Below are 55,434 nucleotides of genomic sequence, written 5' to 3'. Positions count from 1 at the left end.
GGCATGCGCATGGGCCGTGCGGCCCTCTGGTTCGCCCTGGTGGCCGCCCTCACGGCCGCCGCCACCTTCTGGAGCACGGCCTCCCACGCCGTCGACCACGCCGACCCCGCGGCCCCGGCCCTCCACCCCTGAGTCAGAGGCCGGCGGCGATGGTGGCGATGGTGGTGAAGTGGCGGGGCCAGCCGCCGCCCATGATGCGGCGCGAGAGCTGCTGCACCTCATCGTCAGGGTCGAAGCCCTCGTGGTCGAGGAACAGCCGGGTGCCCCTGCCCTCGGGCTCCAGCCGCCACGTCACCGTCCAGTCGGCCTGTTTGCCGTCGCTCCAGCTGATCCGCAGCAGTTTCTCCGGCTCGATCCGCAACACCTCGCAGTGCACGATCCCGTCGAACCCGACCTGCTTCTTGGGTGTCGTGGTGAAGGTGAACCGATGCCCCACCTCCGGCTTGAAGGTGTTGGGCATGAGCCAGCGCTCCATCAGCTCGGGCTCGGTGAGCGCCCGCCACACCTTCGCCGGCGGGTGGGCGATGAACTGGTCGAGCCTGATGGCGCGCAGGTCTTCAGCCGTCTTGTCGTGGGACATCGGAGTCCTCCATCTCGTCGAGCAACGCGGTGAGGGCGGTGAGCCGCTCCCGCCAGAATCGTTCGTACGGGCTCAGCCAGTCGCGGATCTCCATGAGCGGCGCCGCCTCCAGCCGGTAGTGGCGTTCCCTGCCTCTGCGGGTCTCGGCCACCAGCCCCGCGTCCCTGAGCACCTTGAGATGCTCCGACACGCTGGGCCTGCTCATGTCGAACCGCTCCGCCAGCCGCCCGGCGGGCTGGGCGCCCTCGTCGAGCAGCAGGCGCAGCAGTTCGCGCCTGGCCGGGCTGGCCAGCGCGGTGAAGACGTGGTCGGTGGTCACGCCTGGCTGACCACGAAGCCGTTGCCGTACGGGTCGTGGAAGAGCAGCTGCCGGCCCCACGCCTGCTCGCTCGGCCCTTCGCAGGCGATCTCGTCCTCGCGCAGCCGGATCGCCAGCGCGTCGAGGTCTGGCGCGGCCACGACGAGGCCGCCGATCGGGGCCATGTCCGGGAACCAGGAGGCCAGCAGCAGCGTGGTCTCGGCGCCCTTGGGCGCGACGGTGAGCCAGCGGCCCATGGGGAACGGGTTGTCGGTGCGCACCTCGAAGCCGAGCACGCGGGTGTAGAAGTCGAGCGCCGCGGCCTGGTCGGCGACGGGCACGGTGATGGTGAGGATGGATGAGATCGGCATGTCAGCCACTATATGTAGGAAAAAACCTACACATCAACCCTTTCGTCAAAAATCAGGGGATTCCCGGATATGACCCCGAGATCACCGCCCGTAAACTGGGCGTCATGCTCATCGACGACTACGTGGCAGAGCTCAACGGCGCCCTGGCCGGCCCCCAGGGCCCCAAGCGCGACCTGGTCGTCGAGGCACGTGACAGCTTGGTCGACACCGCCGACGCGCTGGAGGCAGACGGGCTCGACCGGGTGGAGGCCGAGCGGGTGGCGGTGACGGAGTTCGGGGCGGTCTCCGAGATCGCGCCCGGCTACCAGGTCGAGCTGACCGCCGTCGCCGGGCGGCGGCTGGGAATGCTGATGTTCGTCAGCCTGCCGATCACCGTGGCCATGTGGTCGGTGTTGTGGCGGATATACCCGGCCGACGACGTCGTCTGGATGCACCAGCCGGCCTGGTTCGCGCCCGTCTCGCGGCTGCTGGACATCATCCAGCTCGGCTCGGGGCTGTACGGCGGGCTCGTGGTGCTCGCGCTGAGCCGGGGCTCCCGGTGGATCCGCCGGCCGCGGCTGGCGACCAGGTCGCTGGGGGTGCTGGTCTGGACCTCGCTGCCGGTCACGTGCGGGCTGGCACTGTTGTTGTCCTACGGCATGGACTCGCCCAACACCCTCACCCCGCTGCCCTCCATGCTGGCGAACCTGGTGACCTCGGCGATGTGGGGCATGCAGATCTACGGCGCCACCCGCTGCGTACGCATCACGAGAAGCTGACTCACCCCACGGCGGTGGACTCGGCGCGCAGGACGCCGCCGATCACGCTGGCGAACTCCCGCCAGGCCGACCGCTCCCCCTGGAGCTGCTTCCTGCCCGAGTCGGTGAGCCGGTAGGTGCGCCGCTTGCGCCCGCCCACCGTCGCCCACTCGCTGGACAGGTAGCCGATGCGCTCCAGCCTGCGCAGCGCCGGGTAGACGGTGCCCGTGGGCACGTTGAGCGCTCCCCCGCTGCGCTCCTGCAACGCCTCGATGATGGCGTAGCCGTGCAGCGGCTCCCGCTCCAGCACTGAGAGCAGCAGGGCGTCCATGTGCCCGCGCAGCGCATCCGGATTCATGACACCGATCCTAGACACCCGTCTCTCATGTAGCCAGTCTACATGTAGGCTCTCTACATATAGAGAGGGAAGGGAGGGGCGTCATGGACGTACTGGATCTGGCGCGTACGCAGTTCGCGGTGACGGGGAGCCTGCATTTCCTGTTCGTGGTGCTCACACTGGGGCTGGCGCCGCTGGTGGCGATCATGCACACCCGGTGGGCCAGGTCGGGCAAGCCGATACATGAGAGCATGACGCGGTTCTGGGGGCAGATCTACGTCATCAACTACGCGCTCGGCATCGTGACCGGGCTGGTGATGGAGTTCCAGTTCGGCCTGTCGTGGAGCGGGTTGTCGCACTACGCGGGCGACGTGTTCGGCGCGCCGCTGGCCATGGAGACGCTGGTGGCCTTCTTCCTGGAGTCCACGTTCCTCGGCCTGTGGATCTTCGGCTGGGGGCGGCTGCCCCGCTGGGCGCACCTGGCGTGCATCTGGCTCGTGACGCTGACCGCGTACGCGAGCGCCTTCTACGTCATGGTCGCCAACTCCTTCCTGCAGAACCCCGCGGGCGCCGTCCTCAGCGGCGGGCGCATGGCGCTGACCGACGTCGGCGCGCTGTTCTCGAACAAGGCCCTGGTCTTCGCCTTCCCGCACGTCATCGGCGCCGGGTTGTTCGCCGGGGGCATGGTGCTGGTGGGCGCCAGCGCGTGGCGGCTGTGGCGGCGCGCCCCCGAGACGGAGTTCTTCACCACGTCGTTGCGGATGGGCGTGGTCACGGCCGCGATCGGCATCTTCCTGGCCATGGGCTTCGGGTACGCGCAGTTCGGCGTCATCCAGGAGGACAAGTTCGACGGCGCCGGCGGCGCGGCGGCCGTCGGGCTCGGGTTCATGATCGAGCTTGGGCAGTTGCTGGGGCTGCTCGTGTTGTTCGTGATGCTGCCGATGATCGGCATCCTGCACAGGGCGCGGTGGACGCATCCGATCCTGATCGCGATGACGCCGCTGCCGTTCGTCCTGTCGATCCTGGGCTGGATGGCCAGGGAGGTCGGCCGGCAACCCTGGATGATCTGGGAGAGACTCACCGTGGCCGACGCCATGTCACCCGGGCTGACCTCGGGCATGGTCACGGCCTCGCTCATCGGCTTCGCCGCCGTGCTGGGGCTGCTGGCGATCGTCGACTACGTGCTCATCGCCCGCGTGATCAGGCGCGGGCCGGGCGCCCTCGACCTCGGGGCCACCGCCGACGAGCCGCGTACCCCCGCGCTGAGCTACTGAGGAGTGCTGAACATGGAAGTGGTCTGGTTCGTCTTCTTCGCGGTGCTGCTGGCCGGGTACTTCGCCCTGGAGGGCTTCGACCTGGGCGTGGGGCTGCTGCTGCCGGTGCTGGGCAGGACGGGCGGGAACCGGGACCGGATGGTGGCCGCGATGGCCCCGTACGTGCTGGCCAACGAGGTGTGGCTGGTGGCCGTCGCCGGGACGCTGTTCGGGGTCTACCCGCTGCTGGAGGGCGAGGTCCTGTTCGGGCTCTACCCGCTGGTCGTGGCGATGCTGCTGTGCTGGATCCTGCGGGACGCCGGGCTGTGGTTCCGTCGCAGGCTGGACGGCCCGGCGTGGCGCGGGTTCTGGGACGGGGCGATCGCGTTCGGCTCGCTGGGGCTCTCCGTGGGCTGGGGCATGGCCCTGTACGCGGCCGCCACCGGCTTCGAGTCCTCCCCCGTGCATCCCGTCGGGCTGATGCTGGGCATGGTGGTGACGCTGCTGTTCGCCTTTCACGGGTGGACGTTCCTGGGCTGGCGGACGCCGGGCGTGTTCGGGGTCACCAGGTCGGGGCGGGTGTTGCTGGTGTCGGCTCTGGTCGCGGCGCTGCCCGCGCTGGGGGTGCTGGCGGGCGCGATGCCGTACCTGCTGGAGCACAGCGCTCCCCCGGCTACGTTGAATGTGCTCAGTGTCATGGCGCTGCCCTTCGCACCGATCATGCTGGGCGCGCAAGTATGGGTATGGCGGACTTTCCGGCCAGGAAAGGACGCCTTCCGGCTCCCGTCGTTCTTCTGAGGACTCGTGCATAAGGATCTCCTCGCGCTCATGCGGGCCGAGCGTTCGGTTCGCCGCCACCTGAGTGTCACCATGGCCGCCGCCATACTGGCGGGGCTGCTCGTCCTGCTGCAGGCCGAGTTGCTGGCCGGGGTGCTGTCCGGCCGGTTCACCGCCGCCGCGCTGGCCGTGCTGGCGGCGGTGGTCGGCGTACGCGCGCTGCTGGCCTGGGCGCAGGGCGTCTTCGCCGGGCGCACCGCGACGGGCGTCAAGTCCGCCCTGCGGCGGCGCCTCCTGGAACGGCTGCGCGACCTGGGCCCGGCACGGCTCACCGCGCACCGCTCCGGCGAACTCCTCACCCTGGCGGGACGCGGCCTGGATGGGCTCGACGCCTACCTGACCGGCTACCTGCCCTCGATCGCGGTGGCCGCGGTGGTGCCCGTCGCCGTGCTGGTCCGGCTGTTCGCCGCCGACCTCGGGAGCGCGGTGATCGTCCTGGTCACGCTGCCGCTGATCCCCGTCTTCGGCGCGCTGGTCGGGATGACCACGAAGGCGGTCACGGAACGGCAGTTCCTGGCGCTGTCGCGGCTCGGCGGGCACTTCCTCGACGTCGTACGCGGCCTGCCCACGCTGCGCGCCTTCGGCCGGGCCCGCTACCAGGCCACGGTCATCCGGCAGGTCGCCGACGCGCACCGGGGCGCCACCATGCGGACGTTGCGGGTGGCGTTCCTGTCGTCGCTGGTGCTGGAGTTGTGCGCGTCGTTGTCGCTGGCGCTGGTGGCGGTGCCGATCGGGCTGCGGCTGCTCGGGGGGTCGCTGGACCTGACGACGGCGCTGCTGGTGTTGTTGCTGGCGCCGGAGGCGTACCTGCCGCTGCGGGCCATGGGGACACGTTTCCACGCCTCGATGGAGGGGGTGGCCGCCGCCGACGCGGCCTTCGCCGTGCTGGACCGTTCTTCCGACCCCGCCGTCGGTGAGGGGCGTCAGGCGCTCGCCGGGAGCGGGGCTCTGGAGATCCGCCTCGAGAACGTCACCGTGCGCTATCCCGGCCGCGATTCCGCCGCCCTGTCGGACGTCTCCCTCACCATCGGCCCCCGCGAGCGGGTCGCCCTGGTCGGGGAGAGCGGCGGGGGCAAGAGCACGCTGCTCCACCTCATCCTCGGCTTCGTCCAGCCCGATTCGGGCCGGGTCCTCATCGACGGGGTGGACCTGCGGGATCTGTCCCCGGCGGGGTGGCGGGCGCGGCTGGCGTTCGTGGCCCAGCGGCCGCACCTGTTCGCCACCTCCGTGGCCGACAACATCCGCCTCGGTACGCCCTCGGCCTCCCTGGACGACGTCCGGAGGGCGGCCTCCGCGGCCCACGCCGACTTCGTGGCCGCCCTGCCCGACGGCTTCGACACGGTGGTGGGCGAGCGCGGCGCCAACCTCTCGGCCGGCCAGCGCCAGCGGATCGCCCTGGCCCGCGCCTTCTGCCGTCCGGGGGCCTCGGTGCTGCTCCTGGACGAGCCCACGGCCCGCCTGGACGGGCGCAGCGAGGCGGCCGTGGTCTCGGGGACGTCGTCGCTGGCCCGGGACCGTACGGCGGTCATCGTCGCGCACCGGCCCGCAATGATCGACCTCGCCGACCGCGTCATCCGCGTCCACGAGGGCCGCGTCGTCTCCGACACCATCCACCACCCCGCCGGAGAGGGCGCGCCGGACGGCGCGCCGGACGACCCGCCACTGGGCGACGGACAGGTGGCGGTGGGGCGGCATGAAGGGAGTACGGGCGGTGAATAGGCGTATGGGCATACGGCTCGTCTGGGCCGTGCTGGCCGGGGCGGCGGCGGACCTGGCGGGGCTCGGGCTGATCGCCGCGGCGGCCTGGCTGATCACCCGGGCCGCGCAGCAGCCGCCGCTGGCCGCGCTGAGCGTGGCGATCGTGGCCACCCGGGCGTTCGCGACCAGCAAGGGCGTCTTCCGGTACGCGGAGCGTCTCACCGGACACGACGTCGCCCTGCGCGCCCAGGCCGGCACGCGGGAACGCCTCTACGGGGCCCTCATCCCGCCCCAGAAGCCCCGTCACGGCGGCGCCGACCTGTTGAGCCGGATGGTGGACGACACCGAGGCCGTGCAGGATCTGCTCGTCCGCTGCCTCCTGCCGGCCGCCGCGGCGGCGGTGGCGGGGCTGGCGGCGGTCGTCGTCGGGCTGACGATCCTGCCCGCGGCGGCGCTGGTGCTGGTGGCGGGCCTCGTGCTGGCCGGTGTGGCGCTGCCGGCGGGTACGGCCGCCGCGGCCCGCAGGTGGTCGGCCAGGATCGCCCCGGCCAGGGCGGCGCTGGCGGGCCGGGTGGCGGATCTGGTGCACGGCTCCGCCGACCTGGCCGCGTACGGCGCCGACGACGAGGCCCTGGCCAAGGCCCTGGAGGCGGACGAATCCCTGGCCGGCCTGGAACGCCGCCAGGCCCGCGTCCACGCCGCCGCCCTGGCCGGCGGCACGCTGGTGCAGGGGCTGACGGTGGCGGGCGTGGTGCTGCTCGCCCAGGGGGCGGGGGCGGGCTCCGTGGGCACCGCCGTGCTCGCGCTGACCTCGCTGGTCGCCTTCGAGCCTGTGCTGCCGCTGGCGGCGGCGGGCGAGCGGATGGCCGGCATCATGGCGGCCATCAGGCGGCTGCGCGAGGTACGCTCCTCCACCCCCGCCGTCGCCGAACCCGCCGTGCCTGCTCCCCGGCCCGAGGCCCCGCTGACCATCGAGATCGACGACCTCGTGGTACGCCACACCGCCTCGGGCAGCGGGCGGGCGGCCCTGGACGGGGTGTCGCTGCGGCTCACCCCCGGCAGGCGGGTCGCGATCGTGGGGCCCAGCGGGGCCGGGAAGAGCACGTTGCTGGCCGCCCTGATGCGCCTGGTCGAGCCGGAGTCCGGCGGCATCAGGGTCAACGGCGCCGACCTCGGGGAGCTCGACGGTGACGACGTGCGGGCGCTGATGACGGGGCTCACCCAGGACCCGTACATCTTCCGTGCGAGCCTGCGCGACAACCTGCGCCTGGCCGGGCCCGACGCCGACGAGGAGCGGCTGAAGCGGGCCGTTCGCGATGCCCGGCTGGAGGAGTGGGCCGAGCGGACCGGGTGGGACGCCGAGCTGGGCGAGGACGGGAAGACCGTGTCGGGCGGGCAGTTGCAGCGGCTGGCGCTGGCCAGGGCGCTCCTGTACGACCCGCCGGTGCTGCTGCTCGACGAGCCCGCGGAGGCGCTGGACGAGGAGACGGCCGACCGGCTGATGGGCGACCTGCTGGACGTGACGCGCGATCGCACGACGCTGCTCGTGACGCACCGCCTCAAGGGCCTGGAGCTGGTCGACGAGGTCGTGGTGCTGGATGAGGGCCGGGTCGTCCAGCGGGGCAGGCACGACGAGCTGGTCTCCGTGCCCGGCTACTACCGCGACCTGTGGGAGTCCGAGGTCCTGACCAGGCGGTAAGCCCTTCGCCCCGCCCAGGGGTTGAGTTGGCGTCGCCAAGCGGTTTAAGATGCAAACTAGTTTACAGTTTTGAGGAGTTTGCATGGTGGACGAAGAGCGTACGCCGAGTCCCGAGGAGATGCTCCGCGTCATCGAGGAGCAGAGCTTCGCCACGGTGAGATGGCTCCACGGAGATCCGCGGCTGCTCTACATCCCCTGGGGCATCGCCTGGCTGCTCGGCTTCTCCGCGCTGTTCCTGCACTACGGCCTCGGCGGCGAGCCCTACGCCCCGATCTCCCAGATGCAGGCCGTGGGCGTGCTGCTCTCGACCATGCTGGTGGCGGGGGCGATCTCCGCGTACGGGATCGTGCGGATGAACCAGCTGGTCCGCGGCGAGTCGTCGGCCAGAGGGGCGATGTTCGGCTACGCGTGGTTCGCTGGGATGTTGCTCATGACGATCATCGCGATCAGAGTGAGCCCGCTGCTGCCCGAGGAGGAGAGCGGCCTGCTCTGGGGGGGCAGTTCGCTCATGGTCGTCGCCGTCCTGTACATGGCGGGCGGCGCGATCTGGCTCAACTGGCCGATGTTCTTCGTCGGCGCCTGGGTGGCCGGCGTCGACGCGCTGGGCGTGCTGCTCGGCGCCGGCTGGCACGCGCTGCTGACCGCGGCGCTGCTGGGCGGCGGGTTCATCGTGATCGGGCTGTGGTTGTGGTGGAGGGACGCCCGGTGAGCGCGGACCAGGCGCCGCCGGACCTCGATCCGGTGATCCACGCGCAGGCCAGGCTGCGGGTGGTCGCCGCGCTCAACGTCCTCGGCGACGGCGACGAGATGGCCTTCAACTCGATGAAGGAGCTGCTCGGCATGACCGCCGGCAACCTGTCGGTGCATCTGACGAAGCTGGAGGAGGCCGGTTACGTGCGCATCAACAAGACGCACAAAGGCCGCACACCCGTCACGTACGTGGCGCTGACCAAACGGGGGCGTCTGGCCTTCGAGGACTACACCAAGGCGATTCGCGCCCTGCTGGACAACGCTGGAGGAGTTCGATGACGGTCCTCGCCAGAGCGAACGAGGTCACCCGCCGCTACGGCGACGTGCTCGCGCTCGACCGCGTCTCGCTGGACATCCGGCCGGGCGAGGTGGTCGGCCTGCTCGGCCCCAACGGGGCGGGCAAGTCCACCCTGATCAACCTGTTCGTGGGGCTGCGCCGGCCGACGTCCGGCACGGTCGAGCTGTTCGGCGGCTCGCCCCAGGACCCCGTCATGCGCCGCGGCATCGGCGTGACGCCGCAGGAGACGGGGCTGCCCGAGTCACTGCGCGTCGGGGAGATCGTGGACTTCGTGTCGGCGCACTTTCCCGACAGGGCGGACAAGGGCGAGTTGCTGGCCCGCTTCGGGCTGGACGACCTGATCAGGCGGCAGGTCGGCGGCCTGTCCGGCGGGCAGAAGCGGCGGCTGGCGGTGGCGCTGGCGTTCGCGGGCAATCCGCGGCTGGTCTTCCTCGACGAGCCGACGACCGGCCTCGACGTCGAGGCGCGCCGCTCGTTGTGGGAGGGCATCAGGTCCTTCCACGAGGAGGGCGGCACGGTGCTGCTGACCAGCCACTACCTGGAGGAGGTCGAGGCGCTGGCCGAGCGGGTCGTGGTGTTCGGCCACGGACGGGTGCTGGCCGACGACACCGTACGCGCCGTACGCGACATCGTGGGGGTGCGCCGTGTCTCCCTCGTCGCCGACGGCCTGCCGGAGCTGCCGGGGGTGCTCGCCACGGAACGCGCCGACGGCCGGGTGAGCCTGGTGACCACGGATCCCGACCGGCTGGTCGTCGAGCTCGTACGGAGCGGCACCCCGTTCTCGGGCCTGGAGATCAGGCCGGTCTCCCTGGAGGAGGCCTTCATCGCCCTCACCTCGAAGGAGTCCGCGCATGTCTAGCCTGGTCCTCGCGCACACCCGCTATCTCCTGCTCGAACAGATCAGGGTGCCCATCGGCCTGGTGGCGGGGGCGTTGTTCCCGGCCGTCACGATGGTGGCGTTCGTGATCCCGTTCGCGGGCCAGGATCCCAAGGCGGCCACCATGGCGACGGCCTCGCTGATGTTCTTCGGCGCGATGTCGGGGGCGCTCATCGGGCTCAGCATCAACGTGGCCCAGGATCGCGAGCAGCCGTGGAACCCGTACCTGCGCACGCTCCCCGCGGGCCCGTTCCCCCGCTTCACCGGCCGGATCCTGGTGCAGTGCGCGGTCATGCTGGTCTCGGTGGTGCCCGTGCTGGTGGTCGCGGCGGTGTTCACCGAGGCGACGATCACGCCGGCCCGGCTGCTGCTGGGGTTGGCGGCGTTGTTCCTGGGGCTGGTCCCGTTCATGTTGCTGGCGTTGTTCATCGGGTACGCGGTGACGGCCAAGGCCGCGATCGCGGTGTCGCAGGTGCTGTTCTTCCCGCTGGCGATCCTGGGCGGGCTGCTGCTGCCGCCGCAGATTCTGCCCGGCTTCATCGAGGCCGTCTCGCCGTACACGCCGGCCAGAGGGGTGGCCGAGCTGCTCTGGGCGATCACTGCGGGCACCACGCCGGACCCGGTGGCGCTGGTAGCGCTGGGCGTGTGGACCGTGATCGCGGCGGCGGGGGCCGCGTGGGCCTATCGCCGCGACGAGGGGCGGCGCTTTTCCTGAAAAGTGGGGGGGTGTGCCGCCGAGTCCGCAGCGATCTCGACGGCACACCCGTCCATGAGGGGGTCCAGTTATTGATTTTCGTCGAGGGTGACGGTGACCTCGGCGGTCTCGCCGTCCCTCATATATGTGATCTTGACCTCTTGGCCCGGTTTGAAACCTCTGACCTGCCCGACAACCGTATCGCCTCCGTCAACCGCCTTGTCGCCGATCTTCGTGATCAGGTCACCTTGTTTCAGTCCGGCCTTCTCCGCCGGGCTTTTGGCGGTGACCTGCCTGACGAGAGCGCCGGGCACGTCGCCTGTGGCGTCGGTGACGCTCACGCCGAGGAAGGCGTGGCTGACCTTGCCGCTGCTGATGAGCTGCTCGGAGACCTGCTTGGCGGTGTTGACCGGGATGGCGAAGCCGACGCCGCCACCCTGGGCCTCCGAGGCGATCGCGGTGTTGATGCCGACGAGCTGGCCCGCGGCGTTCACCAGGGCGCCGCCGGAGTTGCCCGGGTTGATGGAGGCGTCGGTCTGGATGGCGCCGCCGATCGTGGTGGGCGCGCTCTGGCTCTGCTGCTGCTGTTCCTGGCCCCAGCCGGGCGGGATCTGCTGCTGCTGGTCGTTGCCGAGGTTGAGGGTGCGGTCGAGGGCGCTGACGATGCCCGCCGTGACGGATCCGTCGAGGCCGAGCGGGCTTCCGATGGCCAGTACGGGGTCGCCGACCTTGAGCTGGTCGCTGTCGCCGAGCGTGGCCTTGGTCAGCCCGGAGACGCCTTCCGCCTTGATGACGGCCATGTCGGTGGCCGGGTCGGTGCCGACGACGCTGGCCTTGGCCGTCTTGCCGTCGCTGAACTTGACGGTCATCTGCCCGCCCTGGCCCGCGCCGACGGCCACGTGGTTGTTGGTGAGGATGAGCCCGTCCTCCGACAGCACGACGCCGGAGCCCTCGCCGGTCTGCCCCTGGACCATGACGACCGTGGGCTGCACCTTGGCCGCGACCTCCGCGACGGTGAGCTGGTCGGAGGCGGTCTTGAAGACGGGGCTGGGCGTGTTGACACTGCTGCTGGCGACCGGCTCGGGCTGGAACGAGGTGGCGACGGCGGCTCCCACGACGCCGCCGCCGATCGCCATGGCGGCCAGGGCGAGACCCGCGATCGTCTTCTGGCCCGCGGTGAAGCGCTGCTTCCTGGGCGGCGCGGGCGGAGGTGGCGGAAGCTGCTCCGTGGGCTGCGTGTCGCGCTGGGGGAAGCCCCCGGCTGCCGGAGGGGTGGCGCCGAACTGGCTCCACCCACCGGCACCCTGCTCCTCAGGGCCCTGCTCGCGAGGCTCGTTCGCGTTCATCTTTCATCTCCTCGAATCCCGATGATTCAAGGGTGTCAAGAGGCGCGTAAGAGCTGGTTAAGGCGGAGATTCAAGAAAGCGGGCAGGCTCTGACGAAGGCCTTATCGATCGAGGTGGGGCCGGGGCTCGGGCCCGCGAAAGATTTTCAAGATTTTGCCCAGTACTCGTCGCGGAGCAGGCGCTTGTAGAGCTTGCCCGTCGGGTGGCGGGGCAACTCGGGGCGGAAGTCCACCGACCTGGGACACTTGTAGTGCGCCAGATGCTCCCGGCAGTACGCGATCAGCTCCGCCTCCAGCCCCGGCCCCGCCTCCTCCATGGACGCCGGCTCGACCACGGCCTTGACCTGCTCGCCCATCTCCTCGTCCGGCACCCCGAACACCGCCACGTCGGCCACCTTCGGGTGCACCGACAGCACGTTCTCGGCCTCCTGCGGGTAGATGTTCACACCGCCAGAGATGATCATGTACGAGCGGCGGTCGGTGAGGTACAGGAAGCCCTCGGCGTCCAGGTAGCCGATGTCGCCCAGCGTGGTCCATCCCCGGCCGCGCGGGTCCTGGGCGGAGCGGGTCTTGCCGGGGTCGCCGTGGTACTCGAAGCGGCCGCCGTTCTCGAAGTAGATCGTGCCGTGCTCGCCCGGCGGCAGGTCGTCGCCGTCCTCGTCGCAGATGTGCACGACGCCGAGCAGTGAGCGGCCGACCGTGCCCTTGTGCTGAAGCCAGTCGTGGGGGCCGACGTAGAGGAAGCCGTTGCCCTCGGTGCCCGCGTAGTACTCGTGGACGATCGGGCCCCACCAGTCGATCATCTGCTCCTTGACGGGGACGGGGCAGGGGGCGGCGGCGTGGATCGCGTACTGAAGTGACGAAATATCGTACTTTGCCCGGATTTCTGGTTGAAGTTTGAGCATTTTGATGAACATCGTCGGCACGAGTTGCGTGTGCGTCACCGCGTACCGTTCCACCAGCGCCAGGTACTGCTCCGGGTCGAAGCGCTCCATCACCACCACCGTGGCCCCGAGACGCTGGAAGCTCAGGCTGTAGCGCAGCGGCGCGGCGTGGTAGAGCGGCGCGGGCGAGAGGTAGACGCTGTCGCCCGACGACGCGAACAGGCCCTGGATGAGCTTGAACAACATGCCGGGCTCGTCGAGCGGGGCGTGCGTGGCGGCCAGTTTGACGCCTTTGGGGCGGCCCGTGGTGCCGGAGGAGTAGAGCATGTCCGTGCCCTGGCACTCGCCCTCGATCGGGGTGAGCGGCCGCGCGGCCACCGCCTCCTCGTACGAGGTGAAGCCCTCGGCCACCCCGTCGAGCATGAGCCGCAGCTCCACGCCCGGCGTGGCGGCGGTGATCGAGGTGGCCACGTCGGCCAGGTCGGCGCTGGAGATGAACACCCGGGCGCCGCAGTTGCCGACGATGTAGGCCAGCTCGTCGGCCTGCAGCCGCGAGCTGATCGGCGTGTAGTACAGGCCCGATCGGTGCGCGGCCCAGGCGACGGCCAGGAAGAGGGGATGGTTGGCGAGCATGAAGGCGATGTGGTCGCCCGGCCGCATCCCGGCCGCGCGGAACACGTGGGCCAGCCGGTTCGACTCCTCGTCCAGCTCTCGGTAGGTGATGACCCGCCCGGAGCCCGCCATGATCACAGCGGGCTTGTCGGGGGTGACGGCTGCGATGGCTCCCGGGTACATGAACAGAACAGTATTCGGTTGATCGCCCGGGGGCCAGGATCAGGCGTGGCGGCCGGCCGGCCGCTTATGCCGCGGGAATGACCGAGCCCTGGTACTTCTGCTTGATGAAGTCCTTGACCTTCTGGTCCTGCAGCAGCTTGCCGAGGGTCACGATGTTCGCGTCCTTCTCGTGGCCGGCCGGGACGACGAGGCCGTTGACGTACGGGTTGCCCTCGGTCTTCTCCAGCACCAGCGCCTCGGAAGCGGGCTTGAGCCCGGCCTCGATGGCGTAGTTGCCGTTGATCACAGCGGCGTCGACGTCCTCGAGTGAGCGCGGGAGCTGGGCCGCCTCCAGCGGCTTGAACTGCAGGTTCTTCGGGTTCTCCGCCACGTCGCGCTCGGTGGCGGCGGTGCCGGCGCCGTCCTTGAGCTTGACCACGCCGTTGTCGGCGAGCAGCTTGAGCGCACGGCCGAGGTTCGTGGCGTCGTTCGGGACGGCCACGGTGGCGCCGCTCGCCAGCGCGGTCACGTTCGTGATCTTCTTGGAGTACAGGCCCAGCGGCTCCAGGTGGACCGGCGTGACGAAGCTCAGCTTGGTGCCCTTGCTGGCGTTGAAGTCGTCGAGGTACGGCTTGTGCTGGAAGAAGTTGGCCGTGAGCTGACCCTCTTCGAGCTGCACGTTCGGCTGCACGTAGTCGGTGAACTCCACGATTTCGAGCTTCAGGCCGGCCGCGGGGGCCAGGTTCTGCTTGACGAAGTTCAGGATCTCGGCGTGCGGCACGGGGCTGGCGCCGATCTTGAGCACGGTGTCGGCCGACTCGGCGGTCTTCGTGCCGGTTTCGGTCGCGGGCTGCGACGTACCGCATGCGGCGAGCGACAGAGCCAGTGCGACGGCACCTACAAGGCGGTAAATTTTCATGATTTTTCCTTACTTATGCGATAGGCGCCGAGTGACCCAGTCGCCCAGGCTCTGCAGGAGTTGCACGATGACGAGCAGCAGCACGACCGTCACGATCATGAGCAGCGTCTCGAAGCGCTGGTAGCCGTAACGGACGGCCAGGTCGCCCAGCCCGCCGCCGCCGAGCGTGCCGGCCATGGCGGAGTAGCCGATGAGCGCCACCACGGTCACGGTCAGGCCCGCCACCAGGCCGGGCAGCGCCTCGGGCAGCAGGACCTTGCGCACGATGGTGGTCCGGCTCGTGCCCATGGCCTGGGCGGCCTGGACGACGTCCGCGCCGACCTCACGCAGCGCCGTCTCCACCAGCCGGGCGAAGAACGGCACCGCGCCGACGGTCAGCGGCACCACGAACGCGGCGGTCCCGATGGTGGTGCCGACGACGAGCCGGGTGAACGGGATGATCGCGATCATCAGCACGATGAACGGCAGCGACCGCCCCACGTTCACCACGAACCCGAGCGCCGACTTGAGCGGCGGCGCCGGCCGCAGCCCGCCCCGGTCGAACACCACGAGCGCCACGCCCAGCGGCAGCCCGAGCAGCAGGGTGAACAGCGTGGACCAGCCCACCATCTGCGCCGTCTCCAGCGTGGCGGGCCACAGCAGCGGCAGCATCTCTTCCCAGGTCACGCGGCCTCCTCGACGATCAGCCCGGTTTCACGCAGGTACGCCACCGCGGCGGCGGCCTCGTCGCCGTCCAGCGCGACCCGCAGGCGGCCGACGGAGCCCGCGGCGAGGTCCTCGATCGAGCCGCCGAGGATGCTGAGGTCCACGTCGAACTTCCGCACCACCTCCGACACCACGGGCTGCCGGGGGTCGCCGGTGAACGTCAGCGTCACCGACCCGGCCGGCGCGGGCTCGGGCAGTGGGAAGATCTCCCTGGTCAGGCGCGATCCGGGGGTCCTGATGAGGTCGGCGATGGCGCCGGACTCCTCGATGCGGCCCGAGGACATGATGGCGACCGAGTCGCAGATGCTCTTGACCACGTTCATCTCGTGGGTGATGAGCAGGATCGTCAGGCCCAGCTCGGTGTTGAGGCTCTTGAGCAGGGCGAGGATCGACTGCGTGGTGGCCGGGTCGAGCGCGGAGGTGGCCTCGTCCGACAGCAGCACGGCCGGGTTTCCCGCCAGCGCCCTGGCGATGCCGACCCGCTGCTTCTGGCCGCCGGAGAGCTGGTGGGGGCGGTCCTTGCCGCGTCCCTCCAGGCCGACGAGCTCCAGCAGTTCGGCGACGCGGCGCTCACGCTCGGCCCTGGGCACGCCCATGACCTCCAGCGGGAAGGCGACGTTCCCTGCGACCGTGCGCGAGGAGAGCAGGGCGAAGTGCTGGTGGATCATGCCGATGCGCTGCCTGGCCCGGTTCAGCTCGCGGCTGCCGAGGGCGGTCAGGTCCTGGCCCGCGACGGTGACGGTGCCCGCGGTGGGGCGTTCGAGCAGGTTGACGCAGCGCAGGAGCGTGCTCTTGCCGGCGCCGCTCTGGCCGAGCACGCCGTAGATCTCGCCTTCGCGCACGTGCAGATCGACGCCGTCGACTGCGACGGTCGTGCCGTACTGCTTGCGCAGGCCTGAAGCCTGGATCACGGAGAATCCCCACGACTGAGGGCGGCCTGTGGCGGGGCCGCGGGAACGTACATCACCGGAAGGAACGGGCTCGGGTCACCGGATGCCCGGATGGAACGGGCTCGGGTGTGCGGATGCCCGGATGGAACGGCAGGGGGCTCGGGTCAGCGGGTGCCCGGGTGGAACGGCAGGTGGCTCAGCCTGCGCAGCACGAAACCAGGTGCGATCATGACGGCCTTCGGGGAGAACGGGCGGACGGGGTTGCTGCTAGCGGGCCGGCATACGCCCCAGACGCGTGCGGCGACAGGGGGCGTCCATGGGAGCGCCGCTTCCTGTCACATGTGCCTCGTTCACGCCGTTGCTAACGCCGTGGTGAGTTTCCCCTATTCCCCATCGGTTTCGTGATCTGCGTCACGCTCCGCCACCAGTAAACCACCCCGGCTCGTGGCCGGCCTGCCGTAGCGGGTGACCAGCACGGCGCACTCGACCCTTGCACGTACTCCAACCGCGCGCCCCAGCCGCGGGCCGTCGTCCTGGCCGAGCAAGCTGGGCTGGCCGAGCACGTACAGGAGACTGCCCCGTCGCGCCCCAGGAGGCTGGGCACGGCGGGGCAGTCGCCCTGAGGTGTCAGGCCGCCACGGAGGCGACCTGAGCCGGGGCGAGCGCGATGTCCAGGACCTCGCGCACGTCGCTCACGGGGTGGATGGTCAGCTCCTTGCGGACCTCCTCGGGCACGTCGTCCAGGTCCGGCTCGTTGCGGGCCGGGATGAGGACGGTGGTGATGCCCGCCCGGTGCGCGGCCAGCAGCTTCTGCTTGACGCCGCCGATCGGCAGGACCCGCCCGGTCAGGGAGATCTCACCGGTCATGGCCACGTCGCCGCGTACCAGCCGGCCGGACAGGAGCGAGGCCAGCGCGGTCGTCAGCGTCACACCCGCCGAGGGCCCGTCCTTCGGCACGGCGCCCGCCGGGAAGTGCACGTGCACCGAGCGGTCCTTCAGCGCGGTGACCGGCAGCTCCAGCTCCGCGCCGTGCGAGCGCAGGTAGGACAGCGCGATCCTGGCCGACTCCTTCATCACGTCGCCGAGCTGGCCGGTCAGCGTGAGCCCGGTCTCGCCGGTCTCCGGGTCGGACAGCGACGCCTCGACGTAGAGCACGTCTCCCCCGGCCCCGGTGACGGCCAGGCCGGTGGCCACGCCCGGCACCGAGGTGCGCTGGGTGGCCTCGGGCAGCGACGACTCCGGCACGAACCTCGGCCGGCCGATGTAGTCCACCAGACCGTCCTCGTCCACGGTGACAGGCAGCTCGTCCTTGGCCGTCACCTTGCGCAGGATCCTGGCGAGCGCCCGCTCCAGCGAGCGGACACCGGCCTCGCGGGTGTACTCGGCGGCCAGCCTGCGCAGCGCGCCGTCCTCGACCGCGACCTCCTCGGCGGTCAGCCCCGCCAGCTCAAGCTGCCTGGGCAGCAGGTGGTCGCGGGCGATGGCCACCTTCTCGTCCTCGGTGTAGCCGTCGAGCGTGACGATCTCCATCCGGTCGAGCAGCGGCCCGGGGATGGCCTCCAGGACGTTGGCCGTGGCCAGGAACAGCACGTCGGACAGGTCCAGCTCGACCTCGAGGTAGTGGTCGCGGAACGTGTGGTTCTGGGCCGGGTCGAGCACTTCCAGCAGGGCGGCCGTCGGGTCGCCCCGGTAGTCGGCGCCGACCTTGTCGACCTCGTCGAGCAGGACGACCGGGTTCATCGAGCCGGCCTCGCGGATGGCGCGGACGACACGGCCGGGCAGCGCGCCGACGTAGGTGCGCCGGTGGCCGCGGATCTCGGCCTCGTCGCGGACGCCGCCGAGCGCGACGCGTACGAACTTGCGGCCCATCGCGCGGGCCACGGACTCGCCCAGGGACGTCTTGCCGACTCCGGGAGGGCCTGCCAGGGCCAGCACGGCGCCGCTGCGGCGGCCGCCCACCACGCCGAGGCCCTTGTCCTGGCGGCGCTTGCGCACGGCCAGGTGCTCGATGATGCGGTCCTTGACGTCGGCGAGGCCCGTGTGGTCGGCGTCGAGCACGGCCCTGGCGCCGACGATGTCGTAGTTGTCCTCGGTGCGCTCGTTCCAGGGGATGTCGAGCACGGTGTCCAGCCAGGTGCGGATCCAGCCGGTCTCGGGGGACTGGTCGGAGGTCCGCTCCAGCTTGTCGACCTCCTTGAGCGCGTACTCGCGCACCTTCTCCGGCAGGTCGGCGGCCTCCACCCGGGCCCGGTAGTCCTCTTCCTCGGTCTCGGTGGAGTCGCCGTTGAGCTCCTTCAGCTCCTTGCGCACGGCGGAGAGCTGCTGGCGCAGCAGGAACTCACGCTGCTGCTTCTCCATGCCCTCCTGGACGTCCTTGCGGATCGTCTCGGCGACGTCGAGCTCGGCGAGGTGCTCACGGGACCACTCGATCAGCTTGGCCAGCCGCTCGGCCGGGTCGGCGGCCTCCAGCAGCTCGACCTTCTGCGCCGTGGTCAGCCACGGGGTGTAGCCGGAGCTGTCGGCCAGCACGGAGGGGTCGTCGATCTGGTTGACCTGGTCGACCACCTGCCAGGCGCCGCGCTTCTGCAGGATGGTGGTGGCCAGCGCCTTGTATTCCTTGGCCAGCTCCTGGGCGCGCTCACCCGCTGCGACGGTGTCGATCGTGTCGGCCTCGACCCACAGTGCGGCGCCGGGGCCGGTCGTGCCGGTGCCCACGCGGACGCGGTTCACGCCGCGCACCACTGCCGCGGGCTCTCCGCCCGGCAGCCTCCCGACCTGCTCGACCACAGCCTGTACGCCGACCGCGCCGTATCGGCCGTCGATCCGGGGAACGAGCAGGACCTGTGGCTTGTTGCCACCGGATGCACGGGCCGCCTCTATGGCAGCGCGCACCTCGGAGTCGGACAGGTCCAGCGGAACCACCATGCCCGGCAGGACGACCTCGTCGTCCAGCGGCAGGACCGGGAGGATCAAGCTCTCACTCATACGAACTCCAAAGGGTTGAGTTATACCGGCTCAACTCATCGGAGCCTGGTGCTGTTCCCTTCATTGCCGATGTTCGCTCAGGGCGATCGTAATCATGTAAGCAGTACCTGAGGCTTACGGCCAGGATCAAACCCTGGTGTGACGCCTTCCAGCGGCAACGCTCCTAAGCTTGACCAGGTGATCCCCGTCCAGCGCGCCCGCGACCTCGGCCGAGCGATCGCCCACTGGCGCCCCTGGAGATGCGCCACCGAGGCCCTCGCCACCGACGGCATGCCCGCCGGCACAGGTCCCACCACGGAGGACGCCCGGCCCGACCTGCCAGACAACGGCGCACCGAGCAACGAGCTCAACACGCAGCCCGACGGCCACTCCTCCCACCAGGACGGTGACCGACCCAGAACGCGAGACAGCACCCCAGATGACAGCGGACCCGGCAGCGGACCCGGCCAGCAGGACGGCGGCCGGCCCAACGTGCGGGACAGCCCAACCAGCACCCGAAAGACGGCGAGCCCGGCAGCGGACGTGGCGGCGAGCGCGGCAGCGAGCGCGGTGAGGAGGTCGGCCGGGTGACGGGACGGATCGAGCGGGCTGGGCGGGCGGTCGTGGAGTCGTTCGGATTGGCGTTGTTCCGGGGAGACGCCGATCCGCCGCCCGCAGCGCGCCGCCTGACGTTCGCGGTGCCGCGCCGGCTCGGCGCGGTGGTCCCACTCAAGTCCTACAACCTCGTCCAGGTGGCCGACCTCATCCTGGCCTTCGTCCTGTACGGCTTAACGCTGTCCGTGGCGCTCGAATGGAACTCCCGGGCGCGGTTCATCTTCACCAACACCTACGTCGGCCCGCAGCCCGTCTCCGAGCTGTTCGTCTACCTGACAGCCATCGGGGCCTCCCTGCCCGTGGCCCTGCGCGACCGCTGGCCGCTGGCCGCCTGGCGGGTGGCGGCCGTGCTGCTGCCCGTCTGCCTCTGGGTGACGACGACGATCGGTCACAGCAGCCCGCCGTACGCCGTCCCGCTGGTCATCATGTACCTGCTGGTGCTCTATTCCGTCGCCGTCCGCTGTGACAGGCGCATCACGCTGGCCATCTGGACGACCACGGCCCTCGCCGTCTGGATCATCCACCCCAACTCGATGCCGCTCGTCACCGTCATCGCGTCCGTGGCGCTGCTGTTCGGCTACAACGTGCGGGTCCGGCGCACCGCCACGGCCCGGCTGGTGGAGGAGGAACGGCGTACCCAGCAGGCGGAGGGCGCACAGGCCGTGCTGGCGGAGCGGGCTCGCATCGCCAGGGAACTGCACGACGTGGTGGCGCATCACATGTCGGTGATCGCCATCCAGGCGGAGGCGGTGCCGCTCAAGGCGGCGGGCGATCCCGTACAGCTGGAAGCGGGCCTGTCGGAGATCCGGGCGCTCTCCCTGGAGGCCATCGCGGAGTTGCGGCAGGTGCTCGGCGTGCTACGCGACCAGGACGGCCGTACGGACACCGCGCCACAACCGGGACTCGACCGGATCGACGAACTGGTCTCCAACGCCCGCGCCGCCGGACTGGCCGTCCTCGTCAGACAACCCGCCTCACTCGGTACGCTCCCACAGGCCGTGGGTCTGTCGGCGTACCGGATCGTGCAGGAGTCCCTGTCCAACGTGATGCGGCACGCCCCTGGCACCACCGTCGCCGTGGACATCACCCGCGAGGACAACGAACTACGCCTGCGCATCGCCAACGGTCCTGGAGACGACATGGCCCCCGGGCCGACGCCTGGTACGGCCGTGGAGGCGCACCTTGAGCCGACGGGAACGACCATGCAGGCGCCAGCTCAAGGACCGAAGGAAGCGGCGACGAACAGCGAACGCCAGGCCGAGCAAGAACCGACGGGAACGAGCAGGCGTCGAGCTGGGCAAGGAGCGACAGGGAAGATCGGACGTGGGGTCGGGGAAGGACCGACCGAGCCGACTGCGAAGACTGGGCGTGAGGCCGGAGAAGAGCCGATCGAAGCCGGTTCGAGGACTGGGCGTAGGGCCAAGGAAGGACCGATCGAAGCCGGTTCCAAGACCGGGCATGGGGCCAAGGAAGAGCCGATCGGAGCCGGTTCGGGGATCGGGCGTGAGGTCGGGGAAGGGCTGGTCGGGACTGCTGCCAGGGCTGGGCGTGGGGGTGGGCAAGGGCTGGTGGGGATGCGGGAGCGGGCGGCGTTGCTTGGTGGGACGCTCGATGCCGGGCCCGTTGCCGGTGGAGGCTTCGAGGTGCGCGCGACGTTACCGATCGCGGAGAGGGAGAGCTTTTGATCCGGGTTCTGATCGCCGACGACCAGGGCATGGTGCGTACCGGGTTCACGGTGTTCCTGAGCGGCCAGCCGGACATCGAGGTCGTGGGTGAGGCGGCCGACGGGCGGGAGGCTGTGGAGCGGGCCGCCGAGCTGCGCCCCGATGTGGTGCTGATGGATGTGCGCATGCCGATCATGAACGGGCTGGAGGCGACCAGGGAGTTGGTGGCCCGGCAGCAATCGGCGAAGGTGCTCATCCTGACGACGTTCGATCTTGACGACTACGTCTATGAGGCGTTGCGGGCGGGGGCGAGCGGGTTCCTGCTCAAGGACGCCTCGGCCGCTCAGCTCGCCGAGGCCGTACGCGTGGTCGCCGCCGGGGAGGCGCTCATCTCCCCCGCGATCACCAAGCGCCTGATCACCGAGTTCGCCCGGCTCGGGGCGCCCCGGCCGGTGGCCGGCAGGCGGTTGGAGGAGCTGACGGAGCGGGAGACGGAGGTGCTCATCCTGGTCGCCCAGGCGCTGTCCAACCAGGAGATCGCCCAGAAGTTGTTCGTGGCCGAGCAGACGGTCAAGACGCACATGGGGCGAGTGCTGATGAAGCTCGGGCTGCGCGACCGCGCCCAGGCGATCGTGTACGCCTATGAGAGCGGCCTGGTACGCCCTGGAGAGTAGGCCACAGCGCCACACCATGCTTCCGCCGCACAGCAGACGTTCCGCAATCGCAACCGTCACCACACAGCGGGCGGCTCACGGTCTCGGCCGTCACCACCCACCACACGGTCCCGCCCTCCCAGCCGTCACCGTACATCGGATGGTCCCTGCGCTCCCAGATCGCCATCACACACCAGGGTTTCGGGACCCCAAACTGCCGCACACCGGTGATTCCGCGAACCCCGGCCGCCGCACGCCAGGTTCCGGGACCCCAAACTGCCGCCGCACCAGGTGGTCCCGCGAACCCCGTACGCCGCCACAGACCAGAGGCGGCCCCCAGTCGCCGCGCGAACCACGCCCTTCCACGGCCCCCCGCTGCCGCCACGCACCACACCATTTCTCGATCCCGGTCACCACCACACCCCAAAGACGGTTCCATGATCCCGGTCGCCGCACGTCGGGGCGGTTTCGTGATTGCGGGCCTCGCCGTACAGTCGGCGGATGGACCCGGTTGAGCTCTTCCGTCAGGTGGCGGCCACCGTTCCCGCGTACGGCAGGTTTCTGGCCGAGCACGAGGTGGATCCCGCGAAGATCGTCACGTTGAGTGACTTCGCACGGCTGCCCATGACGACCAAGGAGAACTACACCCGCCGTCACCCCCTCCCTGACCTGTGCAGGAACGGCGTGATCGGGGACATGATCGCCGTATCGTCGGGCTCCACGGGGGTGCCGTCGTTCTGGCCTCGGTCGGCCGACGACGAGCGGGTGATCGCGGACAGGTTCGAGGAGGTCTTCAGGGACGGTTTCCGCGCCCGCGAGCGCCGTACCCTCGCCGTCGTCTGCTTCGCCCTGGGCACCTGGGTGGGCGGGCTGTTCACCGTCAACTGCTGCCGCCACCTGGCCGAACGCGGCTACCCGATCACCGTGGTCGCCCCGGGCACGGACAGGCGGGAGATCCTGCGGGTGATTCCCGAGCTGGCCCCGTACTTCGATCAGGTCGTGCTGCTGGGCTACCCGCCGTTCCTGAAGAACGTGATCGACACCGAGGACCTGCCCTGGGCCGACTGGAACGTCAAGCTGGTCACGGCGGGCGAGGTGTTCAGTGAGGAGTGGCGGGCGCTGGTCGCCGAGCGGGCCGGGATCGCCGACCCCGTACGCGGCATCGCCTCCCTGTACGGCACCGCCGACGCGGGCGTCCTGGGCAACGAGACCCCACTGTCCGTCGAGATTCGCCGTTTCCTGGCGGGACGCCCTGATACGGCCAGGAAGCTGTTCGGCGAGTCCAGGCTGCCGACCCTCCTCCAGTACGACCCGGGGGTGCGCTTCTTCGAGGAGCACCAGGGCACGCTGCTGTTCTCGGGCGACAACGGTGTGCCGCTCATCCGCTACCACCTCGCCGACGAGGGCGGCCTCCTGCCGCATGAGGACCTGCTGGGCTTCCTGCGGCAGCACGGTTTCACGCCGCAGCACGAGGGCCCCGGGCGGCCGTTCGTGTACGTCTTCGGCCGCAGCCACTTCACCGTGTCCTACTACGGCGCGAACGTCTACCCGGAGAACATCGCGGTCGGCCTGGAGCAGCCGGAGGTGAGCGGCGCGGTGACCGGGAAGTTCGTGCTGGAGGTGGCCGAGGACGAGCACCGCGACCGGCACCTGACGGTGACGGTGGAATTGCGGCCAGGTGAGAAGCCGTCTGACGAGGTCGCCCAGGCCGTGGGCGCGTCGATCCTGGCCCAGCTCCTGCGCCTGAACAGCGAGTTCGCCGCCTACGTCCCGCCGGGCCGGCAGATGCCGTTCCTGCGGCTGCGCGAGGCGGGCGACCCGGAGTACTTCCCCCCGGGAGCCAAACACCGCTACACCCGCTGATCCCTGGCCCGATGCCCGCTGGTCAAGGCAGGGGTGGTGGTGTCAAGAGGTTGCGGCGTTCGGACGAAAGGACCATGACCGTTGAAAGGAGCATGACCGTCGAAAAGGTCATGACCGTCGAAAGGGCCACGACCGTAGAAAAGGCCGTGATCGTAGAAAAGGCCGTGACCGTCTGCCACAAGACAGCGCCGCGCGTTGCGCACGCGACGTTCGGCGCGCTTGGCACCCGCCGGCACGGAGCGGTCAGCGGTCCGAATCGCGTCCGGCGGCGGCCCGCTGAAGGCGGCAAGGCTCAGGATGACGCTCTGTAGCGGGTGACGATCGCGGCGGCCCGGTCGCGCAGGGAGGTGCGCAACCACTGCGGGGCCAGGGCTTCGGCGTTCGTGGAGAGCTGCCACAGCGCCCATTCGGCGTGTCTCGGATCCTGGAAGGTCACCTCCAGCCGCAGCCAGCCGTCCGGGTCGGCTTCTTCGGCGAGGACGGCCAGCGCGGTGCCCAGCAGGTCCTCCCGCCGCGCCGGGTTCAGCCGTACCAGCACGGTGACCTGGTCGCCGCCGGTCCGGAACCGGGTGCTGCGTTCCTGCCAGGCCCGGTCCAGATCGACCCGGTCCGGTCGCTGTGCGGGTTCGGCGAGTTCCTTGGCGGCCAAGACCCGGGACAGCCGGTAGGTGCGGTCCGCGCCGGACCTCGTGGCCAGCAGGTAGCCCCGGTCGCGGATGGTGACCAGCCCGATCGGGTCCACCGTGCGCCACTTCGGGGTCTGGTCCGCGGCCGCGTAGTGGATCTGCAGCTTGTGTCCGGCGAACACCGCGCGCAGGACCTCGGCCGCTATGGCGTCAGGCACCTCCTCGGCGACGAGCCGGCGCGAGAGAAGGTCGGTCTCCGGGTCGATGAGCAATCGCTCGGCCGCGCCGGCCGCGGTGTCCCGATAGCTTTCTGGCAGCGCGTCGACCACCTTGAGCATCGCCGAGGCGAGCGCCGAGCCGAGGCCGAATGCCTGCGCGCCGCGCCGCGATCCGGCGACCAGCAGGGCAAGGGCCTCGTCGGCGTTCAGTCCGGTGAGCTCGGTCCGGAAGCCGGGCAACAACGCGAAACCGCCGTGCCGGCCGCGTTCGGCGTAGACCGGGACGCCGGCCGCGGACAGCGCCTCGATGTCGCGCAGCACGGTGCGGGTGGATACCTCCAGCTCGCGGGCCAGTGCGGTCGCGGACAGCCGGCCGTGCTGCCGCAGCAGCAGGACCAGCGAGACCAACCGGTCGGCGCGCATGCGAAAACCCTACAGAAATACACGACACAGGATGTCGTGATTTGTTGGGAGGCTGATCAACGTCCCTGAAAGACGAATCGAATCGAGCTGATGTGGCAATGAAACGAACGGCGGTCAACCCGTGGGCGTGGTCGGTGGAGATGGGGTACAACCAGGGTGAGATCGTCTCCGGGCACACCCGGACCCTCTACTGCTCCGGGCAGACCGCGATGAGCGACGACGGCAAGCCCCAGCATGCCGGTGACATGGCGGCGCAGCTGGCGCTGAGCCTCGACAACCTGGAGGCCGTGCTCGGCGAGGCGGGCATGTCCCTCGCGAACCTCGTCCGGCTCAACGTCTACGCCACCGACGTCGATCTGCTTTTCCAGGACTACGGCGTGCTGGCATCGCGGTTGGGCGCCGCGGGGGTGGCGCCGTCCACCACGATGCTCGGGGTGACCCGGCTGGCGATCCCCGACCTGATGGTCGAGCTCGAAGGGACCGCCGTCGCGTGATGCGAGCCGCCTCCGGCAGGCTGCCGGAGGCGGCACGAGCAGCAGGCAGGTGGGTAGACCGCCGGGCAGTGGGACGCGGCCCGCGTCTGCACCCGCCGGGCAGCGGGACGCGTCTACACTCGCCGGCCCTCCAGGGCCGCCGCGATGCGGTTCTCGGCCCACGGCACCATGAGGAAGCCGCGTTTGACGGTCAGCACCTGCACCCCGGCCGTCCACGAGTGGATCCCGGGCACGGAGGCCAGCGTGCGCGAGGTGAAGTGGTGCAGGTCGGCCGTGGTGGGCACGATCACCTCGCACATCAGCGACGCCAGCCCCAGCATGGAGGCGATCATCCGCACCCCCCGCTCGTTCGACAGCCGCTCGGCCACGCTGTCCTGCATGCTGGGCTCGACCGACAACCAGAACAGGATCTCCGCCTCGTAGCCGAGCGCGGCGGCCGGGATGAACGTGGTGACGGTGGCGCAGCCGCGCTCCAGCATGCCCTCCAGCCGCCGCCTGGCCGTGCTCTCGCTGATGCCCAGCCGGCGGCCGACGGACTGGAAGCTGGCCCGGCCGTCCTCCCGCATCGCGGCGAGCACCTCGCGGTCCACGTCGTCGAGGTGCCCGCGCTCGCAGACGTGCGCGGGCCGGCGCATGGCGAAGGACGCCGCCCGCTCCCCGAGGACGGGGACGCTCCAGTCGTAGCTCACCTTGTACGTGTGCAGCACCAGGTCGGCGTTGCTCTGCTGGGCCCCGGGCACGCTGTGCACGAAGTCGACCAGCATCGAGTAGAGGTCGCGGTGCTTGGGCGCGACCAGCTCGAACACGATGTCGTAGCCGCCGGTGACGATGGTGACGTACCGGATGTCGGGGTTCTGCGCCAGCAGCCCGGCGACCTTGAGCTGGCTGCCGGGCGCGCAGGTGAGCCGCACCACGAACACGTGGACGGGCCCTTCGTGCTCCAGGTGCGGCAGCACCGCGACCCGGGCCAGGCCCGCCCCGATCAGGTGCTGGGCCCGCCGTGCCACCGTGGTGGTGGAGATCCCGAGGAGCTGGGCGATGTCGGTCCAGCTCGCGCGGCCGTTCACGTGGAGAGCGGCGAGGATCTTGCGGTCTAGGTCGTCGAGATCTTCCATCGGGGGCATCATCGCGCGTTCAGCCCCGTTCGCGCACCTCGCCCAGAACCTTGCCGAGGAAGGTACGGACGGTCGCCTCCCACTGCTCGGCCTGCTCCACCTGCGGCGAGTGCCCGGACCGCTCGAAGATCCGCAGCTCGGTGCCGGGGATGAGCCGGGAAATCAGCTCGCTGCACTCGGGCGGGGTGATCCAGTCGTGGCGGCCGACGGTCACCAGCGTGGGCGCGGTGATGCCGGGGAGAAGGTGCTTGATGTCGTAGTTCGGCTGGTTGACGGCGAAGGCGTAGTTGTGTGTCGCGTAGTGGTACGGGGTGGCGGCCACGCGCCGCTCGACGGCCGCCGGGTCGTAGTCGTGGTCGTAGAGGGGCAGGATCTCGCGCCAGCAGTCGCGCAGGTCGTCGTCGTCGCGCACGGTGCCGGACATGATCCGGTCGAGCTTGTCCTGGTCGATCGTCACCCGGGCGGAGGCGGCGGCGTTGCGGGTGGCCATCTCCTGGTTGGCGTTGTCGGCCGAGGTGTCGCGCAGCACCACGGCGCTGACCCGGTCAGGGTGCCGGGCGGCGTACTCCATGGCGATGAAGCCCCCGTAGGAGCCGCCGGCGATCACGACGCGCTCGGCGCCGATCCACTGGCGCAGGCCCTCGACGTCGGCCACCCACTGCTCGTGCGTGAACGGGCCGTTCAGGCCGCTGGCGCCCGACCCCCTGGCGTCGAAGACGACCACCTTGTACGCGTCCGCGAGCCGGCCGAAGCTGGACCTGGGCTCGGCGAGCGAGCCGAGGCCCGGCGCGCCGTGGTGGGCGATGATCACGTTCTCGCCGTCGCCGAGGATCTCGACGTTCAGCGGGTTGTCGTTGATGTCGACGTACACATGAGTCCCTTCAGATGATGACGTCGGTGAGCTCACGCGGGTACGCGGTGAGCCGGCGCGGCCCGGACTCGGTGACCAGGACGGTGTCGGAGATGCGGTATCCGGCGTGGCCGGGCACGTACACGCCGGGCTCGCTGGACAGGATCATGCCGGGGGCCAGCTCGGTCGCGTCGCCGTCGGAGAGCCAGGGCGGCTCGTGGAAGCCGAGCCCGATGCCGTGCCCCTGCCGGTGGCGGATGTGCTCGCCGAGCCCGGCCTCCTCGATCACGGCCAGGCAGCGCCGGTTGGCCTCCTCGCAGGTCGCGCCGGGAATGAGCGCCTCGGTGCCGAAGTGCTGCGCCTCGCGTACGGCCTCGTAGTAGCGGGCCTGGTGCGGGGTGGGCTCGCCGATGACGAACGTGCGCTCGCTCTCCACGAACCGGCCGCCGACGGCGCAGCCGAGCGAGAGCATGAACGTCTCCCCCGCCCGCAGCCGGTCACCGCCGGGCAGGCGGTGCGGCTGGGCCGAGTTGGGGCCGCCGTACACGAGGCCGCCGGTGAGCATGGGCACGACGACGACGTCCTGGTGGCGGGCGTACATGAGGCGGGAGCCGTGGGAGATGACGTGCCCGGCCAGCTCGGTCTCGGTGGGCAGTTCGCCGCCGCTCTCGACGGCCGCCCTGACCAGCTCGACGCCGGCCTCGATCATCTCGTCGGCGATGCGGGCAGCCTCCTCGTGCAGCACGATCTCCTCGGGCAGCTTGCGCAGCCGCACCCGGCCGACCGCGTCGCACTCGCTCCAGCGGGTCGCGGGGAACGCCTCGGCCAGCGCCCGCGTACGGGCGACGCTGGTGGAGGACGCGTACGCGGCCGTCTCGGGGACGCGCACCTGCCCGGCGAGCACCGCGAGCGGCGAGGTGACCCCAGGGAACTCCGGGTAGGCCACGATCTCGGCCCGCGCCCGCTGGTCCTGGGCGTACTCCCGCTCCAGGTCGGGCACGAGCAGCACCGGCTCGCCGTCGAGCGGCAGCCAGCAGGCGACCGGCCGCTCGTTCGGGAAGTGGTGGAAGCCGGTGAGGTAGGCGACGTCGAGCGGGTCGTCGAGGAGGAGGGCGGACAGTCCGATGGCGGACATCTCCGCACGCACCCGGTCGAGGGCGCCGGAGTAGAAGGAGTCGGGCAGTCTCTGGGAGAACGTCATGTGTCGCTCCTGTGGTTGCGAGCGTCGTTGTAGGCCACGGAGAGCAGGGTCGTGGACAGGACCAGCAGCAGGATGGCCAGCGACGGGAACAACGTGGTCCACCAGGCGGAGGCCAGCGCGCCCGATTGTTGCGCCTTGTGCAGGATCGTGCCCCATGACCAGCTGTTGGGGTCACCCAGGCCGAGGAAGGAGAGCCCGGCCTCGGCCAGCACGGCGCGCGAGGTGGTGAGCACCACGGACACGCCGACGACGGGGATGACGCCGGGCAGCAGGTGCTTGCGCACGATCCACAACGACGAGCCGCCGACGACCTTGGCCGCCGACACGAACGGCATGGGCACGATGGACAGCGCCTGCGAGCGCACCACGCGGGCCACCTCGGGCCAGCTGAACAGCGCGATCACGACCGCCAGCGTGCGCACGCTGGGCCCGGCCAGCGCCGCCACCAGGATCATCAGCGGCAGCATGGGCAGCGACAACGACAGGTCAACCAGCACGCCGAGCGGCGTGTCCAGGCGCCTGAAGTAGGCGGCGCTGACGCCGATGAGCAGGCCGATGACGATGGCCAGCACGGAGGCGCTGACGCCGACCGCCATGCTGACCCTGGTGCCCCAGACGACCTGGGCGAAAACGTCCTGCCCGATGTCGTCGGTGCCGAACCAGTGCGCGCCCGAGGGCGGCTGCGAGGTCTCAGCGCCGTAGCCCTCGGGGAAGGGCGCGATGAGCGGCGCGAAGATCGCGACCAGCGCCAGCAGGGTCAGCACGACCCCGCTGCCCATGCCGAGGGGGTTGCGGCGGAAGGAGGTCCAGGTCCGCCGGCGGGGGGTGAGCTCTACAGCGGCGGCCGTCATGAGGTACGCACCCTGGGGTCGAGGATTCCGTAGGCCACGTCCGTGATCAGGTTGGCGACCACCACGGCCGCCGCCAGCAGCACGAACGCGCCCTGAAGGACAGGGAAGTCGAGCTGGCCGACCGCCTCGTAGATGGCGCGGCCGATGCCCGGGTAGGCGTAGATCGTCTCGGTCAGCACCGCGCCGCCGACCAGGGTGCCGAGCTGGAGCCCGGCGATGGTGGTGGTCGGCAGCAGCGCGTTGCGCAGGGCGTGCTTCCACACGACCTTGCCCGGCCGTACGCCCTTGGCCTTGGCCAGCGAGACGTAGTCCTCGCCGAGCGCGTCGATGAGCGTGGTGCGCATCGTCAGCACGTAGCCGCCGAGCTGGATCAGCACCAGCGACAGGCACGGCAGCACGAGGTGGTGCACCATGCTGAGCGTCGCGCCGAAGCCGGTGGCGTCGAGGTCGACCGCGCCGCCGATGGGGAACCAGCCGAGCCAGACACCCAGCACGTACATGAGCAGGATGCCCACGCTCGGCACGAACAACGACTGCGCCGTGACGCCGGTGAGCTGGATGACCCGGTCCAGCCAGCCCTTGGCCCTGGTGGCGGCGAGCACGCCGAGCGGGATGCCCAGCATGATCGTCACCACCATGGCCGTGATCGTCAGGATCAGCGTCCACGGCAGCCGCTCCATCAGCACGGTCGTCACGGGGACCGACTGGCGGAATGACATGCCGAGGTTGCCGTGCAGGAGCTGACCGAGGTAGTCGAGGTACTGCGCGAGCAGCGGCTTGTCCAGGCCGAAGTCGGCCAGCAGCTTCTGGCGCAGCTCCTCGGTCATGTTCGGGTCGGCCACGGCCAGCACCGGGTCACCGGGCAGCAGGCGTACCAGGAAGAACGTCACCGTGACCGCGAACCACAGGGTGAGCAGGCCGCGGGCCAGCCGGAGGCCGATGAAGCGCATGGCGATCAGCCCGCCGGCTTCGCCGAGGCGAGGGAGAGCGGGTTCAGGATGGACAGCAGCTCGCTCGGCATCGGCTGGAACCCGGTCCACTTGGTGGAGTGCGCGATGTTGAACTCCTCCACGTACAGGACGTTGTCGTAGACCTGGTCATGGATGATCCTGGCGGCCTCCTGGATCGGGGCCTTGGCCTCCTCCACGGTGAGCGCCTTCTGTGACTGGTCGATCAGGGCGTCCAGCTTGGGGTCGGTGACCTGGGCGTAGTTGATGAACCCGCCGCTCTTGAAGGCCAGCCCCAGGTTGGCGGGCGGGTTGTCCATGACCGCCCAGGAGCCCGCGTAGATGTCGAAGTCGCGTTTCTCCGTCTTCTCCAGGTACGTGTTGCGCTCCAGGCCCTGCAGCTCGATCGTGATCCCGGCCTTCTTCGCCGCGTCGCGCACCATGGGGGCCCAGCGGGCGATGTTCGGGTCGGCCTGGTCGTAGATCATGCCCAGCTTCAGGTTCGGCTGCCCGGCCTCGGCCAGCAGCTTCTTGGCCTGCTCCGGGTCGAAGGTGTACTCCTTCGAGGCCGGGTCGGCGTAGCCGGGCAGCGTCGGCGTCAGCACGCTGGAGTTGGAGGACTTGGCGAAGCCCTTGAGCGCGATGTTCCTGATCGCCTCGTAGTCCACGGCGTGGGCCAGCGCCTGGCGGACCCGTACGTCGTCCAGCGGCTTGTGCTTGGTGTTGTACTGCAGGTGCGCCCAGCCCAGCGACGGGATCTGCTGCAGCTTGACCTTCTGGTCGCTCTTCAGCTCGGTCGCGGTGGCGGGCGGCAGCACGTTGCCGATCATGTCGATCTCGCCGTTGCGCAGCGCCAGGACCTCGGTGTTCACGTCGGGGAAGACCCGGAACACGACCTGTTTGACGGTCGGCTCGGCCGGGCCGAAGCCGTCCACGCGGTCCATGATGTAGCGCTGGCCGCGCTCGACCTTGGTCAGCTTGAACGGTCCCGCGCTGACCCAGTTCGCCTCGTTGGCGAACTTCTGCACGCTCGGCGCCTTCTCGAAGACGTGCTTGGGCACGATGGGCAGCCAGAAGCCCACGTTGTCCAGGAACGTGCCGTCGGGGCGGCTCAGCTTGAACCGCACCTCGGTCGGCGAGACGGCCTCCGCCTTGTCCAGCGCCGTGATGAGCCCGGCGACCACGCCGAACTTCTCCTTCTGCACCGCCGTCACCGCGAACACCACGTCGTCGGCGGTCACCGGCTTGCCGTCGGACCACTTCATGTCATCGCGCAGCTTGACCGTGGCCGTCTTGCCGTCCTTGGCGTAGGACCACTCGGTCCCCAGGTACGGGACGCGCTTGCCGGTCGCGTCCATCTGCATCAGGTGCGGGTACATGAGGTTGGTGACCCACGAGTCCGTACGGCTGTTGCCGACCAGGGGGTTGAAGTTGACCACGTCGGCGGTCGTGCCGATGGTCAGCCGGTCGGCCGAGGCCGGGGCGCTCTGCCCCGAACCGTTCTGGCCGGGGACGCTGGGGGCGCAGGCCGCGGTAAGGGCGACGGCCAGCGCCGCGAGAAGGGCGGCACGTCTCATCAGATCCAGACCTCTTCCAGCACGCGCATGACGTTGCCGCCGACGACCTTGGTGATCTCCTCGTCGGAGTACCCGTGGGTGACGAGCCAGGCGATGATGTTCCAGAAGCACTCGGCCGGGTTCTCCAGGCCGTCCACGTACATGACCTTGTCGTAGCCGACTCCCGCGTGCGCCTCCCTGAGCGACAGGTGGTCGGCGAAGGCGTCGTGCAGGCCCACGTGGTCGCCGAAGAGCGTGTCGGGGCCGAAGGCCACGTGGTCGATGCCGACCAGGTCCACGCAGTACGTGAAGTGGTCCATCACCGACTCCAGGCTGTGCTCCGGGTGGTCCGGCGACAGGGTCGTGTGCGGGGCCGCCTCCAGGCCGATCACGCCGCCGCGCTCGGCCGCGGCCTTGATGACCGAGTCCGGCTTCATGCGGTTCGTCGGCCAGACCGAGCGGGCGCCCGCGTGGGTGATGAGGATGGGCTTGTCCGAATGGCGGATGGTGTCGAGCGAGGTCTGGTCGCCGGAGTGGGAGACGTCGATGGCGATGCCCAGCTTGTTCATGCGGCGCACGGCCTTCTCGCCGAACAGCGTCAGGCCGCCGTCGCCGCGCTCCTTCAGGCCGCTGCCCAGGGTGTTGGCCTCGCTGTAGGCGATGCCCATCTGCCGTACGCCGAAGCCGTACAACATGTCGATCCTGTCGACCTCGTTCTCGATCATCGTGGCCGCCTCCAGGGCGAGCACGAGGCCGAGGCGGCCGCTGGCGTGCGCCTCGCGCACGTCGGCCAGGCGCTCGACCTTGATGACGAAGTCCTGGTGCGCGATGTCCGACAGGCGCATGCCGATGTCGGCCACCACGTCGTTCCACTTCCAGCCGGCCTGGCTGGTGATGCAGCAGGTGCCGTCCATGAGGTTGTCGAAGACGGCGGTCATGCCGGAGCGGGCCAGGCCCTCGAACCCGGTGTGCTGGCGGGCCGTGCGGTTGTAGTCCACGGTCTGGGTGATGTCGTCGGGGAAGACGGACGGGTGGTCGTGCAGGGAGACGACCAGGCTGTCGGTGAGCAGACGGCGTACGCGCTCGCTCTGCTCAGAGGTGAGCTCGGTCCCCTGGTAGGCCGGAACCCGGCCGATCTCCGGCGCCAGGTCGAACCGGCGATAGTCGGCGCCTGCCTCCAGGTAGTCGTAGGAACGGTAGCCCTTGTAGCTCTTCGCAGCTTCCAGCATCTGGTAACCCCTCTTGTCCGAATGCCGGAAGTTTGCCAGGATCGGGCGCGAAAGACAATATTGAAGTTGTTTTCCGGCAACGCAGCCTTTGTTAACGCCAAGTTTCGTCACTTCTGGGGAAGGGGGTGCCGTGAGCGAACCACCGGTCCTGGAGATCCGCGACCTGCACGTCACGTTCAAGGCCCACGGGCGCGAGATCCAGGCCGTGCGCGGGGTGGACCTGACCATCGAGCGCGGGCAGACGCTCGCCCTGCTCGGCGAGTCCGGCTCGGGCAAATCCGTCACCGCCAAGGCCGTCATGGGGCTGCTCGACCATGCCCGCGTACGCTTCGAGACCGCCAGGCTCGGCGGGCGGGACCTGCTCGCGATGGGCCCCGACGAGCTGCGGTCGCTGCGCGGCAGCGAGATGACGCTCGTCTTCCAGGACGCGCTGTCGGCGCTCAACCCGGTGCTCAGCATCGGCGACCAGGTCGGCGAGCTGTACCGGGTGCACCGCGGCCTGTCCCGCAAGCAGGCCAGGGCGCGCTCGATCGAGATGCTGGATCTGGTCGGCATCCCGGCCGCCGCCAAGCGGGTGAACGACTATCCGCACCAGTTCTCCGGCGGGATGCGGCAGCGGATCCTGGTGGCCATGGCGGTGGCGCTCGAACCGGACCTGATCATCGCCGACGAGCCGACGACCGCGCTCGACGTGACCGTGCAGGCGCAGATCCTGGAGCTCATCGACCGGCTGCGGCGCGAGCTGGGCACCGCGGTGCTGCTGATCACGCACGATCTGGGGGTGGCCGCCGAGGTCAGCGACCGGGTGGCGGTGATGTACGCGGGGCGGATCGTGGAACGCGGGGAGGTCGGGGAGTTGTACGACCGGCCGGCGCACCCGTACACCGAGGCCCTGCTCGCGGCCATCCCCGACCTGGACAGCCCCGCCACGGAGCTGCGCGCCATCCCCGGCGCGCCGCCGAGCCCGGCCGAGACGCCGCCGGGGTGTTCGTTCGCGCCGCGGTGCTCGCGGGCGAGCGAGGTGTGCGGCAGTACGCGACCGCCGCTGACGATCCTGCGGACCGGTTCCGGCCGGGCCTCCGCCTGCCACCACTCGGAGGAGATGCTCGATGGCGCCCTCACCTGACCGCCACGATGCCGTGGAGCCGGTGCTCCGGGCCTCGGGCCTGCACAAGAGCTACCGGAGCGGGTTCCTGTCCCGAGGCGGGGCCGTGCGCGCGGTCGCCGGCGTCGACCTCGACCTCTACCCCGGCGAGACGCTCGGCATCGTCGGCGAGTCAGGCTGCGGCAAGTCCACCCTGGCCCGGATGCTCGTCGGCCTCGAACGCCCCGACCAGGGCGAGGTCACCTTCCGCGGGCGGCCGTTCTTCAGCAGGGGCGGCGTGCCGCGCGACATCCGGCGCCGCGTCCAGATGGTCTTCCAGGACCCGCTCACCTCGCTCAACCCGCGCATGACCGTGCACGACATCGTGGCCGAGCCGCTGCGCGTGCACCGCCTGACGCCGGACGGCCGCGGCATGCGGGACCGGGTCGGAGAGCTGCTGTCCCTGGTGGGCCTGTCCCCCGACCGCATGAACCGCTACCCACACGAGTTCTCCGGCGGCCAGCGGCAGCGCGTCGGCATCGCCAGGGCGCTGGCCACGGAGCCCGACGTGATCGTGTGCGACGAGCCGGTGTCGGCGCTGGACATGTCGGTGCAGGCGCAGGTGGTCAACCTGTTCGCCGAGCTGCAGCGGACGCTCGGGGTGGCGCTGGTGTTCATCGCGCACGACCTGGCCGTGGTGCGGCACGTGTCGCACCGGGTCGGGGTGATGTACCTGGGACGGCTGGCGGAGATGGGGCCGGCGGCGGGGGTGTACGGGGCGCCGGCGCATCCGTACACGATGGCGCTGCTGTCGGCGGCGCCGGTGCCGAAACCGGCGCTGCGGGGGCGCACACGCATCATGCTGGCCGGCGACCCGCCCAGCCCCGTGGCGCCGCCGCCGGGGTGCCGCTTCCACACGCGCTGCTGGAAGGCCACGGATCGCTGCTCGGAGGTGGAGCCGGCGCTGGAGGCGGTCGGGGATCACTACGCGGCCTGCCACTACGCGGAGCGGCCAGCCTCCTGAACCGGCTCTCTCCTCAGCGCTCGCTGCATCAGGGCTCTCTTCGCAGGACGACCAGCGCCACGTCGTCCTCGCGCGACCCGAACGCCGCCAGAATGCGATCGGCGAACTCCTCCAGGTCGTCCTCCACGGTCTCCGCCAGCCGCCTGGCGTTCTCCATGCTCTCGTCGAGCGAGATGCGGCGATCCTCCACGAGCCCGTCGGTGAACAGCAGCAACGTGCCGCCGGGCGGCAGCTTCAGCCGGTCCACCGTGTACACCTCCGGCAGCGCGCCCAGCAGCAGGTTGCCCAGAGTGTGGTAGGCGCCGCCGGGCCCGGCGAACAGGGGCGGGATGTGACCGGCGTTGGCCACCTCGAGCTCCCCCGTCGCCGGGTCGATGAGCACCAGGCACAGCGTGGCGGTCATGCGCGGGTGGTACCGCCGCATCATCTGGTTGAGCAGGTCGAGCGAGGCGCTGAGGTCCACCTGGCCGATGAACGAGGCCCGCATGGCGTGCCGCAGCTCGGCCATCACCGTGGCGGCGTGCAGCGAGTGGCCCTCCACGTCGCCGATCGCCACCAGCACCCGCTCGTCGATCCGCAGCACCTCGTAGAAGTCGCCGCCCACCTCGACGTTGTCCAGGGCAGGCTGGTAACGCATCGCCACCCGCAGGCCCGGCACCTCGGGGATGCGGGTGGGCAGCAGGCTGCGCTGCAGGGTCAGCGCGATCGTGTGCTCCTCGGCGTACGCGCGCAGGGCCGCCACCGCCAGCGCCAGCTCCTGGCCGAGCTGGCGCAGCAGGTTCACCTCGTCGGCGTCCAGCGGCGGGTCGGCCTCCACCCCAAGATAGATGGGCGAGCCGGAGTTCCTGGTCCGGCATAACACGCCGGTGCTGCTGCCCTCCATCCGCACGTCGGGCAACATCCCGCGCCACTCCTCCGCGTGCAGGGTGAACACGTGGGCCCGCGCCGCCTCCCGCCGCACCAACTGGCTGAGCCGGTCGAGCAGGTCGGGCCCCGCGGGGGCGGAGGTGGCCGGCTCGCCGGGCCTGGCCCGCCACCGGCGCGTCCGCCCGTCCGGCAACATCGCCAGAGTGCCGCAGAAGCGGTTGAGCAACTGGGCCGAGCCCTCGACGGCCGCCGTCAGCAGCTCGTCGAACGTCTCGGCCTCGTTGATGCGCAGCGTGACCTCCGCCAGCCCGGCCAGGCGCGCGGCCATGAGCTCGGCCCGCCAGCGCGCCCGGTAGTAGCGCAGCATGGCCTCCACCGTGGCGGCGAACTCGGCGGGCTCGATCGGCTCGACCAGGTACGCGTCCGCGCCGCGCTCCAGGCCTTCCGCCCGGTCGGCCACGCTGATGGCGTTGGCCGACACCTGGACGACGGGGATCGCGGCGGTCGCCGGGTCGGCCTTGATCCGCTCGCACACCTCGTACCCGGGCATGTCCGGCAGCCGCACGTCCAGGACGACCAGGTCCACGTGGTGCGCGGCGAGCGTCCGCAGCGCCTCCTCGCCACCGGTCGCCTCGATCACCCGGTGCCCCGCCCTGCGCAGCCAGCTCGACAGGATGTACCGCTTGGTCGGCGTGTCATCGACCACCAGGACAGTGGCCGACTCAGTCATCCCTCGCTCCTCTCGCACCGCGGATGGCCTGGAGCAGTTGCTCTCTGCGCAGCCCGTGCTTGGACAGCACCACCCTGTTGGCGGGGGCGCGCTGCGGTGCGATCGTCACCATGACCACGGGGATCTCGCTGAGCCGCTCGTCCTCGGCCATCCGCTGGAGCAACACGGTGCCGTCCACGCGGGGCATGAGCAGGTCGATCAGGATCGCGTCGGGCGGTCGCGCCACCATCAGCTCCAGGGCGGCGGCCCCGTCGGGCGCCTCGTCCACGTGGGTGGCGAAGCCGTAGAGCATGCGGCGGGTCGCGGCGCGGAACACCTCGTCGTCGTCGGCGATCAGCACCCGCTCCAGCTCGGGCGGGCCGCCGTAGTTCGGCAGGCGCAGGGTGGCCGTGGTGCCCTCGCCCACCGCGCTGGTCAGCTCCAGCGTGCCGCCGAGCGCCTCGGTGAGCCTGCGGGCGTACGGCAGGCCCAGGCCGGTCCCCCGGGACCTGACCTGGAGGGAGCCCGGGACCTGGAAGAAGTCCTCGAAGACGCGGTTCAGGTGCTCCCGCGCGATGCCGATGCCCGTGTCGGTCACGGTGATGACGGCCTCGTCCTTGGTCGCGTCCAGGCAGACCTCCAGCTTCACCTCGCCGCTCACGGTGAACTTGAGCGCGTTGGACAGCAGATTGCGCAGGATCCGCAGCAGCATGCCCTCGTCCACGTACAGCTCGGCGACCTCGGGCGCCACCTCGCAGCGCAGCTCGACGCCGGCGCGTTCGCTCGTCGGGCTCATCGTCACCTGCAGCTGCCGGACCATGAGCGCCAGATCCACCTGCGACGGCTGGGGGTCCAGGCGGCCCGACTCGGCCTTGGCCATGTCGAGGAGCTCGCTGACCAGTTCGAGCAGCATCTCTGTCGAGCTGCCGATGAGCCCCACCTGGTGGGCCTGCTCCTCGGTCAGGGCGTCCCCGCCCGGGCCTGTGAGGAGCCTGACCAGGCCGATGACGGAGTTCAGCGGGGTACGCAGCTCGTGGCTGACAGTGGCCCAGAAGCGGTTCTTGGTCTCGGTGGACTCCCGTAGCTGGGTGGACTTCTCATCCAGCTCGGCGTAGAGGGCGACCACTCCCCTGTTGGTCTCCTCCAGCTCGTCGGAGAGCTGGTTGTACATCGCCAGCACTCCCGAGTTGGTCTCCTCAAGCTCGGAGTTGAGCCGCAGCACGTCCTCCAGGGTCTCGGCCAGCTCCCTGTTCTGCTCGCGCAGCTCGTCGAGGGCGGAGATCGGCGAGAGCTGCGCCAGCGTGTCGCGGATCTCCTCCAGCGAGGCGGGGTTCAGGCGGGGGTGAAGACCCTTGGCCAGCGTCACGCTGTTCTCACCGAGCGTGATCTCATCCGCCAGCCGCCCGGCCAGCGTCAGGCCGTCGGAGCCGGCCAGGTCGTGGTGCCCGGAGTGCTTGAGGGTGATGAGCAGCCGTTGATCGCCGAGCTCGATCACCGCGTTCGAGCCGGGGCCGTAGACCTCCCTGCCCACCTCGCTGAGCGCCGTCGCCACCCGGACCTGGTCCTGCGGCTCCAGCCCGGCCAGCTCGGCGGCGGCGCGGCCCAGGCGGCGCAGCACGAAGACGTCCTGGTCGGTGTCGAGTCTGACCCGGATGAGCTCAGCGGTGGCCATGGCCGGGTCTCACCGCCACCACGCACGCGTCGTCCCGCCTGCTGCCGGCCTCGCGCATCAGCCCGGCGGCGATCACCGCCGGCGTGCGGGAGAACAGGCCGGGGAGCGTGGCCGGGTCCCAGCGCTCCGTCAGCCCGTCGGTGTGCAGGATCACGATCGCGTAGCCGGGCAGGTCATAGGTGTACTGGCGCAGTTTGCCGCCCCGGTGCCCGGCGATCCCGGGCACCGACACCATGCCCTGCCGTCCCTCGGCGTGCGCGACCCAGCCGGAGACGTTGCCGAGCCCGGCGAAGGACACGCCGCCCGGCTCGACGCGGGCGACCGCGACCGCGCCGCCCCTGGTGCCGCTCAGCCCGGCGTGCAGGCGTTCCACGATGGGCAGCGGCTCCTGGTCGCGTACTTCGAGGAACAGCTCCACGGCGCGCCGCGACGCCTGCGCCGCGATGTGGCCGTGTCCCAGCCCGTCGCAGACCATCACGGTCGTGACCGGTCCCGTCCCTGGGCCTGCCCCTGTCTTTGCGGCTGCCTCTGTGCCTGTTTCTGGGCCTGTCGCTGTGCCTGTTTCTGGGCCTGTCGCTGTGCCTGTCGCTGTGCCTGTCGCTGTGCCTGTCGCTGTGCCTGTCTCTACGATGGCGAACCCGTCGCCGCACACCACCTCTTCGCCGATCGGCCTGGTCAGGCCGCTGGCCCGCAGCGGCGGGCGGGCCGTCCCCGCGGCGGTGAAGTGCATGGCGAGCACGGTGCCCTTCCCCGGCAGGGAGTGCACGTCGTAGCCGGAGGCGATGCGGGAGATGGCGCCCAGGCCGATGCCCAGGGTGCCGGAGGTGGAGTAGCCGTCGCGCAGCGCGCGGGCCACGTCGGCCATGCCCGGCCCCTTGTCCAGGGTGATGAGCTCGACGGTGGCGGGGACCTCCGGGTGGAGGCGTACCATGACCGAGCCCTCGACGGCGTGCTTGACGAGGTTGGAGACCGCCTCGCTCACGGCCACCGCCGTCTGCCCGATGAGCACCGGGTCGAACCCGGCCGCCTCGGCCAGCTCGATGGCCCTGCGGCGGACCGCGCCGACCGCGCTGGGATCCTCCGCGCGGACCCAGTCCTCCACCCGCCGGCCGGTCACCGTGCCCACTTCGTCACCGTCACGGTCGTGCCCTTCCCCGGCGGCGACGCCAGGTCGAACTCGTCGACCAGCCGCCGGGATCCGCCGAGTCCGAGCCCCAGGCCGGTGCCCGTGGTCCAGCCGTCGACAAGGGCCTGCTCGATGTCGGGGATGCCCGGCCCCTTGTCGCTGAAGACCAGTTTGAGTCCGCGCCTGAGCCCGTTCTCGACGACCGCGATGCGCACGTCTCCTCCTCCGGCGTACACCAGAGCGTTGCGTGCCAGCTCGCTGGCGGCGGTGACCACCTTGGTCTGGTCCACGAGGGACAGGCCCACCTCGACGGCGACGCTCCTGACGAGCTGACGCACGCCGACGACGTCGGCGCTGCTCGCGATGACGACGTCCCGCTCGTCGCTCACGGCGTCGCGCCCCGGATGTGGTCCAGCAGCGCGACCCCTTTCTCGAGATTGAGAGCCGTACGCACGCCGCCCAGCGACAGCCCGAGCTCGACGAGCGTGATGGCCACGGCCGGCCGCATGCCGACTACCACGGTCTGCGCGTCGAGCATGCGGCACATCGCGGCGATCGTGGCGAGCATCCGCCCGATGAAGGAGTCCACGATCTCCACGGCCGTGATGTCGATGATCACGCCTCTGGCGCCGTGGGCGACGACCGCGTCCGCCAGATCCTCCTGCAGCACGAGGACGCTCTGATCCTCGAGGTCGATCTGGATGGAGACGATGAGGACGTCACCGAGTTTGAGGATGGGGACCCGCTGCATCACGCCTTCTCCGCCCGGATGGCGACGCGCGCGTCACGCGCGCCGCTCACCTCGATGCCTGCCCGCTTGAACGTGTGCACGAGCGCGTCGGCCAGCGACGCCTTGGTCACGATGTCGCCGAACTCGACGCCGAGAGTGACGATGGTGTGCGCGATCTGCGGCCGGATGCCGGAGACGACGCACTCCGCCCCCATCAGCCTGGCCGCGACGACCGTCTTCAGCAGGTGCTGGGCGACCTGGGTGTCGACGGCCGGGACGCCGGTGATGTCGATGATGGCGTGCTCCGAGCCGGTGTCGACCAGCGTCTGCAGCAGTTTCTCCATCACGACCTGGGTACGCGCGGAGTCGAGCGTGCCGATTAGGGGCACCGCCACGATGCCGTCCCACATCTTGACCACCGGGGTGGACAGCTCGAGCAACTGCTCGGCCTGCTCCAGGATGATCTTCTCGCGGGCGGCCACGAACGTCTCGAACGTGAACAGCCCCAGATCGTCGATCAGTCTGGAGAACCAGACGAACCCGCGCGTCGACTCGCCCGAGTCGGTGTCGGCCTCGACGATCTCGTAGAGCGCCTCTTTCAGCCCGAACACGGCCCTGGCGGTGTCGGCGGGGGCGTAGCCGGCGCGGGCCCGCGAGCGCGACAGCTCGGCCAGCAGGCCACGGAGATCGGCGAAGTCGTCCTTGCCCGCTTCCAATGCGGCGAGCAGTGCCCGGTAGAGCTCAATGAGCTCCTCCGAGGGCGACTTGGCGATCTGGGCCCAGCGACGAATGATCTGCTCCTCGTTGGCGCGGAGCAGTTCTTCGACGCGTCGCCTGGCTATGTCAGCATGAAGGGACATGGATCACTCCATAAAAGGCGGCTGGCAATCGCTCGTATGTTAGTGCGGTTTATGCACAGCAGGGACTCCAAATTGTGGCGCTTCATCGTCACCCTGGGTCACCCTCACCCGCCTCCACCACCCGCGTCACCCCCTGGTATGACGCGAAGGTTCAACCCCAGCGGTGACGCGCATCACGGCCCTTCCTTCGTAACTTCTCACCATGCTCAGAAACCTCGCCATCGCGGCCGCCATGGTCCTCGGCGTCCTGCTGCTGTGGCCGGCGCCACAGGGCGAACGGCTGGTGAGGGTCTACGGCGACCCGGCCACGGCCGACCGGCTGGCGATCATCGTGCCCGGCGCCGACACCACGGTGGCCACGTTCGACTCCGGCACCGGACATCCGGGAGGCGCGGCACGCGCCCTGCTGGCGGAGGCGGCCCGGCTGGCTCCTCGTGAGCGACTGGCCGTGATCGCGTGGCTGGGCTACGACTCGCCGCCCACGCTGAGCCTGGCCGCCGCCACGGACGAGGCGGCCGTCAGGGGCGCGGCGGAGTTGCGCCGCACCGTCGAAGCGGTGCGCGCCCAGAGCTCCGCCTCGATCGCCCTGCTGTGCCACAGCTACGGCTCCGCCGTCTGCGCCAAGGCCATGACCGGCTTACCGGTGACCGACGTGGCTTTCATCGGCAGCCCCGGTGTCGATCCCCCATCGGCCGTCACACCGGTGCGGAGGTGGGCGGGGCTCGGTGACGACGACTGGATCAGACTCGTGCCCAAAATCAAGATCGGCCCCCTCGGTTTCGGCGTCGACCCCATGAGCGGTCCGTACGGCGCCCGGGTCTTCGAGGTGGGCCCGGGGGGCCACAGCGACTACTACACGCCGGGCACGCCTTCGCTTCGCAACCTGGCCTTGATAGCTCTCGGCCACCCTCAGGAGGTGAGCTCTTGAGGTCGCCGTTCCGGGGTAGGAGTGGGTGGAGGCAGGATTTGATGACATGGTGTCGTCATCAGCTTGACGTCACAGGCCGACGTTTGTGACACTTCGTCATGAAAAGCCAGCACGAGCAAAGGTAGGCCGTGACCACGTCGTTCTCCGAGACCCTGAGGAACGCCACCTGGGCCGACCACGAGTCGGCCGAGTCTGAAGGCTATCTCTCTGCGCTGATGGCCGGACGGTTGAGCGAACAGGAATACGGCGAGATGGTCGCTCAACACTACTTCGCGTACACCGCGCTCGACGGTGTGTCACGAGACCTCACCGACCACCCGCTGGCCGGCGGCTTCGTGTTCCCGGAGCTCTATCGGGAGCGAGCGCTCGAACGCGACCTGGCGACCGTCTACGGCCCGGCCTGGCGCGACCGGATCACGCCGTCCAAGTCCACCCGCACGCTCGTGGCCCGCATCCAGCAGGTCGCCGACTGGCCCGGTGGCTACGTGGCCCACCACTACACCCGCTACCTGGGCGACCTGTCGGGCGGCCAGTTCATCCGGATGGAGCTGCAGAAGATCTACGGCTACGCCAAGGGCGGGGGCGTCGACTTCTACATCTTCGACGAACTGGGCAGCCTGCCGCGGTTCAAGAACGAATACCGCTCGCGGCTCGACGGGCTGGGACTGGCGCTCGACGAGCGCGAGCGGGAGCGCATGATCGGCGAGGTGAAGCTGGCCTACCAGCTCAACACGGAAGTGCTGGCCGAGCTGATGCACGTGGTCAAGGCCGCCGCCTGATCGACCGCGGTGACGGGCCACTGCGGCAAGCGTGTATCCAGAGCGTGACGCAAGAATATTGCCGTGTTATGAAATTTACTGACACCGGATCCGGGTCAGCCGGTGGGGCACATCCCCGTGGATCCCCGCACGATCAGCTCCGGATCGAACAGCACCTCGTCGACAGGCACCACATGGCCGTTGATCTGTGACATCAACGCGGCGACCGCCGCGCCGCCCATCGCCGCGATGGGCTGCCGGACGGTGGTCAGGGGCGGGTCGGTCAGGCTCATCAGGCTCGAGTCGTCGAACCCGACCACGGACACGTCGGCCGGAACCTTGAGCCCCAGCTTCCGCGCGGCCCTGATGGCGCCGAGCGCGAGCGCGTCGCTGGCGCACACCAGCGCGGTCGCCCCCTCGCCGACCAGCCGCGCCGCCGCCGTGGCGCCGCCTTCCATGGAGAAGATCGTGTGTGCCACGAGCGCGCGCCACCCCCTTCCGCCGTGCTCTTCCACGTAGGCGGCGAGCTTCCTGGCGGACGGGACGTGCCCGACGGGGCCGAGGATCAGCCCGATCCGCTCGTGCCCGAGCGCCCGCAGGTGGCCGAGCGCCTGCCGGACCGCCACGCCGTCGTCCACGCACACCCTCGGGACGTCGAGGTTCTCGTCGGCCGCGTTGATCAGCACGATCGGCAACTTCCGCGCACGCAGCACCTTGACCTGCGCGGCCCCGGCGTCGGCGTAGCTGCTGCCGATGAAGACGATGCCGCCGACGTCCTGCGCGAGCAACATCTCCACGTAGTGCGCCTCGGGCAGCCCGTCGGCCGTCCGGGTGCACAGGACGGGCAGCAGGTTGCGCCTGATCAGCTCGGTGACGACCAGCTCGGCCATGGCCGGGAAGATCGGGTTCTGCAGCTCGGGCAGCACGAGGCCGACGAGCGGAGCCCGGTCGTTGCGCAGCTTCTGGGGGCGCTCGTAGCCGAAGACGTCGAGCGCGGTGAGCACGGAGTCGCGGGTGGCCTGGGCAATGCCCGGCTTGTCGTGCAGCACCCGGCTGACGGTGGCCACACTCACCCCGGCGAACGCGGCCACATCGGCGAGTCGTCTCGGCATGGGCCTCATGTTACAAGCAAAGGTTGCAAAAATAGAAACCTATCACGCAAAAATACGACAGCCCGTTTCCTGGTGCGGTGTCGTGTAGTTCCTAGCGATAAGGGTCGCGCAGCGGGACGATCCGCTCCGCGAAGTCGGCCTTGAGCCGGGCCATCCGTGGTCCGGCCTGGTAGTAACGCCCCTTCGTCTCCCCGTACGGCTGGAGCCAGCCTTTGAGGGCGAGATCGCGCAGGTCACGGGCGGCCTGGCCCTGACTGAGCTCCTCGTCGCCCTGATAGCGGCTGCGCCGCAGCCGCCGGTTCACGAACGCCTCGTAGAGCGCCGACACGCACCGCGTGTTGAGCCCCTCGCCGTCCACCTGTTCCTCCAGGTACGTCCAGATCTCCCCGGCTTCCGTGAGCCTGGCCGCCACCCGCTGCGCCTGCATGTGGTGCGCCCGCAGACAGAACCGGACCCAGTCGAGGGTGTCGCCGTGCGGACTCCAACGGCGGCGGCCCACCGCGCCGAGGACGTCGTAGTACTCGATGGTCGTACGCTGCTGCCCCAGCCATTCCTCGATGGAGCAGAATTCCGGGGTCAAGATCTGGTCCCGGCCGAGGATCAGAGTCTGGAGGGCGCGCGACATGCGGCCGTTGCCGTCGCGCCACGGATGGATTTTGGCGAGGTTGAAGTGGGCCATGGCGGCTCGGACGTAGCTGGGCACCCCCTGGTCTCCGTCGTCGAGCCACGCGACCAACTCCTTCATCAGCGACGGCACGTATTCCACATCCGGCCCCTCATAAACGACCACGCCGGACCCGGAATCACGAACGTAACTTCCGCCGGGGCGTAGGACACCAGGGGTTTTCGCCCTGTGATGGCCGATCATCATGAAATGCAGGGCATTGAGCATGCCAACGTCGTAATGAAACACCGAAGCGCGCGACAGCAGCCCGATATAGGTCAGCGCCTGTTGGTAGCCGGCGATCTCCTTGGCCACCGACTCCGATGTCTCCAGGGGGTCCTCCCCCGCCATGATGGACTGGATGTCCTCGACGCCGGCGCGATAGCCCTCAATGGAGTTCGAGCCCTGAATGGCTCGCGCCTGCAACTGCCTGCGCAACTGACCGTCCCAGCGATGGGTCTCGGCCAGCCGGTATTTCAGCTCTTGCCGCATGTCCTCGATCTCGGCCAGCACGCTCTTGTCGGCAGGTTCGAGCGCAGGAGTTCCATAGAGCATGAGCCCATGGAAGCATGAGCGAAACATTCGGTCAAACGAATGAATGATTCGCCCATCTATGTCCGATCGGCCCGGCTTGTCGTCGATGGTCAACCCTCCGCTTGTGCGGAAGTCCGTCGTCCGTCCGGCCTACGATGGACGCATGCCCCGCATCTCCGCCGCCACCATCGGCGAGCACCGCGCCCAGACGCGCGACCGGATCCTGCAGGCCGTCTCGCGTCTGTCCAGGGTGCAGGGCATCGACGCCATCTCGATGACCGACGTGGCCGGGGAAGCCGGAATCACCCGCACGGTCCTGTACAACTACTTTCCCGACAAGGCGGCGCTGCTGCTGGCGTTCACCGAACGGGTGACCCACTACTTCATCGACAGCTACGAGCGTGAGCTGCCAGCGGGGGCCTCGCCCGCCGATCGGTTGCGGGCGTTCGTGCGGCTGCAGCTCGCCGGGCTGCTCGCGCATCCGCATCCCGGCGCCGCCGATCTCAGCGCCGCGCTGGGGCCCGACGCCTACCAGCGGCTGGCCGAGCATGTCGCGCCGATGCAGCGGATCCTGGTGGAGATCCTCGAGAACGGGATGGACGCGGGCGACTTCCGGGTGCTCGACGTGGCGGCCACGGCCCGAATGATCCTCGCGGTCGTGGGCGCCGAGCGGGTTCCGCTGATCAGCGGGGATGTGACGGTGGAGGCCGCCGGGGAGCTGGTGTCGGAGTTCGTGCTGCGGGCCCTCGGCGGCGCCTGAGCTCAGGCTTCTCCCGTACGCCCCGGGCCGACGGCTGGTTGTCAGTGCCCGATGACAGGATGGCCTCATGACACACCACCCGGGGGAGCTCCACGATCACGTCGAGCTCAAGTCGGCGCGCGGCCGGTGGATCCTGGGGGCGACCGTGCTCGGCTCCGGGCTCGCGCTGCTCGACAGCACCGTGGTGAACGTGGCGCTGCCGTTCCTGGGGCGGGATCTCGGCGCGCGCATGGATGGCCTGCAGTGGACGATCAACGCCTACACGCTCACGCTCGCCGGGCTGATCCTGCTGGGTGGCTCCCTCGGCGACCGCTACGGCCGCCGTACGGTCTTCCTCATCGGGATCGTCTGGTTCGCGATCGCCTCCGCGCTGTGCGGGCTGTCGCCGAACATCGAGTTCCTCATCGCCGCGCGCGCTCTGCAGGGGATCGGCGGGGCGCTGCTGACGCCGGGGTCGCTGGCGATCATCCAGGCGTCGTTCGTGCGGCACGACCGGCCCAGGGCCGTGGGCGTGTGGTCGGGGCTCGGCGGGGTGGCCAGCGCGGTCGGGCCGCTGCTGGGCGGGTGGCTGGTGCAGACGGCCGGGTGGCGGTGGGCGTTCCTGATCAATCTGCCGTTCGCGGTCCTCATCGTGTTCGTGACGCTGCGGCACGTGCCGGAGAGCAAGGACGAGCAGGCGGCGGGGCGGTTCGACGTGCTCGGCTCGGTGCTGGCGGCGCTCGCGCTGGCCGGGATCACGTACGCGCTGATCGAGAAGGGGGCGCCGGTGCCGCTGGTGGTGGGGCTGGCGCTGGCGGCGGCGTTCGTGACGGTCGAGATCCGCAGGTCGCCGGACGCGTTGGTGCCGGTGAGCATGTTCCGTAACCATGTGTTCGCGGCGGTCAATGTGGTGACGCTGATCATGTACGCGGCCATGGGCGTGGTGTTCTTCCTGCTGGTGGTGCAGCTCCAGGTGGTGTCCGGGTTCTCCCCCATCGCCGCCGGGCTGTCGATGTTGCCGACGACGATCCTGATGATGTTGTTGTCGGCCAGGGCCGGAGAGCTGGCCAAACGCGTGGGCCCGCGCCTGCCCATGACGATCGGCATCCTGCTGGCGGGCGGCGGGTTCCTGGCGATGAGCACGATCGGGTTCGGCGCGTCCTACCCGTTCCAGGTGCTTCCCGCGGTGTTCCTGTTCGGGCTCGGGCTGTCGGCGACGGTCGCGCCGCTGACCGCGACCGTGCTGGCCACGGCCGACGAACGCTACGCGGGCACGGCCAGCGGCGTGAACAACGCGGTGGCCCGCACCGGGAGCCTGCTGGCCGTGGCCGCCGTGCCGCCGCTGGTCGGGCTGGTGGGCGACGCGTTCCAGAATCCGCCGGTGTTCGACGCGGGGTTCCGGATGGCGATGCTGATCAGCGCCGGGATGATGGTGGTGGCGGCGCTGATCACGTTCTTCACCCTCAGAACGAACGTCCTGACCGATGACGACGAAGGTTCCGGGGAGTGAACCCGCGTCAGACCCGCATCGGCCGAGCACGCCAACGGACCTGAACCGCAAAGCCGGAGCGCCATGGGCGGAGCGCCATGGGCGGAGCGCCATGGGCGGAGCGCCATGGGCGGAGCGCCATGGGCGGAGCGCCATGGGCGGGCGGGGGCGGGTCAGAAGGTGAAGGCTTGGGTGCGGACGCTGTTGTCGAAGTTCGACAGGAGCAGTTCGGGTTCGCCGATCGAGCGGATGCCGGGCAGCCGGGTCAGCAGTTCGCGGAACATCGTGCGCATCTCCTGCCTGGCCAGGTTGGCTCCGAGGCAGAAGTGCGGGCCGGGGCCGCCGAAGCCGACGTGGGGCTTGGTCTCGCGGGTGATGTCGAACGTGTCGGCGTGGGGGAAGACCGACTCGTCGCGGTTGGCGGAGCCGTAGAACAGCACGACCTTGTCGCCCTGCTTCAGCTCCAGGCCGCGTAGCGAGTAGTCCTCGGTGACCGTGCGCCTGAACTGCATGATCGGCGACACGTAGCGGACCATCTCCTCGATCGCCCCGTTGATGTGCGTGTCGAAGTCGCTCATCAGCAGGTCGCGCTGCGCCGGGTTCTCGGTGAGGAGCCGGATGCCGTGGGCCATCGTGTTGCGGGCCGTCTCGTTGCCGGCGACCAGCAGCAGAGCGAAGAACGAGCCGAGCTCCTTGTCGGTGAGCTTCTCGCCGTCGGGGTTGGCGTTGACCAGCAGGGAGACCAGGTCGCCCTTGGGCTCGGCGACGCGCTCGTGGCCGAGCTTGATGACCATGCGCTGCAGGGCCAGCAGGGCCAGCATGTTCTGGCCGGCCATCTGCACGCTGCGGGCCAGGCTGGGGCGCAGGCCGGTGTAGGCGGTGGAGATGTCGACGTGCTGGTGCACCTTTTCCCGAAGCTCCTGCGGGATGTCCAGCATGTCGCAGATGACGTGGATGGGCAGCCGGGCGGCCACCTGGGTCACGAAGTCGCGCGGCCCGCCCTTGACGACGTCGTCCACGATGCGCGCGCACGCGGCGTCGATGTCGCTCTGCAGGTTGGCCAGCATCTTCGGGCTGAACGAGCGCGTGACGATGCGGCGCAGGCGGGCGTGGCGGGGGTCGTCCATGTTGACCATCGACTCGCCGAACACCTGCTTCACCCAGCCGGGCGGCTCGGGGTTGGTGACGGCGGGCTCGCTGGAGAAGACCTTGGCGTTGCGGCTGGCCTCGATGACGTCGGCGTGCCGGACGAGGGCGTAGAAACCCTTGCCGGAGCGGAGGAACGGCACCTTCTTCTCGGGGAAGAACACCGGATGCTCCAACTGCCGGAGCCGGGCGAACGCCTCATTCCGCTCTTTGAGTGGCTTTCGCCAGAAATCCAGATCCGCGAGGTCGATGTCCACGCACCTATCCTGGCACGAATGGCCGCATCCAGCGGACATGCCCAGGTAGCCGGGCCGGCGCTCAGCAGGCGCCCCGACATTTCGCACGCGGTCCGGCACACGGTCCGGCACACGGTCCGGCACACGGTCCGGCACGCGACGCGCATGCCGGAAGGCGCGCTCGTCCCGGCCGACGGCACAACTCCCGGTGGACGGCAGACGTCCCAGCGGACAGGGCGCGTCCCGGCGGGCAATGTGATCGCGGCCGACAAGCTCCCCGGTCGACAGCAGACGTCCCGTTTAGGCGCTGACGTCCCGTTGGGGCGGGCGTTGCGGTGGTGGCGGGCGTTGCGATGGTGGCGGGCGTCCCGTTGGGGCGGGCGTTGCGGTGGTGGCGTTGCAGTGGTGGCGGGCGTTGCGGTGGTGGCGGGCGTCCCGTTGGGGCGGGCGTTGCGGTGGTGGCGGGTCTCAGAGGGGGCTGTGGTGGCGGGTGGCCGGGGGCTGGTGGTGGATGTGCATCCTGCCCTCCTGGGCCGTTCTCGTGCCGTTCAGGCCGGGTTCGACCTGCCTGGTCATTACTTCCGGTATGAAGGTTCTGCTTGCCGCCTGCCTGGTCCTCCCCCTCGCTTCTGGTACGACGGCCCCTGCCGACGCTCGCGCGCCCCTTGCGCCCGGTGCCGTCCCAGCCAACGACCGCACGTCCCTCGCTTCCGGTACGGCCCTCGCCACCGCCCGGGTGCCCCTCACCTCCGGTACGGCCCCTGCCGCTGCCCGAGTGTCCCTCACCTCCGGTACTGCCCTCGCCGCTGCCCGGGTGTTCCTCACCCCCAGTACGGCCCCTCCCGCTGCCCGGGTGTCGCTCGCCTCCGGGGCGGACTCCGCCGTTGGTCGGGCGTGTGGTGGTCAGCCGTTGGACTTCGATGCCGATGGGCGGCCTGATCTTGCCGTGGCCGCGCCCTACGATGCCGCCCGGGCCGGGTCGGTGACCGTCATGTATGGGTCCGGGAAGAAGGTGAAGCTCATCCAGGACGGTGCGGAGGCGGGGGATTCGTTCGGGTCGGCGCTGGCCGTGGGGGACTTCAACGGGGACCGGTGTGCCGATCTGGCCGTGGGGGTGTCGGAGGAGTTCGCCGGGGAGCGGGTGCCGGGGGGCGATGGGAACGGGGTCGTGCAGATCTTCGACGGGTCGCCCGAGGGGCTGGTCGCCGGGCGGGAGCTGAAGCTGGCCAAGCCGTCCAGCGATCGGTTCGGGGCCTCGCTGGCGGCGGGGGATCTCGACGGGGACGGCAAGGACGAACTGGTCGTGGGGGCGCCCAGTCATCGGTCGGGCGGGGCGGTGAGCGTGTACTGGATGAAGGGCCGCAAGCCGTACCAGATCACGCAGAAGACCGGGTGGGTGAAGCAGGTGGCGCATGTCACCGACCAGTGGGGGGCGTCGCTGGCGATGGGCGACTTCGACGGGGACGGCGAGGATGAGCTGGTCGTGGGCGCGCCCGCCGACAGTGTGGCGATGGACGGGCAGGGGTCGGTGACCGTGATCGACGTACGGCGGAGGCGGGCGCGGCTGCTCACCCAGAGCACTCCGGGGATCAAGGGGGCCTCGGAGAAGTGGGACAACTTCGGGGGCTCGCTGGCCACCGGCGACTTCAACGGGGACGGCAGGGACGACCTGGCCATCGGGGTGCCGGGTGAGGGGCTCAGCGAGAACCAGCGGGCCATGGACTACGGCGACGGCACCGTGGACGTGTTGTACGGGTCGGGAGGCGGGCTGCGTACCAGCGGGACCGAGGCCTGGTCGCAGAACACCCTCGAAGGCAAGCCTCGCTACTACGACCGGTTCGGGGCCTCGCTCGCGGCCGGGGACTTCAACGGGGACGGCAACGACGAGCTGGCCATCGGGGTGCCCGGGGAGAAGGCGGTGCAGGTGCTCGCGGGGCGCTCGTCGGGCGGGCTGACCCGGACCGGGAACCTGCTGGTCAAGGGGAAGGGGCAGGACTTCGGGGCCTCGGTGACGGCGCTGCCGGGGTGGGAGCGGTACCGGTCTCTGTCGGCCGGGCGGCCGCCGGTGTACGGGCTGGTGGCGGCGGCGCCCGATCAGGGGCTCGTCATGTACGCGCCGGGGCGGCGGGAGCAGGGGCTCAAGCTGGGCAAGGTACGGCAGCTCGGCAAGGGCACCGGCCTGTACGGCTACACCTTCGGCTGAGGCTGAGCACCTCCGACCAGAAGAATCGGCCCGTACGGCCACACCTTCAGCTGAGGCTGAGCACCCCCGACCAGAAGATCGGCCCGTACGGCTACTCCTTCGTACGACTCGGCCCGGCCTCAGGCTGAGGGTCCCCGACCGGGAGGATCACGCGGAACATGGCGCCCTTGCCGGGTTCGCTCTCCGCCATCACGATCCCCCCGTGCGCCTCCACGAGCGTGGCCGCGATCGACAACCCCAGCCCCGACCCGCCCGCGCTCCGGGCAGGATCGGCCCGGTAGAACCGCTCGAACACCCGCTCAGCCACCTCAGGCGTGAACCCGGGCCCTTCGTCGGCCACCTCCACCACGGCCTGGTCGCCCTCCACGCCCACCCGCACCTGGAACGCGGTCCTGGCGGGGGTGTGCGCGAGAGCGTTGGTGACGAGGTTGTTGATGACCTGACCGAGGCGGGTCTCGTCGCCGGTCACCAGCACGTCGCCCTCGCCGCCGAACAGCCGTACCAGCTCGATCCTCCTGTCGGGCGCCAGCGTCTGCGCGTCGATGACGGCGGTGGCGGCCAGGCTGAGCAGGTCCACGGGCCGCATGGCGAGCTCACGGCGCTGGTCGAGGCGGGCCAGCAGGAGCATGTCCTCCACCAGCAGCCCCATCCGGGCCGCCTGCCCCTCGATGCGGCTCAGCAGCCGTACGGCCTCGGTCAGGTCCTTTTCCTCCCCCAGCCGGTACAGCTCCGCGAAACCCCTGATCGAGGTCAGCGGCGTGCGCAGTTCGTGTGAGGCGTCGGCCATGAACCGGCGCATCAGCTCCTCCGACCGTCTGGCGGCCGTGGCGGACTCGCGGGCCGACTCGGCCGCCGCCTCCCGCTCGCCGACCGCCATCTCGATCTGGGCCAGCATGGTGTTGAGCGAGCGGCCGAGCTTGCCGACCTCGGTGGTGCCCGCCCAGAGCGGCACGCGGCGCGACAGGTCGCCTCCGGCGATGTCCTTCGCGGTACGCGCGATCTCGCCGAGCGGGCGCAGGCTCCGGCGTACCAGCCAGTAGCAGGCGATCCCGAGCACGACCAGCGTGCCCCCGCCGCCCACCGCCACGATGAGGCCGAGCTGGGAGACGGTGCCGTCCACGTTGCCCAGGCTGATCGCGATCACCCGGCTGTCGCCGTTGCGGCCCGGCACGGCGACGACCCGCCAGTCGGGACCGCCGGGCGAGAGCGACTCGACGGTGAACGGCCGCCCCTTGAGCTCGATGACGTCGAGGCCGGTGAGCCTGGGCAGGGCGGGCGTCTGCTCCTCGGTGGACTCGCTGATGGTCCTGATCGTGGCGCCGGCGGCGTCCAGCAGCACCGCGTGGAACAGGCCGGGGAAGCGCTGCGGGCGCGCGCCGGGACGGGCCTCGGGCGGAGGGGGCGCCTCCCTGGCGGGCCCGCTGGCCGACAGGAGTTGCTGGTCGACGCGTTCGACGAGGTAGCCGCGCAGCAGCCGCACGGCGAACAGGCCGGTCAGCGTGATGGCGAGGGTGACCAGCAGGAGGGTGGCCGAGACCAGGCGCAGCCACAGGGGAGCCCTGGACAGGTGCTTCCTCATATGCGGGGCGGGCGCAGGATGTAGCCGACCCCGCGCAGGGTGTGCAGATATTTGCGCTCGCCGTTGTCCACCTTGCGGCGCAGGTAGGAGACGTACGACTCGACGAGGCCGACGTCGGTGCGCCAGTCGCCGTTCCAGACGTGGTCGAGGATCTGCGTCTTGGACAACACCCGGCCGACGTTGAGCATGAAGTACCGCAGAAGCCTGAACTCCGTGGGCGACAACCGCACGGGGATGCCGTCGCGCCAGACCTCGTGGCTCTCCTCGTCCAGCTCCAGGTCGGCGACCCGCATCCGGTTCGGCGGCGGCATGCCGCGCCGGGTCCTGCGCAGCACGGCCCTGATGCGGGCGATGACCTCCTCCAGGCTGAACGGCTTGGTCACGTAGTCCTCGCCGAGCCCCAGCCCGGCGAGGCGGTCCTCCGGCGTGTCCTTGGCGGTCACGAACAGCACAGGGACCCGGCGGCCGCGGGACCGCAACCTTCCCGCCACCGTCATGCCGTCGAGGTCGGGCAGCATCACGTCGAGCATCACCAGGTCGGGCGTGCTCTCCTCGGCTACCCGCAGGGCCTCCATGCCGTCGGCCGCGGTCAGCACCTCGAACCCGGCCATGCGCAGGCTGGCCGAGAACAGCTCCCTGATGTTGGGTTCGTCGTCGACCACCAGCAGCCTGGCCTCGGGTTCGTTCATCGTGGGCCGCCTCCCTGGAGTCCCTGGCCGCCCTGGGTGATCGAGGCGGCGGTGACCGCGCCGTCGGCGCCCGCCTGGCCGCGGACCACGATCGAGGTGCCGGTCTCCAGGTCGGCGACCTTGCCCGGCTTGGAGATCTGCACGGTGGTCTGGTCGGTGGTGGTCACCGTGACGGTGGAGCCGTCCACGGTCTTGACGTAGATCTTGCCGCCCTCCACCTTCTCGACGGTGCCGACGGTGCCTCCCCCGGCGCCACCCATCCGCTGGCCGCCTGGCTGCCCTTCACCGGGCTGGCCTCCACCGGGCTGTTGCTGGCCGCGCTGGCCGAAGCCGCCCTGCTGCTGACCGTACCCGCCGCCCGTGGTCCGCGGCTGCCCGCCCGCCTGCGCGGCGGGCGCGTCGGGGGCGCCGAACGCGTTGCCGGCCTGAATGCCGATGAGGATCCCCGCCACCAGCACGACCCCGGCGGCCAGCGCCAGCGTCAGCTTGGACTGGCCCTTGGCGGGCTGGACGGCGAGTTCCTCCCGCAGGTCGTCGCGGAACGGCGAGGAGTCGAGCTTGTCCATGTCCTTCTCCTTACTCATGGCGCAGGGCCTGGATCGGCCTGAGCTTGGCCGCCCTGTTTGCGGGATAACTGCCGAAGAACAGCCCGATCCCCAGCGAGACGCCCAGCGCCAGCACGACCGACGACGGCACGAGGACCGGCTCGATGCCGGCGACGTTGAACCTGGTCCCCACGAACGCCACCAGCACCCCGGACAACCCCCCGACCAGGCTCAGCAACGTGGCCTCCATCAGGAACTGGCCCAGGATCGCGCTCCTGGGCGCTCCGATGGCCTTGCGGATGCCGATCTCGCGGGTGCGCTCGGTGACCGTCACCAGCATGATGTTCGTGATGCCGATGCCGCCCACCAGCAGCGAGATCGCGGCCACGGCGCCCAGCAGCACGGTGAAGGTGCCGGTCGCCTCACTGACGGTCTCCTGCAAAGTGGCCTGGTTGAGCACGCGGTAGTCGGGGTTGTCGTTCGTGATGCCGTGTCGTTGGTTGAGGATAGCCGTGACCTCGGCCTGAGCCGTCGTCGTGGCGGCCGCCCCGGTCGCCTGCACGACGATCTGGCCGAGCGCGCCGAACCCGCTCAAACTCTGTTGTACGGCCGGCAGCGGCGCGATCGCCACGTCGTCCGCGTCCTGCATGCCGGTCGACCCGGCCGCCTTCAGCACGCCGACCACCGTGAACGGCACCCCGGACACGCTGACCTGCTTGCCGATCGGGTCGACCGACCCGAACAGCTCCTCCACCACGGTCTGGCCGAGCACCACGACCTTCCTGGCGGCCAGCACGTCGTCGTTGAAGAAGTACGTGCCCTTGGCGATGGGCTTGTTGACGGCCTCGAAATAGCTGGGGTAGGTGCCGACGAACTGCGCGATGGCGTGGCTGGCGGCGCCGTACGCGGCGGTGGAGGAGGCGGCGTTCACCACCGGCGAGACGCTCTTCACCGAGGGGGCGAGCGTCCTGTCGGTCAGCGCCTGGGCGTCGGCCAGGCTGAGCTGCCTGGCCTGGGTACGCGGCCCGGTGTTCCCGCCGCCGCCCCCGCCGGCGGGGGCGCGCACGCCCCCGCCTCCACCTCCACCTCCGCCTCCGCCTCCGCCTCCGGAGAAGGACGGGGAGATCGTGAGCGTGTTCGCGCCGAGGCGCTGGATGTTCTTCTGGATGCTCTGCGAGGAGCCCTCGCCGACGGCGACCAGCATGATCACCGCGGCCACGCCGATGAGGATGCCGAGCGTCGTCAGCGCGCTGCGCATCTTGTTGGCCAGCAGGCCGCGCAGGGCGAAGCGGAGGATCTCGAACTGGTTCACAGCGCGGCCTCCTCCACCAGTCCGGGCGGCGGGCCGTCCACGGGCGCCTGGCGGCGGTCCTCGACAATCTCGCCGTCCACCAGCCTGATCACCCGTTTGGCGTGCGCGGACACGTCGTGCTCGTGCGTGATCAGCACGATCGTGCGGCCGGACTGACTGAGCCGGTCCATGATCTCCAGGACGTCGTGGGTGGAGGCGGTGTCGAGGTTGCCG

54 protein-coding genes and 1 pseudogene (1 of these 55 running past the window's edge) are annotated in these 55,434 nt (G+C 70.2%); 23 read left to right on the top strand and 32 right to left on the bottom strand.

The window, feature by feature from the left end:
• A protein-coding gene (locus ACFPZ3_RS51050; RefSeq protein WP_379521692.1) for a pentapeptide repeat-containing protein crosses the window boundary here: on the top strand, positions 1–132 show its end. 1,233 nt of this gene lie to the left of the window's left edge; 132 of the gene's 1,365 nt are visible here — the last part of the coding sequence; the start codon falls outside the window, past its left edge; its stop codon occupies positions 130–132.
• 1 nt (position 133) lies between these two features.
• Here ACFPZ3_RS51050 and ACFPZ3_RS51045 read toward each other — a convergent pair whose 3' ends face one another.
• From ACFPZ3_RS51045 to ACFPZ3_RS51035, 3 genes are read right to left on the bottom strand one after another with little or no spacing between them, the layout of a single operon-like run.
• Positions 134–580, bottom strand: a complete 447-nt coding sequence (locus ACFPZ3_RS51045) for an SRPBCC family protein (RefSeq protein WP_379521691.1) — start codon at positions 578–580, stop codon at positions 134–136.
• The gene (locus tag ACFPZ3_RS51040) at positions 558–899 is read right to left on the bottom strand and encodes an ArsR/SmtB family transcription factor (RefSeq protein WP_379521690.1); all 342 of its coding nucleotides are present in this window, start codon (positions 897–899) and stop codon (positions 558–560) included. Before ACFPZ3_RS51040 ends, ACFPZ3_RS51045 begins: the two co-directional genes overlap by 23 nt.
• Positions 896–1,249, bottom strand: coding sequence for a VOC family protein (locus ACFPZ3_RS51035; protein ID WP_379521689.1), 354 nt, complete (start codon positions 1,247–1,249; stop codon positions 896–898). Before ACFPZ3_RS51035 ends, ACFPZ3_RS51040 begins: the two co-directional genes overlap by 4 nt.
• Before the next feature lie 104 nt (positions 1,250–1,353).
• Here ACFPZ3_RS51035 and ACFPZ3_RS51030 point away from each other — a divergent pair, with 104 nt between their 5' ends.
• Positions 1,354–2,007: a permease prefix domain 1-containing protein gene (locus ACFPZ3_RS51030; RefSeq protein WP_379521688.1), complete on the top strand. Its 654-nt coding sequence runs from the start codon at positions 1,354–1,356 to the stop codon at positions 2,005–2,007.
• 1 nt (position 2,008) lies between these two features.
• Here the strand turns inward: ACFPZ3_RS51030 and ACFPZ3_RS51025 are convergent, their stop codons facing one another.
• Positions 2,009–2,344: a PadR family transcriptional regulator gene (locus ACFPZ3_RS51025; protein WP_379521687.1), complete on the bottom strand. Its 336-nt coding sequence runs from the start codon at positions 2,342–2,344 to the stop codon at positions 2,009–2,011.
• A gap of 83 nt (positions 2,345–2,427) precedes the next feature.
• On the opposite strand from ACFPZ3_RS51025, the gene ACFPZ3_RS51020 reads away from it, so the two are divergent.
• From ACFPZ3_RS51020 to ACFPZ3_RS50985, 8 genes are all read left to right on the top strand, one after another.
• Positions 2,428–3,597: a cytochrome ubiquinol oxidase subunit I gene (locus tag ACFPZ3_RS51020; protein WP_379521686.1), complete on the top strand. Its 1,170-nt coding sequence runs from the start codon at positions 2,428–2,430 to the stop codon at positions 3,595–3,597.
• 12 nt (positions 3,598–3,609) lie between these two features.
• Positions 3,610–4,374: a cytochrome d ubiquinol oxidase subunit II gene (locus ACFPZ3_RS51015; RefSeq protein ID WP_379521685.1), complete on the top strand. Its 765-nt coding sequence runs from the start codon at positions 3,610–3,612 to the stop codon at positions 4,372–4,374.
• A 6-nt stretch (positions 4,375–4,380) separates the two neighbouring features.
• The gene (gene cydD, locus ACFPZ3_RS51010) at positions 4,381–6,132 is read left to right on the top strand and encodes a thiol reductant ABC exporter subunit CydD (protein ID WP_379521684.1); all 1,752 of its coding nucleotides are present in this window, start codon (positions 4,381–4,383) and stop codon (positions 6,130–6,132) included.
• Positions 6,125–7,810 carry a thiol reductant ABC exporter subunit CydC gene (gene cydC / locus ACFPZ3_RS51005; RefSeq protein WP_379521683.1) on the top strand — a complete coding sequence of 562 codons (1,686 nt, stop codon included), beginning with the start codon at positions 6,125–6,127 and terminating at the stop codon, positions 7,808–7,810. The genes cydD and cydC overlap by 8 nt, the downstream gene beginning before the upstream one ends.
• Before the next feature lie 82 nt (positions 7,811–7,892).
• Complete coding sequence (locus ACFPZ3_RS51000; protein ID WP_379521682.1) at positions 7,893–8,519, top strand: hypothetical protein; 627 nt, start codon at positions 7,893–7,895, stop codon at positions 8,517–8,519.
• On the top strand, positions 8,516–8,839 hold the full coding sequence (locus ACFPZ3_RS50995; protein WP_379521681.1) for a winged helix-turn-helix domain-containing protein: 324 nt from the start codon (positions 8,516–8,518) through the stop codon (positions 8,837–8,839). The genes ACFPZ3_RS51000 and ACFPZ3_RS50995 overlap by 4 nt, the downstream gene beginning before the upstream one ends.
• The gene (locus tag ACFPZ3_RS50990; protein WP_379521680.1) at positions 8,836–9,717 is read left to right on the top strand and encodes an ABC transporter ATP-binding protein; all 882 of its coding nucleotides are present in this window, start codon (positions 8,836–8,838) and stop codon (positions 9,715–9,717) included. Before ACFPZ3_RS50995 ends, ACFPZ3_RS50990 begins: the two co-directional genes overlap by 4 nt.
• Positions 9,710–10,450 (top strand): ABC transporter permease, encoded by a 741-nt coding sequence (locus tag ACFPZ3_RS50985; protein WP_379521679.1) that lies wholly within the window; start codon positions 9,710–9,712, stop codon positions 10,448–10,450. Before ACFPZ3_RS50990 ends, ACFPZ3_RS50985 begins: the two co-directional genes overlap by 8 nt.
• 68 nt (positions 10,451–10,518) lie before the next feature.
• On the opposite strand, the gene ACFPZ3_RS50980 is transcribed toward ACFPZ3_RS50985, so the two are convergent.
• From ACFPZ3_RS50980 to lon, 6 genes are all read right to left on the bottom strand, one after another.
• Positions 10,519–11,775, bottom strand: coding sequence for a S1C family serine protease (locus ACFPZ3_RS50980; protein WP_379521678.1), 1,257 nt, complete (start codon positions 11,773–11,775; stop codon positions 10,519–10,521).
• A gap of 145 nt (positions 11,776–11,920) precedes the next feature.
• Complete coding sequence (locus ACFPZ3_RS50975) at positions 11,921–13,453, bottom strand: AMP-binding protein (protein ID WP_379521677.1); 1,533 nt, start codon at positions 13,451–13,453, stop codon at positions 11,921–11,923.
• Positions 13,454–13,517: 64 nt separating this feature from the next.
• Positions 13,518–14,351 (bottom strand): MetQ/NlpA family ABC transporter substrate-binding protein, encoded by an 834-nt coding sequence (locus ACFPZ3_RS50970; protein ID WP_379521676.1) that lies wholly within the window; start codon positions 14,349–14,351, stop codon positions 13,518–13,520.
• Positions 14,352–14,360: 9 nt separating this feature from the next.
• Positions 14,361–15,017, bottom strand: a complete 657-nt coding sequence (locus ACFPZ3_RS50965; RefSeq protein ID WP_379521675.1) for a methionine ABC transporter permease — start codon at positions 15,015–15,017, stop codon at positions 14,361–14,363.
• Positions 15,014–15,967: a methionine ABC transporter ATP-binding protein gene (locus ACFPZ3_RS50960; RefSeq protein WP_379521674.1), complete on the bottom strand. Its 954-nt coding sequence runs from the start codon at positions 15,965–15,967 to the stop codon at positions 15,014–15,016. Before ACFPZ3_RS50960 ends, ACFPZ3_RS50965 begins: the two co-directional genes overlap by 4 nt.
• Positions 15,968–16,573: 606 nt before the next feature.
• Entirely contained in the window at positions 16,574–18,931 is a 2,358-nt protein-coding gene (lon, locus tag ACFPZ3_RS50955; RefSeq protein WP_379521673.1) for an endopeptidase La, read from the bottom strand.
• A 177-nt stretch (positions 18,932–19,108) separates the two neighbouring features.
• Between lon and ACFPZ3_RS50950 the strand changes: the two genes are divergently transcribed.
• The 5 genes from ACFPZ3_RS50950 (at position 19,109) to ACFPZ3_RS50930 (ending at position 24,016) form a co-directional block, all read left to right on the top strand.
• Positions 19,109–19,501 carry a hypothetical protein gene (locus ACFPZ3_RS50950; RefSeq protein ID WP_379521672.1) on the top strand — a complete coding sequence of 131 codons (393 nt, stop codon included), beginning with the start codon at positions 19,109–19,111 and terminating at the stop codon, positions 19,499–19,501.
• Entirely contained in the window at positions 19,498–21,210 is a 1,713-nt protein-coding gene (locus ACFPZ3_RS50945; protein WP_379521671.1) for a histidine kinase, read from the top strand. The genes ACFPZ3_RS50950 and ACFPZ3_RS50945 overlap by 4 nt, the downstream gene beginning before the upstream one ends.
• Positions 21,207–21,863 carry a response regulator gene (locus ACFPZ3_RS50940; RefSeq protein WP_379521670.1) on the top strand — a complete coding sequence of 219 codons (657 nt, stop codon included), beginning with the start codon at positions 21,207–21,209 and terminating at the stop codon, positions 21,861–21,863. Before ACFPZ3_RS50945 ends, ACFPZ3_RS50940 begins: the two co-directional genes overlap by 4 nt.
• 480 nt (positions 21,864–22,343) lie before the next feature.
• Positions 22,344–23,705, top strand: coding sequence for a phenylacetate--CoA ligase family protein (locus tag ACFPZ3_RS50935; RefSeq protein WP_379521669.1), 1,362 nt, complete (start codon positions 22,344–22,346; stop codon positions 23,703–23,705).
• Between the two features lie 92 nt (positions 23,706–23,797).
• A complete protein-coding gene (locus tag ACFPZ3_RS50930; RefSeq protein WP_379521668.1) occupies positions 23,798–24,016 on the top strand; it encodes a hypothetical protein in 219 nt (72 codons plus the stop codon).
• Here ACFPZ3_RS50930 and ACFPZ3_RS50925 read toward each other — a convergent pair.
• Positions 23,998–24,972 (bottom strand): helix-turn-helix transcriptional regulator, encoded by a 975-nt coding sequence (locus ACFPZ3_RS50925; protein ID WP_379521667.1) that lies wholly within the window; start codon positions 24,970–24,972, stop codon positions 23,998–24,000. The genes ACFPZ3_RS50930 and ACFPZ3_RS50925 overlap by 19 nt on opposite strands.
• Positions 24,973–25,070: 98 nt before the next feature.
• Here ACFPZ3_RS50925 and ACFPZ3_RS50920 point away from each other — a divergent pair, with 98 nt between their 5' ends.
• Complete coding sequence (locus ACFPZ3_RS50920; protein WP_379521666.1) at positions 25,071–25,466, top strand: RidA family protein; 396 nt, start codon at positions 25,071–25,073, stop codon at positions 25,464–25,466.
• A 113-nt stretch (positions 25,467–25,579) separates the two neighbouring features.
• Here ACFPZ3_RS50920 and ACFPZ3_RS50915 read toward each other — a convergent pair whose 3' ends face one another.
• From ACFPZ3_RS50915 to ACFPZ3_RS50885, 7 genes are read right to left on the bottom strand one after another with little or no spacing between them, the layout of a single operon-like run.
• Positions 25,580–26,581, bottom strand: a complete 1,002-nt coding sequence (locus tag ACFPZ3_RS50915) for an Lrp/AsnC family transcriptional regulator (protein ID WP_379521665.1) — start codon at positions 26,579–26,581, stop codon at positions 25,580–25,582.
• A gap of 19 nt (positions 26,582–26,600) precedes the next feature.
• Complete coding sequence (locus ACFPZ3_RS50910) at positions 26,601–27,452, bottom strand: alpha/beta fold hydrolase (protein WP_379521664.1); 852 nt, start codon at positions 27,450–27,452, stop codon at positions 26,601–26,603.
• Between the two features lie 10 nt (positions 27,453–27,462).
• Positions 27,463–28,632, bottom strand: coding sequence for a M24 family metallopeptidase (locus ACFPZ3_RS50905; RefSeq protein ID WP_379521663.1), 1,170 nt, complete (start codon positions 28,630–28,632; stop codon positions 27,463–27,465).
• Positions 28,629–29,483, bottom strand: a complete 855-nt coding sequence (locus ACFPZ3_RS50900; RefSeq protein WP_379521662.1) for an ABC transporter permease — start codon at positions 29,481–29,483, stop codon at positions 28,629–28,631. Before ACFPZ3_RS50900 ends, ACFPZ3_RS50905 begins: the two co-directional genes overlap by 4 nt.
• Positions 29,480–30,433: an ABC transporter permease gene (locus tag ACFPZ3_RS50895; RefSeq protein ID WP_379521661.1), complete on the bottom strand. Its 954-nt coding sequence runs from the start codon at positions 30,431–30,433 to the stop codon at positions 29,480–29,482. Before ACFPZ3_RS50895 ends, ACFPZ3_RS50900 begins: the two co-directional genes overlap by 4 nt.
• A gap of 5 nt (positions 30,434–30,438) precedes the next feature.
• Complete coding sequence (locus tag ACFPZ3_RS50890) at positions 30,439–32,007, bottom strand: ABC transporter substrate-binding protein (protein ID WP_379521660.1); 1,569 nt, start codon at positions 32,005–32,007, stop codon at positions 30,439–30,441.
• On the bottom strand, positions 32,007–33,215 hold the full coding sequence (locus tag ACFPZ3_RS50885) for a dipeptidase (protein ID WP_379521659.1): 1,209 nt from the start codon (positions 33,213–33,215) through the stop codon (positions 32,007–32,009). Before ACFPZ3_RS50885 ends, ACFPZ3_RS50890 begins: the two co-directional genes overlap by 1 nt.
• A 130-nt stretch (positions 33,216–33,345) precedes the next feature.
• Here ACFPZ3_RS50885 and ACFPZ3_RS50880 point away from each other — a divergent pair, with 130 nt between their 5' ends.
• Complete coding sequence (locus tag ACFPZ3_RS50880) at positions 33,346–34,341, top strand: ABC transporter ATP-binding protein (protein WP_379521658.1); 996 nt, start codon at positions 33,346–33,348, stop codon at positions 34,339–34,341.
• Complete coding sequence (locus ACFPZ3_RS50875) at positions 34,325–35,323, top strand: ABC transporter ATP-binding protein (protein WP_379521657.1); 999 nt, start codon at positions 34,325–34,327, stop codon at positions 35,321–35,323. The genes ACFPZ3_RS50880 and ACFPZ3_RS50875 overlap by 17 nt, the downstream gene beginning before the upstream one ends.
• A 28-nt stretch (positions 35,324–35,351) precedes the next feature.
• Here ACFPZ3_RS50875 and ACFPZ3_RS50870 read toward each other — a convergent pair whose 3' ends face one another.
• From ACFPZ3_RS50870 to ACFPZ3_RS50845, 6 genes are read right to left on the bottom strand one after another with little or no spacing between them, the layout of a single operon-like run.
• Complete coding sequence (locus ACFPZ3_RS50870; RefSeq protein WP_379521656.1) at positions 35,352–36,920, bottom strand: SpoIIE family protein phosphatase; 1,569 nt, start codon at positions 36,918–36,920, stop codon at positions 35,352–35,354.
• Positions 36,913–38,571, bottom strand: a complete 1,659-nt coding sequence (locus ACFPZ3_RS50865; RefSeq protein ID WP_379521655.1) for an ATP-binding response regulator — start codon at positions 38,569–38,571, stop codon at positions 36,913–36,915. Before ACFPZ3_RS50865 ends, ACFPZ3_RS50870 begins: the two co-directional genes overlap by 8 nt.
• A complete protein-coding gene (locus tag ACFPZ3_RS50860) occupies positions 38,558–39,697 on the bottom strand; it encodes an ATP-binding protein (RefSeq protein WP_379521654.1) in 1,140 nt (379 codons plus the stop codon). Before ACFPZ3_RS50860 ends, ACFPZ3_RS50865 begins: the two co-directional genes overlap by 14 nt.
• On the bottom strand, positions 39,685–40,086 hold the full coding sequence (locus ACFPZ3_RS50855) for an anti-sigma regulatory factor (RefSeq protein WP_379521653.1): 402 nt from the start codon (positions 40,084–40,086) through the stop codon (positions 39,685–39,687). The genes ACFPZ3_RS50860 and ACFPZ3_RS50855 overlap by 13 nt, the downstream gene beginning before the upstream one ends.
• Positions 40,083–40,448, bottom strand: a complete 366-nt coding sequence (locus tag ACFPZ3_RS50850) for an STAS domain-containing protein (protein WP_379521652.1) — start codon at positions 40,446–40,448, stop codon at positions 40,083–40,085. The genes ACFPZ3_RS50855 and ACFPZ3_RS50850 overlap by 4 nt, the downstream gene beginning before the upstream one ends.
• Positions 40,448–41,287 carry an STAS domain-containing protein gene (locus ACFPZ3_RS50845; RefSeq protein ID WP_379521651.1) on the bottom strand — a complete coding sequence of 280 codons (840 nt, stop codon included), beginning with the start codon at positions 41,285–41,287 and terminating at the stop codon, positions 40,448–40,450. The genes ACFPZ3_RS50850 and ACFPZ3_RS50845 overlap by 1 nt, the downstream gene beginning before the upstream one ends.
• Positions 41,288–41,489: 202 nt before the next feature.
• On the opposite strand from ACFPZ3_RS50845, the gene ACFPZ3_RS50840 reads away from it, so the two are divergent.
• On the top strand, positions 41,490–42,215 hold the full coding sequence (locus ACFPZ3_RS50840) for an alpha/beta hydrolase (protein WP_379521650.1): 726 nt from the start codon (positions 41,490–41,492) through the stop codon (positions 42,213–42,215).
• Between the two features lie 128 nt (positions 42,216–42,343).
• Positions 42,344–42,994 carry a biliverdin-producing heme oxygenase gene (locus tag ACFPZ3_RS50835; protein ID WP_379521649.1) on the top strand — a complete coding sequence of 217 codons (651 nt, stop codon included), beginning with the start codon at positions 42,344–42,346 and terminating at the stop codon, positions 42,992–42,994.
• Between the two features lie 95 nt (positions 42,995–43,089).
• On the opposite strand, the gene ACFPZ3_RS50830 is transcribed toward ACFPZ3_RS50835, so the two are convergent.
• Entirely contained in the window at positions 43,090–44,085 is a 996-nt protein-coding gene (locus tag ACFPZ3_RS50830; RefSeq protein ID WP_379521648.1) for a LacI family DNA-binding transcriptional regulator, read from the bottom strand.
• A 91-nt stretch (positions 44,086–44,176) separates the two neighbouring features.
• Complete coding sequence (locus ACFPZ3_RS50825; RefSeq protein ID WP_379521647.1) at positions 44,177–45,397, bottom strand: Fic family protein; 1,221 nt, start codon at positions 45,395–45,397, stop codon at positions 44,177–44,179.
• A gap of 49 nt (positions 45,398–45,446) precedes the next feature.
• Between ACFPZ3_RS50825 and ACFPZ3_RS50820 the strand changes: the two genes are divergently transcribed.
• Together ACFPZ3_RS50820 and ACFPZ3_RS50815 are read left to right on the top strand one after the other, a co-directional pair.
• Complete coding sequence (locus ACFPZ3_RS50820; RefSeq protein WP_379521646.1) at positions 45,447–46,043, top strand: TetR/AcrR family transcriptional regulator; 597 nt, start codon at positions 45,447–45,449, stop codon at positions 46,041–46,043.
• A gap of 67 nt (positions 46,044–46,110) precedes the next feature.
• Positions 46,111–47,532, top strand: coding sequence for an MFS transporter (locus tag ACFPZ3_RS50815; protein ID WP_379521645.1), 1,422 nt, complete (start codon positions 46,111–46,113; stop codon positions 47,530–47,532).
• Between the two features lie 152 nt (positions 47,533–47,684).
• Here ACFPZ3_RS50815 and ACFPZ3_RS50810 read toward each other — a convergent pair whose 3' ends face one another.
• Complete coding sequence (locus ACFPZ3_RS50810) at positions 47,685–48,914, bottom strand: cytochrome P450 (RefSeq protein ID WP_379521644.1); 1,230 nt, start codon at positions 48,912–48,914, stop codon at positions 47,685–47,687.
• Between the two features lie 715 nt (positions 48,915–49,629).
• Between ACFPZ3_RS50810 and ACFPZ3_RS50805 the strand changes: the two genes are divergently transcribed.
• Positions 49,630–51,096 (top strand): FG-GAP-like repeat-containing protein, encoded by a 1,467-nt coding sequence (locus tag ACFPZ3_RS50805; RefSeq protein ID WP_379521734.1) that lies wholly within the window; start codon positions 49,630–49,632, stop codon positions 51,094–51,096.
• Between the two features lie 91 nt (positions 51,097–51,187).
• Here ACFPZ3_RS50805 and ACFPZ3_RS50800 read toward each other — a convergent pair whose 3' ends face one another.
• The 5 genes and pseudogenes from ACFPZ3_RS50800 to ACFPZ3_RS50780 all read right to left on the bottom strand — a co-directional run.
• On the bottom strand, positions 51,188–52,675 hold the full coding sequence (locus ACFPZ3_RS50800) for a sensor histidine kinase (RefSeq protein WP_379521643.1): 1,488 nt from the start codon (positions 52,673–52,675) through the stop codon (positions 51,188–51,190).
• Positions 52,672–53,364: a response regulator transcription factor gene (locus ACFPZ3_RS50795; protein ID WP_379521642.1), complete on the bottom strand. Its 693-nt coding sequence runs from the start codon at positions 53,362–53,364 to the stop codon at positions 52,672–52,674. The genes ACFPZ3_RS50800 and ACFPZ3_RS50795 overlap by 4 nt, the downstream gene beginning before the upstream one ends.
• Entirely contained in the window at positions 53,361–53,930 is a 570-nt protein-coding gene (locus tag ACFPZ3_RS50790) for a hypothetical protein (RefSeq protein ID WP_379521641.1), read from the bottom strand. Before ACFPZ3_RS50790 ends, ACFPZ3_RS50795 begins: the two co-directional genes overlap by 4 nt.
• Before the next feature lie 10 nt (positions 53,931–53,940).
• Entirely contained in the window at positions 53,941–55,221 is a 1,281-nt protein-coding gene (locus ACFPZ3_RS50785) for an ABC transporter permease (RefSeq protein WP_379521640.1), read from the bottom strand.
• Positions 55,218–55,434: pseudogene (locus tag ACFPZ3_RS50780) on the bottom strand (ABC transporter ATP-binding protein); the annotation flags it as partial. The gene ACFPZ3_RS50785 and the pseudogene ACFPZ3_RS50780, both read right to left, overlap by 4 nt.

It is taken from the genome of Nonomuraea insulae (assembly GCF_042656245.1).
The sequence above is the reverse complement of the archived record's forward strand: the minus strand, read 5'-3'. Positions and strand labels throughout refer to the sequence as shown.

What these genes read in the sequence shown, in the direction of transcription:
- ACFPZ3_RS51045 (WP_379521691.1), bottom strand. Translation starts at nt 580, where the DNA reads ATGTCCCACGACAAGACGGCTGAAGACCTGCGCGCCATCAGGCTCGAC.
- ACFPZ3_RS51035 (WP_379521689.1), bottom strand. Translation starts at nt 1,249, where the DNA reads ATGCCGATCTCATCCATCCTCACCATCACCGTGCCCGTCGCCGACCAG.
- ACFPZ3_RS51030 (WP_379521688.1), top strand. Translation starts at nt 1,354, where the DNA reads ATGCTCATCGACGACTACGTGGCAGAGCTCAACGGCGCCCTGGCCGGC.
- ACFPZ3_RS51025 (WP_379521687.1), bottom strand. Translation starts at nt 2,344, where the DNA reads ATGAATCCGGATGCGCTGCGCGGGCACATGGACGCCCTGCTGCTCTCA.
- ACFPZ3_RS51020 (WP_379521686.1), top strand. Translation starts at nt 2,428, where the DNA reads ATGGACGTACTGGATCTGGCGCGTACGCAGTTCGCGGTGACGGGGAGC.
- ACFPZ3_RS51015 (WP_379521685.1), top strand. Translation starts at nt 3,610, where the DNA reads ATGGAAGTGGTCTGGTTCGTCTTCTTCGCGGTGCTGCTGGCCGGGTAC.
- ACFPZ3_RS51000 (WP_379521682.1), top strand. Translation starts at nt 7,893, where the DNA reads ATGGTGGACGAAGAGCGTACGCCGAGTCCCGAGGAGATGCTCCGCGTC.
- ACFPZ3_RS50990 (WP_379521680.1), top strand. Translation starts at nt 8,836, where the DNA reads ATGACGGTCCTCGCCAGAGCGAACGAGGTCACCCGCCGCTACGGCGAC.
- ACFPZ3_RS50985 (WP_379521679.1), top strand. Translation starts at nt 9,710, where the DNA reads ATGTCTAGCCTGGTCCTCGCGCACACCCGCTATCTCCTGCTCGAACAG.
- ACFPZ3_RS50980 (WP_379521678.1), bottom strand. Translation starts at nt 11,775, where the DNA reads ATGAACGCGAACGAGCCTCGCGAGCAGGGCCCTGAGGAGCAGGGTGCC.
- ACFPZ3_RS50975 (WP_379521677.1), bottom strand. Translation starts at nt 13,453, where the DNA reads ATGTACCCGGGAGCCATCGCAGCCGTCACCCCCGACAAGCCCGCTGTG.
- ACFPZ3_RS50970 (WP_379521676.1), bottom strand. Translation starts at nt 14,351, where the DNA reads ATGAAAATTTACCGCCTTGTAGGTGCCGTCGCACTGGCTCTGTCGCTC.
- lon (WP_379521673.1), bottom strand. Translation starts at nt 18,931, where the DNA reads ATGAGTGAGAGCTTGATCCTCCCGGTCCTGCCGCTGGACGACGAGGTC.
- ACFPZ3_RS50935 (WP_379521669.1), top strand. Translation starts at nt 22,344, where the DNA reads ATGGACCCGGTTGAGCTCTTCCGTCAGGTGGCGGCCACCGTTCCCGCG.
- ACFPZ3_RS50930 (WP_379521668.1), top strand. Translation starts at nt 23,798, where the DNA reads ATGACCGTCGAAAAGGTCATGACCGTCGAAAGGGCCACGACCGTAGAA.
- ACFPZ3_RS50925 (WP_379521667.1), bottom strand. Translation starts at nt 24,972, where the DNA reads ATGCGCGCCGACCGGTTGGTCTCGCTGGTCCTGCTGCTGCGGCAGCAC.
- ACFPZ3_RS50920 (WP_379521666.1), top strand. Translation starts at nt 25,071, where the DNA reads ATGAAACGAACGGCGGTCAACCCGTGGGCGTGGTCGGTGGAGATGGGG.
- ACFPZ3_RS50915 (WP_379521665.1), bottom strand. Translation starts at nt 26,581, where the DNA reads ATGGAAGATCTCGACGACCTAGACCGCAAGATCCTCGCCGCTCTCCAC.
- ACFPZ3_RS50905 (WP_379521663.1), bottom strand. Translation starts at nt 28,632, where the DNA reads ATGACGTTCTCCCAGAGACTGCCCGACTCCTTCTACTCCGGCGCCCTC.
- ACFPZ3_RS50900 (WP_379521662.1), bottom strand. Translation starts at nt 29,483, where the DNA reads ATGACGGCCGCCGCTGTAGAGCTCACCCCCCGCCGGCGGACCTGGACC.
- ACFPZ3_RS50895 (WP_379521661.1), bottom strand. Translation starts at nt 30,433, where the DNA reads ATGCGCTTCATCGGCCTCCGGCTGGCCCGCGGCCTGCTCACCCTGTGG.
- ACFPZ3_RS50890 (WP_379521660.1), bottom strand. Translation starts at nt 32,007, where the DNA reads ATGAGACGTGCCGCCCTTCTCGCGGCGCTGGCCGTCGCCCTTACCGCG.
- ACFPZ3_RS50885 (WP_379521659.1), bottom strand. Translation starts at nt 33,215, where the DNA reads ATGCTGGAAGCTGCGAAGAGCTACAAGGGCTACCGTTCCTACGACTAC.
- ACFPZ3_RS50875 (WP_379521657.1), top strand. Translation starts at nt 34,325, where the DNA reads ATGGCGCCCTCACCTGACCGCCACGATGCCGTGGAGCCGGTGCTCCGG.
- ACFPZ3_RS50870 (WP_379521656.1), bottom strand. Translation starts at nt 36,920, where the DNA reads ATGACTGAGTCGGCCACTGTCCTGGTGGTCGATGACACGCCGACCAAG.
- ACFPZ3_RS50865 (WP_379521655.1), bottom strand. Translation starts at nt 38,571, where the DNA reads ATGGCCACCGCTGAGCTCATCCGGGTCAGACTCGACACCGACCAGGAC.
- ACFPZ3_RS50850 (WP_379521652.1), bottom strand. Translation starts at nt 40,448, where the DNA reads ATGCAGCGGGTCCCCATCCTCAAACTCGGTGACGTCCTCATCGTCTCC.
- ACFPZ3_RS50845 (WP_379521651.1), bottom strand. Translation starts at nt 41,287, where the DNA reads ATGTCCCTTCATGCTGACATAGCCAGGCGACGCGTCGAAGAACTGCTC.
- ACFPZ3_RS50840 (WP_379521650.1), top strand. Translation starts at nt 41,490, where the DNA reads ATGCTCAGAAACCTCGCCATCGCGGCCGCCATGGTCCTCGGCGTCCTG.
- ACFPZ3_RS50830 (WP_379521648.1), bottom strand. Translation starts at nt 44,085, where the DNA reads ATGCCGAGACGACTCGCCGATGTGGCCGCGTTCGCCGGGGTGAGTGTG.
- ACFPZ3_RS50820 (WP_379521646.1), top strand. Translation starts at nt 45,447, where the DNA reads ATGCCCCGCATCTCCGCCGCCACCATCGGCGAGCACCGCGCCCAGACG.
- ACFPZ3_RS50815 (WP_379521645.1), top strand. Translation starts at nt 46,111, where the DNA reads ATGACACACCACCCGGGGGAGCTCCACGATCACGTCGAGCTCAAGTCG.
- ACFPZ3_RS50800 (WP_379521643.1), bottom strand. Translation starts at nt 52,675, where the DNA reads ATGAGGAAGCACCTGTCCAGGGCTCCCCTGTGGCTGCGCCTGGTCTCG.
- ACFPZ3_RS50795 (WP_379521642.1), bottom strand. Translation starts at nt 53,364, where the DNA reads ATGAACGAACCCGAGGCCAGGCTGCTGGTGGTCGACGACGAACCCAAC.
- ACFPZ3_RS50790 (WP_379521641.1), bottom strand. Translation starts at nt 53,930, where the DNA reads ATGGACAAGCTCGACTCCTCGCCGTTCCGCGACGACCTGCGGGAGGAA.